This window comes from Cobetia sp. MB87, assembly GCF_011319755.1.
Classification (GTDB): Bacteria; Pseudomonadota; Gammaproteobacteria; order Pseudomonadales; family Halomonadaceae; genus Cobetia.
Genome location: NZ_VFBC01000003.1, coordinates 170,663 through 227,464, shown reverse-complemented (window position 1 = coordinate 227,464; position 56,802 = coordinate 170,663). Strand labels below are relative to the sequence as shown.

Annotated in this window: 48 protein-coding genes and 2 pseudogenes (2 of these 50 only partly in view); 29 read left to right on the top strand and 21 right to left on the bottom strand. The window is 63.1% G+C overall.

Annotation, left to right across the window (positions count from 1 at the left end):
• The 3 genes from upp to CDPAHKCJ_RS02515 all read left to right on the top strand — a co-directional run.
• Positions 1–111, top strand: the final stretch of a protein-coding gene (gene upp / locus CDPAHKCJ_RS02525) for a uracil phosphoribosyltransferase (RefSeq protein ID WP_043335602.1). The gene continues 519 nt to the left of window position 1, outside the view; the window shows 111 of its 630 coding nt (coding positions 520–630); its start codon lies off the left edge, out of view; it ends in the stop codon at positions 109–111.
• A 121-nt stretch (positions 112–232) separates the two neighbouring features.
• Positions 233–1,519, top strand: a complete 1,287-nt coding sequence (locus CDPAHKCJ_RS02520; RefSeq protein WP_166018577.1) for a uracil-xanthine permease family protein — start codon at positions 233–235, stop codon at positions 1,517–1,519.
• A gap of 189 nt (positions 1,520–1,708) precedes the next feature.
• A complete protein-coding gene (locus CDPAHKCJ_RS02515; protein WP_240916621.1) occupies positions 1,709–2,932 on the top strand; it encodes a glycosyltransferase in 1,224 nt (407 codons plus the stop codon).
• 567 nt (positions 2,933–3,499) lie between these two features.
• Here the strand turns inward: CDPAHKCJ_RS02515 and CDPAHKCJ_RS13505 are convergent.
• The 3 genes and pseudogenes from CDPAHKCJ_RS13505 to CDPAHKCJ_RS02500 all read right to left on the bottom strand — a co-directional run.
• Positions 3,500–3,709 (bottom strand): annotated as a pseudogene (locus CDPAHKCJ_RS13505) (helix-turn-helix domain-containing protein); the annotation flags it as partial.
• Positions 3,710–3,906: 197 nt separating this feature from the next.
• Positions 3,907–6,183, bottom strand: a complete 2,277-nt coding sequence (locus CDPAHKCJ_RS02505; protein WP_166018576.1) for a cache domain-containing protein — start codon at positions 6,181–6,183, stop codon at positions 3,907–3,909.
• Complete coding sequence (locus tag CDPAHKCJ_RS02500; protein WP_166018575.1) at positions 6,180–7,757, bottom strand: sigma-54 dependent transcriptional regulator; 1,578 nt, start codon at positions 7,755–7,757, stop codon at positions 6,180–6,182. The genes CDPAHKCJ_RS02505 and CDPAHKCJ_RS02500 overlap by 4 nt, the downstream gene beginning before the upstream one ends.
• A 595-nt stretch (positions 7,758–8,352) precedes the next feature.
• On the opposite strand from CDPAHKCJ_RS02500, the gene CDPAHKCJ_RS02495 reads away from it, so the two are divergent.
• From CDPAHKCJ_RS02495 to CDPAHKCJ_RS02450, 10 genes and pseudogenes are all read left to right on the top strand, one after another.
• Positions 8,353–9,276 carry a substrate-binding domain-containing protein gene (locus tag CDPAHKCJ_RS02495; RefSeq protein ID WP_166018574.1) on the top strand — a complete coding sequence of 308 codons (924 nt, stop codon included), beginning with the start codon at positions 8,353–8,355 and terminating at the stop codon, positions 9,274–9,276.
• A gap of 26 nt (positions 9,277–9,302) precedes the next feature.
• The gene (locus CDPAHKCJ_RS02490) at positions 9,303–9,977 is read left to right on the top strand and encodes an ABC transporter permease (protein ID WP_240916620.1); all 675 of its coding nucleotides are present in this window, start codon (positions 9,303–9,305) and stop codon (positions 9,975–9,977) included.
• Positions 9,978–10,097: 120 nt separating this feature from the next.
• On the top strand, positions 10,098–10,910 hold the full coding sequence (locus tag CDPAHKCJ_RS02485; RefSeq protein WP_166018572.1) for an ATP-binding cassette domain-containing protein: 813 nt from the start codon (positions 10,098–10,100) through the stop codon (positions 10,908–10,910).
• A 152-nt stretch (positions 10,911–11,062) separates the two neighbouring features.
• Positions 11,063–11,779: a molybdenum cofactor guanylyltransferase gene (gene mobA, locus CDPAHKCJ_RS02480; RefSeq protein ID WP_240916619.1), complete on the top strand. Its 717-nt coding sequence runs from the start codon at positions 11,063–11,065 to the stop codon at positions 11,777–11,779.
• A 516-nt stretch (positions 11,780–12,295) separates the two neighbouring features.
• A complete protein-coding gene (gene mobB / locus CDPAHKCJ_RS02475; protein WP_166018571.1) occupies positions 12,296–12,895 on the top strand; it encodes a molybdopterin-guanine dinucleotide biosynthesis protein B in 600 nt (199 codons plus the stop codon).
• Complete coding sequence (gene glp / locus CDPAHKCJ_RS02470) at positions 12,892–14,325, top strand: gephyrin-like molybdotransferase Glp (protein WP_166018570.1); 1,434 nt, start codon at positions 12,892–12,894, stop codon at positions 14,323–14,325. The genes mobB and glp overlap by 4 nt, the downstream gene beginning before the upstream one ends.
• Before the next feature lie 163 nt (positions 14,326–14,488).
• Positions 14,489–15,352: a cyclic pyranopterin monophosphate synthase MoaC gene (gene moaC / locus CDPAHKCJ_RS02465; protein WP_166018569.1), complete on the top strand. Its 864-nt coding sequence runs from the start codon at positions 14,489–14,491 to the stop codon at positions 15,350–15,352.
• A 1-nt stretch (position 15,353) separates the two neighbouring features.
• Positions 15,354–15,815: pseudogene (locus CDPAHKCJ_RS02460) on the top strand (molybdenum cofactor biosynthesis protein MoaE); the annotation flags it as partial.
• Between the two features lie 155 nt (positions 15,816–15,970).
• Positions 15,971–16,960 (top strand): GTP 3',8-cyclase MoaA, encoded by a 990-nt coding sequence (moaA, locus tag CDPAHKCJ_RS02455; protein ID WP_166018567.1) that lies wholly within the window; start codon positions 15,971–15,973, stop codon positions 16,958–16,960.
• A 240-nt stretch (positions 16,961–17,200) separates the two neighbouring features.
• Positions 17,201–17,485, top strand: coding sequence for a hypothetical protein (locus CDPAHKCJ_RS02450; RefSeq protein WP_043336782.1), 285 nt, complete (start codon positions 17,201–17,203; stop codon positions 17,483–17,485).
• 209 nt (positions 17,486–17,694) lie between these two features.
• Here the strand turns inward: CDPAHKCJ_RS02450 and CDPAHKCJ_RS02445 are convergent, their stop codons facing one another.
• A complete protein-coding gene (locus CDPAHKCJ_RS02445; protein ID WP_043336797.1) occupies positions 17,695–19,275 on the bottom strand; it encodes a ribonuclease J in 1,581 nt (526 codons plus the stop codon).
• Between the two features lie 414 nt (positions 19,276–19,689).
• Here CDPAHKCJ_RS02445 and purU point away from each other — a divergent pair, with 414 nt between their 5' ends.
• The gene (gene purU, locus CDPAHKCJ_RS02440) at positions 19,690–20,544 is read left to right on the top strand and encodes a formyltetrahydrofolate deformylase (protein ID WP_166018566.1); all 855 of its coding nucleotides are present in this window, start codon (positions 19,690–19,692) and stop codon (positions 20,542–20,544) included.
• A gap of 116 nt (positions 20,545–20,660) precedes the next feature.
• Here the strand turns inward: purU and dinB are convergent, their stop codons facing one another.
• Positions 20,661–21,719 carry a DNA polymerase IV gene (gene dinB, locus CDPAHKCJ_RS02435; protein WP_166018565.1) on the bottom strand — a complete coding sequence of 353 codons (1,059 nt, stop codon included), beginning with the start codon at positions 21,717–21,719 and terminating at the stop codon, positions 20,661–20,663.
• A gap of 165 nt (positions 21,720–21,884) precedes the next feature.
• On the bottom strand, positions 21,885–23,231 hold the full coding sequence (locus CDPAHKCJ_RS02430; RefSeq protein WP_166018564.1) for a Na+/H+ antiporter family protein: 1,347 nt from the start codon (positions 23,229–23,231) through the stop codon (positions 21,885–21,887).
• A 278-nt stretch (positions 23,232–23,509) separates the two neighbouring features.
• Between CDPAHKCJ_RS02430 and CDPAHKCJ_RS02425 the strand changes: the two genes are divergently transcribed.
• Positions 23,510–24,130: a YrbL family protein gene (locus CDPAHKCJ_RS02425; RefSeq protein WP_166018562.1), complete on the top strand. Its 621-nt coding sequence runs from the start codon at positions 23,510–23,512 to the stop codon at positions 24,128–24,130.
• Between the two features lie 134 nt (positions 24,131–24,264).
• Here the strand turns inward: CDPAHKCJ_RS02425 and bioA are convergent, their stop codons facing one another.
• A complete protein-coding gene (gene bioA / locus CDPAHKCJ_RS02420) occupies positions 24,265–25,560 on the bottom strand; it encodes an adenosylmethionine--8-amino-7-oxononanoate transaminase (RefSeq protein WP_166018605.1) in 1,296 nt (431 codons plus the stop codon).
• A 732-nt stretch (positions 25,561–26,292) separates the two neighbouring features.
• On the opposite strand from bioA, the gene CDPAHKCJ_RS02415 reads away from it, so the two are divergent.
• Positions 26,293–26,676: a histone-like nucleoid-structuring protein, MvaT/MvaU family gene (locus CDPAHKCJ_RS02415; RefSeq protein ID WP_043336770.1), complete on the top strand. Its 384-nt coding sequence runs from the start codon at positions 26,293–26,295 to the stop codon at positions 26,674–26,676.
• A gap of 244 nt (positions 26,677–26,920) precedes the next feature.
• On the opposite strand, the gene CDPAHKCJ_RS02410 is transcribed toward CDPAHKCJ_RS02415, so the two are convergent.
• Positions 26,921–27,730 carry an anti-sigma factor gene (locus tag CDPAHKCJ_RS02410; RefSeq protein WP_166018560.1) on the bottom strand — a complete coding sequence of 270 codons (810 nt, stop codon included), beginning with the start codon at positions 27,728–27,730 and terminating at the stop codon, positions 26,921–26,923.
• Entirely contained in the window at positions 27,727–28,305 is a 579-nt protein-coding gene (locus CDPAHKCJ_RS02405) for a sigma-70 family RNA polymerase sigma factor (RefSeq protein WP_166018558.1), read from the bottom strand. Before CDPAHKCJ_RS02405 ends, CDPAHKCJ_RS02410 begins: the two co-directional genes overlap by 4 nt.
• Positions 28,306–28,627: 322 nt before the next feature.
• Here CDPAHKCJ_RS02405 and CDPAHKCJ_RS02400 point away from each other — a divergent pair, with 322 nt between their 5' ends.
• The 5 genes from CDPAHKCJ_RS02400 to CDPAHKCJ_RS02380 all read left to right on the top strand — a co-directional run bounded on the left by CDPAHKCJ_RS02400 (position 28,628) and on the right by CDPAHKCJ_RS02380 (position 33,214).
• Positions 28,628–29,512: an NAD(+) kinase gene (locus CDPAHKCJ_RS02400; protein WP_043334090.1), complete on the top strand. Its 885-nt coding sequence runs from the start codon at positions 28,628–28,630 to the stop codon at positions 29,510–29,512.
• A 16-nt stretch (positions 29,513–29,528) separates the two neighbouring features.
• The gene (locus tag CDPAHKCJ_RS02395) at positions 29,529–30,605 is read left to right on the top strand and encodes a metallophosphoesterase (RefSeq protein ID WP_166018555.1); all 1,077 of its coding nucleotides are present in this window, start codon (positions 29,529–29,531) and stop codon (positions 30,603–30,605) included.
• 315 nt (positions 30,606–30,920) lie between these two features.
• Entirely contained in the window at positions 30,921–31,826 is a 906-nt protein-coding gene (locus CDPAHKCJ_RS02390) for a rhomboid family intramembrane serine protease (protein ID WP_166018553.1), read from the top strand.
• Positions 31,827–31,979: 153 nt separating this feature from the next.
• Positions 31,980–32,255, top strand: coding sequence for a DUF1315 family protein (locus CDPAHKCJ_RS02385; RefSeq protein WP_043334093.1), 276 nt, complete (start codon positions 31,980–31,982; stop codon positions 32,253–32,255).
• Positions 32,243–33,214, top strand: coding sequence for a DUF2797 domain-containing protein (locus tag CDPAHKCJ_RS02380; protein ID WP_346773886.1), 972 nt, complete (start codon positions 32,243–32,245; stop codon positions 33,212–33,214). The genes CDPAHKCJ_RS02385 and CDPAHKCJ_RS02380 overlap by 13 nt, the downstream gene beginning before the upstream one ends.
• 133 nt (positions 33,215–33,347) lie before the next feature.
• On the opposite strand, the gene CDPAHKCJ_RS02375 is transcribed toward CDPAHKCJ_RS02380, so the two are convergent.
• Positions 33,348–34,892 (bottom strand): RimK family protein, encoded by a 1,545-nt coding sequence (locus tag CDPAHKCJ_RS02375; RefSeq protein WP_166018551.1) that lies wholly within the window; start codon positions 34,890–34,892, stop codon positions 33,348–33,350.
• A gap of 219 nt (positions 34,893–35,111) precedes the next feature.
• Between CDPAHKCJ_RS02375 and CDPAHKCJ_RS02370 the strand changes: the two genes are divergently transcribed.
• The 6 genes from CDPAHKCJ_RS02370 to pepN all read left to right on the top strand — a co-directional run bounded on the left by CDPAHKCJ_RS02370 (position 35,112) and on the right by pepN (position 42,253).
• Positions 35,112–35,750 carry an N-acetyltransferase gene (locus tag CDPAHKCJ_RS02370; RefSeq protein ID WP_166018549.1) on the top strand — a complete coding sequence of 213 codons (639 nt, stop codon included), beginning with the start codon at positions 35,112–35,114 and terminating at the stop codon, positions 35,748–35,750.
• A 78-nt stretch (positions 35,751–35,828) separates the two neighbouring features.
• Entirely contained in the window at positions 35,829–36,317 is a 489-nt protein-coding gene (locus CDPAHKCJ_RS02365; RefSeq protein WP_166018547.1) for a YajQ family cyclic di-GMP-binding protein, read from the top strand.
• Between the two features lie 284 nt (positions 36,318–36,601).
• Entirely contained in the window at positions 36,602–37,444 is an 843-nt protein-coding gene (locus tag CDPAHKCJ_RS02360; protein WP_166018545.1) for a S1-like domain-containing RNA-binding protein, read from the top strand.
• A 153-nt stretch (positions 37,445–37,597) separates the two neighbouring features.
• Complete coding sequence (locus tag CDPAHKCJ_RS02355; RefSeq protein WP_166018543.1) at positions 37,598–38,812, top strand: glycerate kinase; 1,215 nt, start codon at positions 37,598–37,600, stop codon at positions 38,810–38,812.
• A 264-nt stretch (positions 38,813–39,076) separates the two neighbouring features.
• Positions 39,077–39,502, top strand: coding sequence for a YbaN family protein (locus tag CDPAHKCJ_RS02350; protein WP_233593307.1), 426 nt, complete (start codon positions 39,077–39,079; stop codon positions 39,500–39,502).
• Between the two features lie 99 nt (positions 39,503–39,601).
• Positions 39,602–42,253: an aminopeptidase N gene (gene pepN / locus CDPAHKCJ_RS02345; protein WP_166018541.1), complete on the top strand. Its 2,652-nt coding sequence runs from the start codon at positions 39,602–39,604 to the stop codon at positions 42,251–42,253.
• Positions 42,254–42,455: 202 nt separating this feature from the next.
• Here the strand turns inward: pepN and CDPAHKCJ_RS02340 are convergent, their stop codons facing one another.
• The 9 genes from CDPAHKCJ_RS02340 to rsxA all read right to left on the bottom strand — a co-directional run bounded on the left by CDPAHKCJ_RS02340 (position 42,456) and on the right by rsxA (position 52,791).
• Complete coding sequence (locus CDPAHKCJ_RS02340; RefSeq protein WP_166018539.1) at positions 42,456–42,743, bottom strand: hypothetical protein; 288 nt, start codon at positions 42,741–42,743, stop codon at positions 42,456–42,458.
• Between the two features lie 61 nt (positions 42,744–42,804).
• Complete coding sequence (locus CDPAHKCJ_RS02335; protein ID WP_166018537.1) at positions 42,805–45,012, bottom strand: EAL domain-containing protein; 2,208 nt, start codon at positions 45,010–45,012, stop codon at positions 42,805–42,807.
• 230 nt (positions 45,013–45,242) lie between these two features.
• Positions 45,243–45,878, bottom strand: coding sequence for an endonuclease III (gene nth / locus CDPAHKCJ_RS02330; RefSeq protein WP_043334098.1), 636 nt, complete (start codon positions 45,876–45,878; stop codon positions 45,243–45,245).
• A 99-nt stretch (positions 45,879–45,977) separates the two neighbouring features.
• Positions 45,978–46,688 carry an electron transport complex subunit E gene (locus CDPAHKCJ_RS02325; RefSeq protein ID WP_043334099.1) on the bottom strand — a complete coding sequence of 237 codons (711 nt, stop codon included), beginning with the start codon at positions 46,686–46,688 and terminating at the stop codon, positions 45,978–45,980.
• Positions 46,681–47,460: an electron transport complex subunit RsxG gene (gene rsxG / locus CDPAHKCJ_RS02320; RefSeq protein ID WP_166018535.1), complete on the bottom strand. Its 780-nt coding sequence runs from the start codon at positions 47,458–47,460 to the stop codon at positions 46,681–46,683. Before rsxG ends, CDPAHKCJ_RS02325 begins: the two co-directional genes overlap by 8 nt.
• A complete protein-coding gene (gene rsxD / locus CDPAHKCJ_RS02315) occupies positions 47,457–48,497 on the bottom strand; it encodes an electron transport complex subunit RsxD (RefSeq protein WP_166018533.1) in 1,041 nt (346 codons plus the stop codon). Before rsxD ends, rsxG begins: the two co-directional genes overlap by 4 nt.
• A gap of 91 nt (positions 48,498–48,588) precedes the next feature.
• Entirely contained in the window at positions 48,589–51,570 is a 2,982-nt protein-coding gene (gene rsxC, locus CDPAHKCJ_RS02310) for an electron transport complex subunit RsxC (protein ID WP_240916617.1), read from the bottom strand.
• The gene (rsxB, locus tag CDPAHKCJ_RS02305; protein WP_166018532.1) at positions 51,570–52,208 is read right to left on the bottom strand and encodes an electron transport complex subunit RsxB; all 639 of its coding nucleotides are present in this window, start codon (positions 52,206–52,208) and stop codon (positions 51,570–51,572) included. The genes rsxC and rsxB overlap by 1 nt, the downstream gene beginning before the upstream one ends.
• A gap of 1 nt (position 52,209) precedes the next feature.
• Complete coding sequence (rsxA, locus tag CDPAHKCJ_RS02300; protein WP_043334102.1) at positions 52,210–52,791, bottom strand: electron transport complex subunit RsxA; 582 nt, start codon at positions 52,789–52,791, stop codon at positions 52,210–52,212.
• A 337-nt stretch (positions 52,792–53,128) separates the two neighbouring features.
• On the opposite strand from rsxA, the gene CDPAHKCJ_RS02295 reads away from it, so the two are divergent.
• A complete protein-coding gene (locus tag CDPAHKCJ_RS02295) occupies positions 53,129–53,635 on the top strand; it encodes a DUF3465 domain-containing protein (RefSeq protein ID WP_205700766.1) in 507 nt (168 codons plus the stop codon).
• 125 nt (positions 53,636–53,760) lie between these two features.
• On the opposite strand, the gene metG is transcribed toward CDPAHKCJ_RS02295, so the two are convergent.
• Positions 53,761–55,818 (bottom strand): methionine--tRNA ligase, encoded by a 2,058-nt coding sequence (metG, locus tag CDPAHKCJ_RS02290; RefSeq protein WP_166018530.1) that lies wholly within the window; start codon positions 55,816–55,818, stop codon positions 53,761–53,763.
• Positions 55,819–56,067: 249 nt separating this feature from the next.
• On the opposite strand from metG, the gene CDPAHKCJ_RS02285 reads away from it, so the two are divergent.
• Positions 56,068–56,541, top strand: coding sequence for a TerB family tellurite resistance protein (locus tag CDPAHKCJ_RS02285; RefSeq protein WP_166018528.1), 474 nt, complete (start codon positions 56,068–56,070; stop codon positions 56,539–56,541).
• A 139-nt stretch (positions 56,542–56,680) separates the two neighbouring features.
• On the opposite strand, the gene CDPAHKCJ_RS02280 is transcribed toward CDPAHKCJ_RS02285, so the two are convergent.
• A protein-coding gene (locus tag CDPAHKCJ_RS02280) for a cell wall hydrolase (protein WP_166018526.1) crosses the window boundary here: on the bottom strand, positions 56,681–56,802 show its final stretch. Its footprint extends 556 nt past the window's final position; the window shows 122 of its 678 coding nt (coding positions 557–678); the start codon falls outside the window, past its right edge — the gene reads right to left on this strand; its stop codon occupies positions 56,681–56,683.

Sequence of the window (56,802 nt, the reverse complement as noted above, 5' to 3'; positions counted from 1 at the left end):
TACCCGGACATCGAGATCTACACCGCCTCCGTCGATGACCGCCTCGACGAGAACGGTTACATCGTGCCGGGTCTCGGCGATGCCGGTGACAAGATCTTCGGCACGCGCTGAGCGCCCGCCAGTGATGACAACGCCCTGCGCATCCGCGCGGGGCGTTTTTGTATCTGTCTGACCTGTCTGAGCAGTCAGGATCAAACGGTTGATTCCTCCGCTTGTGAAAAGAAGTGCTTCCATGTCGTCTTCATCACCGTCCTCTGAAACCTCCTCTCCCCATGAGTCGTCTGCCCATGTGTCCTTGCCGGAACAGGAAGGGTTCTCGCTGACGACTCTCATCACCGGCGCGCAGATGCTGTTCGTTGCCTTTGGCGCGCTGGTACTGGTCCCGCTGCTGACCGGACTCGACCCCAACGTTGCCCTGTTCACGGCCGGTGTCGGCACCCTGGTCTTCCAGTGCGTGACCAAGGCCAGCGTGCCGGTCTTCCTCGCCTCATCGTTTGCCTTCATTGCGCCTATCCAGAGCTCGGTCGCGAACTTCGGCATTCCTGCCACCATGGGTGGTTTGTTCGTCGCAGGACTGGTCTATGTATTGCTGGCGCAATGCATTCGCCTCAAGGGTGTCGGCATCGTGCATCGCCTGCTGCCGGCCGTGGTGGTCGGTCCGGTGATCATGGTCATCGGCCTGGCGCTGGCACCGACGGCGGTGCAGATGGCCACCGGCGAGTTCAGCGACAACATCTCGCATGGCCAGGCGCTGACATTGTCATTGGCCAGTCTTGGCGTGACGCTGGTGCTGTCGATCTTCGGGCGTGGCATGTTGCGCCTGGTGCCGATCCTCGGCGGTATCCTGACGGGATATGTACTGGGGCTGTTGATGGGAGTGATCGATCTCTCGCCGGTGCATGCGGCTGAGTGGCTGGCGCTGCCCAGCTTCACTGCACCGACCTTCGAATTTTCCGCCATTCTGTTCATGATTCCCGTCGCCATCGCGCCTGCCGTCGAGCACATCGGCGACATGGTGGCGATCGGCTCGGTGACACGGCGCGATTACCTGAAAAAGCCGGGGCTGCATCGCACGCTGCTCGGTGACGGCCTGGCGACGTCGGCGGCGTCACTGTTCGGCGGTCCGCCCAATACCACCTATTCCGAAGTGACCGGCGCGGTGATGCTGACTCGCAACTTCAATCCGCGCGTGATGACGGTCGCGGCCTGTGTCGCGATCTCGCTGGCCTTCATCGGCAAGGTCGGCGCCGTGCTGCAGACGATTCCCACGCCGGTGATGGGCGGCATCATGTGCCTGCTGTTCGGCTCGATCGCTGTGGTCGGCATGAACACGCTGGTGCGCGCGGGGGATTCACTGACCGCGCCGCGCAATCTGGTGATCGCCTCCTTGATCCTGGTGTTCGGGATCGGTGGCATGCAGGTCGGTGGTGGTCAGTTCACGCTGCAGGGCGTGAGCCTGGCCGCCATTCTGGGCATCGTGCTCAACCTGATTCTGCCGCCGGCGAAAGAGGGGGAATGATTACCATTTGATGAGTGGTGGCAGGGAACATTTCCGCGAATGACGGTTCAGATAAATGCAACTCCCGTGTGCTGAGCGACTGGCACATGGGAGTTGCATTTTTCGTTTCCCACCAGACGCCAGCTATCGTTTTCGCATGTCTTGCATGCGGCACAAAGCGGTACTGGCGGACATTCGAAGGAGTGATGCTTGCGTACCCTGGTCGTAGTGAGAAGCCTGAAAATGGGTGGCATGGAGCGAGTGGCGGTCAATCTTGCCGACAGTCTGGCCGCGAATGATCACGAGACGCATATGGTCATCTGGCGCGGTCGTGATCAGGTGCTTGAACCGCAGGATACCAGCGTTCAGCAGCACATCGTGCCGATTCAGCAGCGCGTCCAGCGCTCAGTCGGCGGCGCCCTGACGACACTGGCCTCACGTCTGGTGCTCAATCCCGTGATCCGTCGCTCCAATTTCGTGTGGGTCGGCAAGGCCGGGGGCGAGGAATTCGCTGCTTGGCTCGAGGAATTCGAGCAGGAGCACGGCAGGGTTGACCGCATCATCTTCCGTGGCCTGGGGACCTTCGAGCAGGTGTGGGGGTTCAAGGATTCCCGTGCACGTTACGTGCTGGAAAATCGCGTCAACTTTACCGGTCCGCAGTGGAAGCAGCGCATGTTTGCCCGCTGTCTGCTGGAGGACAAGCATCTGGTGGCGGTATCTGACGATGTGGCGCAAGGGGCCCGAGACATTGCTCGCCAGCATGGGGTGACACCGGCGCATATCGAGACGATCGTCAATGCCTGCCCGATCTCCCGTATACGCGAGCAGGCCGCCATGGATGAGCCGGATATCCCCGCTGAGCCCTTCATTCTCAACGTGGCGCGTCTGGTGCCGCAGAAAGACCATGCCCTGTTGCTCGAGGCTTATGCCCTGGCCAATCCGAAGGAGCCGCTGGTGATCGTGGGGGCGGGCAAATGCCGGGAAGCCCTGGAAAACCAGGCTGAGAGGCTTGGCATCGCCGAGCGGGTGATCTTCGCCGGTCAGCGTGACAACCCCTATGCCTGGATGCGTGCCGCCAAGCTGTTCGTGCTCAGCTCGCGTGTCGAGGGCATGGGTATCGTGCTGATGGAGGCGCTGGCCTGCGGCACACCGGTCGTATCGGTGGATTGCCGTGGCGGGATACGCGAGATCCTCAAGGGCGAACTGGAACACGCCATCGCGCCGCATTCCGCCGAAGGCCTCGCGCGTCGCATGAACGAATTGTTGGCAGAGGAGGGCTATCCGATTCGCGAGGAATGGTTGGCAGATTTCTGCCCGCACACCATGGTGGAGCGTTTCCTGGCCGAGCCGGCCACCAATGACCCCTGGGAGGAGGTGCGCGAGCAGACATCTGACGCTGTTGACCGCCCTCACTCCCGCGCTGCAAGAATCTAGCGACGCGCGTTACACCAACTCGGTTGAGCTGGCTTGAGTCTTGTTGGTCAGGGTCATGTCGGCCAGGTCGTGCTGGCCAGGGTCGTGCTGGCCAGGGTTGAGCAGGTAGGGCCAAGCAGCTCTCGAGCGAATGCCTGCCTAGCGACTCTGTGCGATGCATAACCACTGGCAGCTTTGGGCTTCATCAGCGCCCGAGGCTTCGTGATTGATACCTTCACCGCTAGCGAGTTCATCGCTTGCGGCTTGTGACGCCTCAGGCTTGCGCCAATGCAGTTGATAGCGCTCCCCGGCATGCAGTCGCGCAGCATCACCGCATTCGAGAAGTGCCTCCTGGCAGGCCGCCGTCGCGGGGAACTCGATGCGCAGTGCACCGTGCGTGACCAGTACCAGGCTGTCATGCGCGGCCTGCAGATAGGCGCTGCACTCCGGTGCGAGGCTGCCCAGCTCGACGTGGGGTTGTGGCGTTGTCTGCCGGGATTGATCAATGCGTCGCAGGGTGAGGCCCGGTCCACAGCCCGCGATCGGTTCATGCTCGCTGTCACGCAGGATGCGTGGCGGTTCGACGGGTATCTCATCGCTGAAGAAGTCGCTCAGCGAGATCGGAAATACCTCGAGAATCTTGTTCAGCGAGCTGACGGAGGGGCTGACCGCGTCCTGCTCGACCTGCGAGATGGTCGAATTGGTCACCTTAGCACGCTTGGCCAGTTCACGCTGAGAGAGGCCATGACGCGTGCGCAGTTCGCGCAGCCGCTTGCCCAGCGTGCGAAGCGCTGCCATTTCCTCGTCTGCCATTTTCTCGTCGTCAGTGGGCTGCGCTGCCTTGCCGGCAGTGAGAGGTTCGGGGGCAGTAGGGGAGCTATCGTGCGACATCAGTGGTGCCTGATTGAGTGAGCATGCGCGCAGGCTAGCACGCGGGCGGGAGCCGTGGCAGTGCCCCTCGCCAAGGCCAAGTGTGCTCATCTGCCGCTTGTGGCTCAAGGCGAGCGACTGCTGCCCCCGGCGCTGAGCGTCTCGAGCAGATGGCGCCCTTGATCATCCTCATGATGCCGGCGTGCGATGCACGGCAGCCATAGGCAGAAGGTGGCACCGCCACCGGGCGTATCTTCCAGCCATAGCCTGCCCCCCAGCTGGGTGATCAAGCCCGATGAGACGGATAGCCCGATGCCCGAGCCATTGGCACGCGTGGTGAAGAAGGGGGTGAAGATGCGCGACTTCAGATGCTCGGGCACGCCTGCGCCGTGGTCGATGACGCGTATCTCGACTCCCGCCACGGGGGCGAGCTCTGCTCCTGACGCTTGCACTGAGGCTGACACTGTCGCTGAGGCTGACGTATCCGGACGGCTGTCTGGCTCGCCGTTCATTTCGGCCAGCGCCGCATCACGATCACGGCTGGTGATGCACAGCGTATCCGGCGCAGGCGCCATCTCGATGGCGTTGATCAGCAGGTTGACCAGCACCTGGGTCAGTTGGGCGCGATCGGCCTCGATCAGGCGAGTCGCCGCCAGCTCATGCTGCAATTGATGGCCATGATGATCCAGCGCGTGCCTGACCAGCACCTCGACACTGTGGATCGCCTCATCGGGATGAATCTGGCTGAGGTGAGGCGCGCCGAGTGACGGCGTCAATGAGTTGCCGTCGCCAATGTCGTTGGAGGCGAGCGGGTCGCGCGCGTACTGACGCAGGTTGTCGACCAGCGCGCGAATGCGCTCGACCTGATGGATGATGGTGGCGATTTCCTCGCGCACCGGCTCGGCCTGTTCACCGAGAATCACCTCGATCAACTCGACATGACCGAGAATCACGGCAGCGGGGTTGTTGATCTCGTGGCCGATACCCGCCGTCAGTTCGCCCAGCGCTGCCAGTTTCTCGCGGGTCAGCAGGCGCGCACGCGCTTCACGCAGCAGGCGGACGTGTTCCTCCAGTGCCTGACTGCGTTCTCGCAGCGTGGCGGTCTGGGCGCTCAGATCGCGGGTGCGATCCTCCACCTGGGCTTCCAGCGTCTGGGCCGCGAGCTGTATCTCGTGGCGGTGCGCTTCCAGTCGCGCCAGCATGGCGTCGAATTCCTCGGCCAGTTCATCCAGCTCATCACCGTGCCGTTGCGCCGGCCCCAGCGAGGACAGCGGGCCTATGCGCAAGCCTTCCTGTGAGGGGGTATCACGCACGGCATGCACTACACGGCGAATCTGTCGGATCGGCTGCATCAGGCGCTCGATGCTGCTCCATACCAGCAGTACCCCCAACAGACTGACCGCGATCAGCACCAGGCTGATATGCGTCAGCGTCTCGCGATAGAGCCGCGCGTAGGGCGCCTGCGGATAGCCTGCGTAGATCATGCCGATCCGCTGACCATCCAGAGAATCCAGCGGGGCATAGGCGGCCACGAACCAGTCACGAACCACGAAGGCACGATTGATATAGCGCTCGCCATTGCCGATCACCTGACGCTTCACCTCCAGCGATGCGCGTGTGCCCAGTGCACGCTCGCCGCTGGCATCGGTGACATTGGTGGCGATACGGACATCATCGAGAAACAGGGTGATGGTGCCGGTGCCATCTTCCGGCAGGGTGCCGGGGCCATAGAGTAGATCGCGGATTTCATCGACCAGACGCGGGTCGCGATTGAGCAGGCGGCCCGCATCCAGCGCGCCCAGCAGCTTGCCCTCGCCATCGAGGATGGGCACCAGCGCCCGCAGCAGCATGCCGCGGTTTTCCTCGCGACGGGCACTGGGTTGTGCGTAGGGCGTCTGGCGCAGCGCAAGGCGCGCGCGCTCGGCAAGCGCAGGATCCAGCGTCGCCAGTGAATCGCTGGACAGCATGTCGAGGCCATCCAGGCTTTCGCCGCGCGCCAGTTGCGGAATCAGCGCGGCGACGCCGGGTGTCTGGCGCAACTGCTCGGTGGGCAACCAGCGCAGCCAGTCGGCATTGAGGGTGTCCCGCATGGTAACCAGGCGCGGCACCAGGCGTGGCAACAGCTGCGCGGTCTGCTCATCGGGTGCCACCAGCTGGCGCAGGTTGCGACGCATCGCTTCCAGGCCATCACGCAGACGCTGATGCTGGCTCTGCAGCGTGCGGCTGGCGACATCGAGATCGCTGCGCACGTTCATGTACAGCTGGCGGTCGGTATAGGCTGTGGTCCAGTAGGCGGTCAGGCCGACCAGCGCCAGCATCAGCGCCAGCAGCGGCGCCAGTGTCAGCAGCAGCAGCCTGCGCCGCAGCGAGCCGGCGAAGTAATGGCGCAGGCGCTTGATCATGCGCTGCCGTCGGCTCCGTAGGGAGTGGCAGACGCAGTGGAGGTGGCGGGTTGATCGCTCTCAGTACCGCTCCCAGCATCACTCTCAGTGCCATTCTCAGCGCCGCTGTCCTCACTGATTTGCTGCTCGGCGCGCCAGGTGGTCAGCTTGCGATCCAGTGTCTTGCGCGAGATGCCCAGTTGGCGGGCGGCGGCTGACTTGTTGTTGGCATGTCGCTCCAGCACTGCGCACAGATGGGCCTTTTCCACCGCATCCAATGACCACTCGAGCGGATAACCGCTGCTGGTGGCCTCTTCCTCGGCGGAGGTGCACGCGTCTCCGCTGTCGCCCCATGCCAGGTGGCCTGATGCCGGTTCGGCCTGCGCGTCGGCCGGCAGGGTATCGCCGGGCAGGCGGCCGAGCAGCAAGGCGCGCTCGATGACGTTCTTGAGTTCCCGCACATTGCCGGGCCAGGAATAGTGGCACAGGCGAGTGAGATCAGAGTGCTGCCAGGGCACGGCGGGGAGATTGAGTTCGCGCGACAGCTGGCGCGAGAAATGCTGGGCCAGCGCGGGGATGTCCTCCGGGCGCTCGCGCAGGGCCGGCAGCGTCAGGCTCAACACGTTGAGGCGATAGTAGAGGTCTTCGCGGAAGCGGCCCGCGGCCACCTCCGTTTCCAGTGTGCGGTGGGTGGCGGCCACGATACGCACATCGACTGCCTGTTCCTGCTCGCCGCCGACGGGGCGCACGCGGCGCGTTTCCAGCACCCGCAGCAGCTTGGCCTGCATCGCCAGGGGCATCTCGCCGATTTCATCCAGGAACAGCGTGCCGCCATCGGCGAAGCTGAACAGGCCATCTCGGCCTCGATGCGCGCCGGTGAAGGCCCCCTTGAGGTGGCCGAACAGTTCGCTCTCCAACAGCTCCGGGCTGATGGCGCCGCAGTTGACCGGCACGAAGGCACCGCGCCGACCGGACAGGCGATGCAGATCACGCGCCGCCAGCTCCTTGCCGGTGCCGGATTCCCCCAGGATCAGCACCGGTGAGGGCGCAGGGGCAACGCGTGCGATGATATGCGCCAGCTCCTGCATGGCAGGGCTCTCGCCCTTGAGGCTGGCCTCTTCCTGCTGATGGCGGGCATTGTCGCGACGGAGCAGGAAGTTTTCCCGTGTCAGCTGGCGGCGCTCGAGGCAGCGGTCCAGCGCGGCCTGCAGCTGTTCGAGACGAAACGGCTTGATGATGAAGTCACAGGCCCCGGCCCGCAGTGCGCGCACAGCGGTCTCGAGATCGGCATAGGCCGTCATGAAGATGACATCGCTGACCGATGAGGGCGCAAGGGCTTCATCCCAATCCAGGCCATCACGCCCCGGCAGGCGAATGTCGAGCAGGATGAGGTCGAAGTGCAGACGCGAGCGCAGGGCTTCGGCCTGCTCGACACTCTCGGCGCATTCGATCAGCGCGAAGCGCGAGGACAGTGCCTTCTCCAGATAGCGGCGCATGCCTGGCTCGTCATCGACGATCAGTACCGAGGCGGTGGGGAGGGGGTCGCTGCCGCTACGCCGGGTCTCACGGGGTGTGGAGGGGGCGTGGGCAGTCATGGCGTTCCTCGGGTCAACAGGGCAGTAATAATGGTCGCAGGGGAGATCATCTCTATCATGCGGGCATTGTGGCGTGCTGCTCACTGGTAATCTAGCGCTGGATGGCACATTGCTGCCTCTTTCTGCTTGCGCTTGCCACAGGCGAAGCCTTGCAGCCTTGTCAGCATGCGGCGCTGGCAGGCAGGATTGCCTGGCTGTCCCGTTGCGCTACGCAAGGCTCGGCGATGACGCGTCAATCGGGTCGTCATGGGTCAGCGGTGGTCGTGACTGGAGTTATTGTCAGTATTTTTCCTGCCCTTCCGGCAGTGCTATCCCAGCATCGCCATCCGCCCCGCCAGGGTTAGCGACAAGGATAGCGACGTCAGCAGGGCGACAGGGGTGACAGGGAGCCAGCCTGCTGGAGATGTTTCCGGTATCATCGCCGGCTGTCTTGCGTGCCAGCCCATGTATCAGCCCGATGCCAAAGCTCTGAAAGCCTCTGATGGATGGCAGGTCTTGTCACGAGAGCGCTTTCGGCATGTCGTTTGCACAGTCAGCATTCACGTTGATGTCATCAATACCGTCACGCCATAAAAAATATTCAGGGAGCATCCCCATGCTGCAACGCCATACATTGTCTTCTCGTCGCCTGCTGGCCACTCTCGCAGGCCTGTCATTCGGTGCGCTGAGCATTCTGCCGGCCCAGGCGGCCGACGACATCATTCGTCTGGCCACCACGACCAGCACCTACAACTCAGGCCTGCTCGATCACCTGCTGCCGGAGTATGAACAGGCCCACGATGTCACCATTCAGGTCATCGCGGTCGGTACCGGCAAGGCGTTGCGCATGGGGCAGGATGGCGATGTGGATCTGGTGATGACCCACGCCCCGGGTGCCGAGCGCAAGTTCGTCGATGCCGGCTACGGCATCGAGCCGCATGGCGTGATGTACAACGACTTCGTGCTGCTCGGCCCCGAGTCGGACCCGGCGGCCATTGACGGCATGCAGGATGTGGACGCGGCACTGGGCAAGATCGCCGGCGCCAATGCCGGCTTCATCTCGCGCGGCGATGATTCCGGCACCCACAAGAAGGAATTGGCCTTGTGGCAGAGTGCCGATGTCACCCCTGACTTCTCCGGCTACAAGGCCGTCGGCCAGGGCATGGGCAAGGTGCTGAGCATGGCCAGTGAACTGCAGGATTACACTTTGAGTGACCGTGGCACCTGGCTTGCGATGGAAGACAAGCTCGAGCTTGAGATTCTGGTCGAGGGCGATGCGCGCCTCTTCAACCCCTATCAGGTGATTCTGGTCAATCCGGCCAATCATGACGGACTCAATACCCGTGGTGCGCGTGAGCTGGCCGAATGGCTGATCTCCAGCGAAGGGCAGCAGGCAATCGATGATTACCGTCTCAAGGGCAAGGCGCTGTTCCATGCCAGCCACGGCGAGACCGGCTTCGATGCTCGCCAGACAGCGGACCGCGCCTCTGAGCGCACGCCGGTGAAGGCGCAGGACGTACAGGCTGAGCCGCGTTCGTGAGCTTGTGGCAAACCACGCAGGAGGCCTTGAGCCTCCTGCTGAGCATGGATGGCGCGCTGTGGGAGATCATCGGCGTGTCGTTTCGTGTCTCGCTGACGGCGATGCTGATCGCGGTGCCACCGGCACTGTTGATCGCCTTCGTGCTGGTTCGCTGCGCCTTCCCGGGGCGCTGGCTGCTGATCTCGCTGATCAATACCCTGATGGCCGTCCCCACCGTGGTGGTGGGGCTGCTGCTGTTCATCCTGTTGTCGCGCGCTGGACCGCTGGGTGATTGGCATCTGCTGTTCACCCAACCGGCGATGGTGATCGGGCAGATTCTGCTCGCCCTGCCGATTCTGGTGGTGATGCTGCATGCCGCGCTGGCGGGCGTCGACAAACGTGCCTGGGAGACAGCCTTGCAGCTGGGGGCGTCGCGCCGGGCGGCGCTCTGGCGGCTGGTGATGGAGGCCCGTTTCGGCGTGATGGCGGCGTTGGTGGCCGCATTTGGTAGAATCATCGCTGAAGTGGGTTGCGCCATGATGGTGGGTGGTAACATTGCCGGTTTCACGCGCAATATCACCACGGCCATCGCGCTGGAAACCCTCAAGGGCGAGTACGCCCAGGGGGTCGCCCTGGGCATGGTATTGCTGGTGCTGGCACTGGCGCTCAATCTGATGCTGGGGGTGTTGCGCGGTCGCGGTCAGCTGGCGGTGCAGGCCTGACCCTATGCCCCGCCGCCAGTCACGTTCTGCTCCCCCAGTCTGAAAGCCGCCTGCCAACCCGTTGAGACAAGCACACGCCAGCACTGATCGCGTCAGGCTGAATCGTCGTATGGAGTCATGATGTTCCCCCCTAGTTCTTCGTCCTCGTCTGTTCCCCCGGGCGACCCCTCCAGCCCGGTGACGGGGACTGGCTTCGCGCAAGCCTCGCCGTCTGTTGCCCGGGCACTCGCTGCCGACGCAAGCGTTGCTCCCCTGTTGCGCGTGCGTGGCCTCGAATATCGCTTGCCGTCTGCGGCGCAAGTCTCCGGCGAGGGCGTCGAGGCGCAAGGGCGCCTGTTATGGCATGTGGCGGCGCTGGATTGGGCACCGACCCCAGCGTCCGGCTGGGTGCACCTCAAGGGTGACAACGGTAGCGGCAAGACCACGCTGCTGCGCGTGCTGGCAGGCATGCAGTCAGCGACCGGCGGCAAGCTTGAATGGCAGACCCGTGACGCTCATCCGGTGCGCTACCTGCATCAGCAGCCGTATCTGTTCGACACCAGTGTGGCCGGCAATCTGGTGCTGGCGGCTCGCTGGCAACCCGACAGCGGCTCTGCCGGGCAGCAGCGTGATCAGGTCGAGGAGATGCTGCGCTGGAGCGGGCTGAGCGATCAGGCCCGTCAGCCGGCCCGCTCCCTGTCGGGTGGCGAGCGAGCGCGACTGGCATTGGCGCGCGCCTGGTTGTCGCGTCCGCCGGTGCTGTTGCTGGATGAGCCTGCCGCCAATCTGGACCAGGCCGCTGTCGAGCAGTTGGCGCTGCGACTGGAGCAGATGTGCCAGCAGGGGTGTGCGGTGATCCTCTCCTCACATCAGGACAATGCCTTGAGTCAGGGCTCGAGTGAGCGCTGGACGCTGAGCGCTGCCAGCCTGCACACTGAGCCCTCAGCGGGCTGAGTTGCCTTCAATAGCTGAGCCTTCGGCTAGGCGCCTCAAGCTTCAGAGCTGAGAAAGCCCTGTTCATCAGCCGCTTGCACTGGATGCCCTGCCAGCGGCCCTGCTGCATGATATTACCTGCGCCTTTGCGCACTCGACCGGGATACGCCTTCATGCCGAGCTCCAATCACACCTCTGACGCCATGCCACTGCCGAGCGATGCCGAGCAGCTCAAGGCCTCGCTCACGCCTGCCAATATCACCGGGGTGGTGCTGGCCGGCGGCCAGGCGCGGCGCATGGGTGGCGTCGACAAGGGGCTGGTCACGCTCAATGAGGTGCCGCTGGTGGCGCATGTACTGGCGCGGCTGACCCCTCAGGTGGGCGAGCTGCTGATCAATGCCAACCGCTCGCACTCCGAGTATGCCGCCTATGGGCATCCACTGGTCGAAGACAGCGAGCAGGGCTACCACGGTCCCCTGATGGGCATGGCCAGTGCGCTGGCGGCAGCGCGGACGCCCTGGGTGATGATGGTAGCCTGCGATGTGCCGCATCTGCCCAATGAACTGGTCGAAACGCTGAGCGTGGCGTTGATCGACCAGGCCAACGGCGATCAGCTGGAAGGCTTCAGTGTCGAGGGCGGTCACGCGGTCGATGCCGGGCCCGCGCTGCTGGCCGTGGCGGCAGACGAGTTTCGTTACCATCCGGTGATCTGTCTCATGCATCGTGGCCTGCTGCCGTCTCTGCAGGCGGCGCTGGCCGCTGGCGAGCGCAAGATCGACCGCTGGTTCGATCAGCATGTCTGGCTCAAGGTGCAGGCGGGCAGCGAGCAGGACTTCGCCAACCTCAATACCCTTGAAGAATGCCGTGAGATGGAAGCCGGCTTGCGCTGAGCGCGCTTCATTCCTGACGTTCCTAGCGTGTCATCCGTTCCCGCTTGCACGCCCAGGGTGTGTCATTGTGATGCAAGTAGTCATCGCCGGAAGCGTCTCTTCAGGAGTCTGGCGGCTTATTGTCTTTGCCTGTCAGGATTTGATGGCCTCGGGGTTGCACCTTTCACGTGTCGTGTCTGGCGGTTCTGGCGGGTATCTTGCCACTCAGCGTCGTTGCCCCCATTGAACCCTTGTTCATGTCGAGCCGTTCCCCATTGAAATGAGCGCCATGCGTGTTCACCTTCATGGCATCCGCTCAGCCCGCAGCAGTCATCGTCATCTTTTCCCTTGCGGGCGCGGGAGCGCTGCGGTGAACCCGTCGACAGGCCGCCATACGCCGGAATCACCAAGAGAACCTTCATGCCTGAGTCTTCCTCCACGACTGACCAGCGTGCTGATACCGCTGTCAGTGCTGAACATTCCTCCCCCCGCAGTGATGCTCCCACGTCGCGTGGTGATATTTCTCATGAGGTCGGGATGTCGCCCGCCTGGCAGGCACGTCTGGCGGCGTCAGCGTGTCCGCTGCTGGGCATTGCAGCCTGGAGCGGCACCGGCAAGACCACGCTGCTCGAACAGCTGCTGCCCGAGTTGAGCGCGCGCGGCCTCCGCGTCGCCGTGATCAAGCATGCGCATCATGCCTTCGATGTCGATACGCCGGGCAAGGACAGTCATCGCCTGCGAACGGCGGGTGCCGTGCCGATGCTGGTGGCGTCCGCCAGGCGCTTTGCGCTGATGATGGAGACGCCGGACCAGGCGGAGGCCGATCTGGAACAGCTGGTGGCGCAGCTCGAGGGGCTGGAGGTGGACCTGATTCTGGTCGAGGGCTTCAAGCAGTGGCCGCTGCCCAAGCTTGAACTGTACCGCGAGGCCGTAGGCAAGCCGCTGAGAGCCCCGGAGGACCCCTGGATTCATGCGCTGGCGACACCGGCGGCGCAGCTGCCGACTCGTGAGGATGTGCCGCAGGACCTCAAGCGGCTGGATCTTGACGATCCTCAGGCGCTGGCCGCCTGGATCGCCGCCTGGCCGGTGCACTGGCGTCTGGAAGGCGGCAAGCCGCGTGGCGAGGTGGGCGCATGAGCCTGTCGTGTTTCGATCCACGTTTCGGCGAGCGCATGCTGAGTGTCGATGAAGCCTTGAGCGTGCTGGGAGAGAGCCTGGCGGGCGTGATGCGCACGCCACGCAGCGAACGTGTCCCCCTGGCGCAGGCGCCCGGACGTGTGCTCGCCGAGACGGTCATCTCGCCGCTGGATGTCCCGGCACAGACCAACGCGGCGATGGACGGCATCGCGCTGGCGCGGGCTTCATTGCCAGATGCGGCGAGCGGCGAGCCTCTGAGCGATCGTGGCGAATTGAGCGTGATCGGCAGCTCGCTGGCGGGCCATCCCTGGGCGGGCCGAGCGCTTGCCGCGGGGGAGGCCATGCGCATCACGACTGGCGCGGCTCTGCCCACAGGCGCCGACACCGTCGTCATGCAGGAGCAGCTCGAGTATCACTCCGCGCAGAGCGAGGGAAGGGACGAAGGGCAGGGCGAGGGCTTGATTGAGAGCGAAGCAGGCGAGCGGGTGGTGATCGAGGGCGTGACCAGCATTCGCCGTGGCCAGAATGTGCGTCAGGCCGGAGAGGATATCGCGCGCGGCAGCCAGGTGATGGCGCTGGGCCAGTGGCTGACGCCTGCCGCCGTGGGTGTGCTGGCGTCGCTCGGACTCGCCGAGGTCGCCGTCTATCGGTCACTGACGGTGGCGGTCTTCTCCACCGGTGACGAGGTCACTGCCCCCGGCGAGACACTGCCGGCTGGCGGCATCTATGACGCCAATCGCTTCAGCCTCGTGGCGCTGCTGCGCGATCAGGGCATCGAGGTGCTGGATCTTGGCATCCTGAGCGATGACGAGGCGAGCGTGAGTGCTGCCCTGCATGATGCCGCGACGCGTGCCGACATGGTCATCACCTCCGGCGGCGTGTCGGTGGGCGAGGCCGATCATGTGCGCAGTGCCCTCGCTGCCTGTGGTGAACTCGCGCTGTGGCGCATCGCCATGCGTCCGGGGCGCCCGCTGGCGTTCGGCATGTTGCGTGCCACTCCCGCCGGCACCGAGTCGTCATCTGGCCAGGTGCCGTTCTTCGGCTTGCCGGGCAATCCGGTGGCGACCATGGTCACCTTCCTGCAGTTCGTGCTGCCCGCGCTGCGCCTGTTGTCGGGCCAGCAGCGGTTGGCGAAGGGTGAGGCGAACGCCTCCGCGACGACGCTGGCGCAGTGGCAAGCCCCGCGCCTGCAGCTGATCGCCGGCGAGACGCTGCGCTCACGTGCCGAGCGTGTCGATTATCATCGCGGGCAGATCGTGCTGGATGATCAGGGGCGGCAGGTGGTGATGACCACGGGGCGGCAGGGCTCGGGTATTCTGACCTCGATGTTGCTGGCCGAATGCCTGATCGAGATTCCCGCCGGCTGCGCTACGCTTCACGCCGGCGAGCCGGTCATGGTGCAGTGGCTGGGCAGTCGAGGCATCGTCTAGGCGATGCCCGCACAGTGGTCACGCCAGCTGATTCATGAAAAGATAGTCTGCTAATTTATTGGCCAGTCCTGTCCATCAGGGCTTGCCTGCCTGTTTCTTCAGGCTTTGGTATTTCTGAGATTGCCGCCAGTCAGGCGCACCCGATACGGATACGAGACAGCTCATGAGCCTTACTCATCTCAACGCACGCGGCGAAGCCCATATGGTGGATGTTGCGGACAAGCAGGAAACCCGCCGCGAGGCGCGAGCCAGCGCACGCGTCAGCATGCTGCCTGCCACGCTCGCACTGCTCGCCGAAGGTGGCCTGCCCAAAGGGGATGTGCTGGCGACGGCGCGTATTGCCGGTATCCAGGCGGCCAAGCGCACTCATGAGCTGATTCCGCTCTGTCATGCCTTGATGCTCTCCAAGGTGACGGTCGACTTCACGCTGGACAGCGCCAACAGCTGCGTGGAAATTCAGGTGCTGTGTCGCCTCAATGGGCGTACCGGTGTCGAGATGGAGGCGCTGACGGCGGCCTCGGTGGCGGCCTTGACGCTCTATGACATGTGCAAGGCGGTCGACAAGGGTATCGTGATCGGCGATATCCAGCTCGAGACCAAGACCGGCGGCAAGAGTGGTGACTGGCAGCGCCCGGAGGAGGCCGCCGCTGTCGAGCAGACGCCGGTTGAGCCAAGCCGGACTGAATCAAGCTGGGCCGAACCAAGCCGTGCTGCAACAGCTGAGCCTATCGAAGCGACAGCGGGACAGGCCGCTCCGGCGGCACGCGGCGATGCCACCGTGCGGGTTCTCTTCCTGGCGGAACTGCGGGAACGTCTGGACCTCGATAGCCTGGCGCTGAACCTGACGACGCTGTCCCAAGCGACGGTCGGGGGCCTGAAGCGCACCTTGGCGCTGCGTGATCCGCAGCTTGAAGCGCTCAATGACACTCGCGTGCTTTGCGCCGTCAATCAGGACATGGTGCGCGATGACCACCCACTGAATGCCGGTGATGAAGTCGCCTTCTTCCCACCGGTGACGGGGGGCTGACATGACCCAGGTCGCAAACGAAGCCGCGCAGGCCTTTTCGGTCAGCATTCAGGCCAGCGATTTTGATCTGCGTGTCGAGCAGGACGTCCTGACGCGTGGGCGCGGCGATATCGGTGCCGTGGTGTCCTTCACGGGGCTGGTGCGTGATTTCAACCAGCGACCGGATGTCGTCGCGCTGACGCTGGAACACTATCCCGGCATGACGGAGCGTAGCCTCGAACGTCTGATCACAGAGGCGCGCGAGCGCTTCCCGCTCACCGGGGTGCGCATCATTCACCGTGTCGGACGGCTCGAGCCCGGCGACAATATCGTGCTGGTACTGGTCGCCAGTGCGCATCGTCAGGCAGCCTTTGCCGGCTGTGACTTCCTGATGGACCATCTCAAGTCGCGGGCGCCTTTCTGGAAAAAGGAGCACACCGCCACAGGAGATTATTGGGTACGGGAACGCTCGAGCGATCGCGAGGCACTCGAGCGCTGGCATCCAGAGTCTGCGGTGATGGCAGAGGGTGGATCGGTAACCCCCTTTGCTGAGCAACAGAAGGCTGATGACTCATTGGCCGAGGCCAGCCGCGAAGAGCGACAATCAGCGCTGGCAACACCCAAGTTTTCGGGAGAGTCATGATGGAAACCCTGGTCGATGACTTCGGTCGTCGCATCCGCTATGTTCGCCTGTCAGTGACGGACCGCTGTGACTTTCGCTGCGTCTATTGCATGAGCGAAGAGATGACCTTTCTGCCGCGTGACGAGGTCTTGAGCCTCGAAGAGATCGCGTTGCTGGCGCGTGCCTTCGTGGAATTGGGAGTCGAGAAGATTCGCCTGACCGGCGGGGAGCCGCTGGTGCGGCGTGATATCGGCAAGCTGGTCGATGAAATCGGCGCGCTCGAGGGGCTCAAGGACTTCTCGATGACCACCAACGGCGCTGGGCTTGCCAAGCACGCCGCGCAGCTGAAGGCCGCCGGCATGTCACGGCTGAATATCAGCCTTGATTCTCTGGACCCGGAGCGCTTCAAGGCGCTGACGCGTACCGGCGACCTGGACAAGGTGATCGCCGGCATCCGTGCTGCGCGCGAGGAAGGTTTCCGCATCAAGCTCAATGCGGTAGTGCTGAAAGGGCGCAATGATCACGAAGTGGTGTCGCTGGTCGAATTTGCGCGCGAGGAAGGGCTGGACATCAGCTTCATCGAAGAGATGCCGCTGGGTCAGGTCTCGGATCACGGTCGTGAGGAGACCTTCTGCTCCAGTGATGATGTCCAGGCGCGCATCGAGACGCGTTATCCGCTGATTCCGACGCTGGAAGACAGCCTGGGGCCGGCGCGCTATTTCCGCATGGCGGACAGCGAATCACGGGTGGGATTCATCTCACCGCACAGTCATAACTTCTGCTCGACCTGCAACCGTGTTCGCGTCACGGTGGAAGGGCGGCTGTTGCTGTGTCTTGGCAATGAGCACTCGCTAGATCTGCGTGACATCATGCGTCGTCACCCGGGTGACATCGAGCCACTCAAGGCCGCGATCATCGATGCCATGCACCTCAAGCCCGAACGTCATCACTTCACGACGGATGGCGATGTCCAGATCGTTCGCTTCATGAACATGACGGGAGGCTGAGTCCTTTTTCGTCATCAGTCAGGGCGCTCATGGTGATCGAGCCATCCTGGATAACTCACAGGCGCTCACAAGAACCCCGCTATCAAGCGGGGTTTTTGTTGGTCTATCCTATGGAAACACTGCCTTGCTTTTGACAAGGCTTGTTAGTTCATATTTAGCGCTTATACTTTGCTGCATTATCACATCCAATGCGATGACTCGCAGGGATTCCAGCTCAGTGCATATGGTGGAGGTAGCGAAATGACAGCCGATTCTCTCGAAAAGATCGCTCGTAACAAGAATGTTGCTCGTGCAGCAGCGCGTCAGCTGTCCATGGAACAACTGCACAAGCTCTCCGAGGTCATCAATGAGGTGATCGAGCAGAAAGCCGAAGAAGATGAGCAGCGCCGCGAAGAAGAAATTGCCAAGGAGCGCAAGCTTGCCGAGATTCGTGATGCGATGATCGAAGCTGGCCTTTCCGTGGATGATCTGGTCAGTGATCAGCCCAAGCGTCGTGGCCGTCCGCCGAAGAACAAGTCCGTTTGAGACCTTCGGCCTGACGCCATGGAGGTGGCTGAAGCGCTTGAGATCGAGATTGCCAGTCGGCAAGATGGCAATGTCGCCATCACCAGTCCCTGAGCGCCTCCCAGCAGCAGAAAAGCCCGCCCGGTATTTCCCGGGCGGGCTTTTTCATGCACCGCTTTGTGCAGGGCAGTGAGCTCAAGGTGGCCATCACTTCGGTGATGGCGCGACACTCACTCCTGATTCATGGCCATGATATGCAGGAATAACACCGGCTCATGGCGCAGATGGTTGCGCAGCCAGCGATTGATGCGACCATCGAGTTGCTGCTTGAGTTCACGTTCATTGCTGGCATCCAGGCCTGCCAGGGTGTCATCCAGCCACTCGGCGAAGCTGTCTTCATCCAGGCTTGAGGTACCGCTGATATCCAGCATCAAGCGGCCAATGCGAACCCAGCCTGCCTCCTGCAGCGTGACGGGCAATGCCAGCGAGACGCTGCCATGCCGGCCGAGACGCGCGCGGGCACGGCGGTCCATGGAATCCAGCGGACGCACCTTGTCATGCTCGATGATGCGCTCGTGCAGTGTCAGGCGTTTCTCCACCGACAGCCCCTGAGCATCGAGGCGAATCACGTCACCATTGACGGGAATCAGCGGTGCCTCGATGCCCAGGGACTGTGCCACCTGGGTATGAGCCAGCTGGTGGCGATATTCGCCATGCACCGGCAGCAGACGTACCGGTTTCAGCCAGCCATAGAAGGTGCGCAGTTCTTCCTGCGCCGGATGCCCGGAGGCGTGCAGGTCCGGGAACTGCTTCTCTTCCATGATGCCGACGCCAAGGCGTGTCAGCGCGTTGTGCAGCTTGCCGATGGCGAGCTCATTGCCGGGAATCGCCTTGGAAGAGAAGATCACGGTGTCGCCGGCAGCCAGCTCGAAGTCCGGATGGCGGGAATTGGCCAGGCGTGACAGCGCGGCGCGCGGCTCGCCCTGACTGCCGGTGGCGATCACCATGACCTCTTCCGGGGGCAGATAGCCCAGATCCTTCACCGGTACCAGCGGCGGGAAGTCTTCCAGATAGCCGAGACCGCGGGCGACGCGCACCATGCGCTCCATGGAGCGACCCAGCAGCGTGATGCGGCGACCATTGCGTGCGGCGGCGCGCCCCAGCGCCAGGATGCGGGCCAGGTTGCTGGCAAAGCAGGTCACGACGACGCGTCCGCGACAGCCGGCCAGCGTCTTCTCCAGTGCGCGTGCCACCTCGCCTTCGCTGCGCGAATGACCCGCCAGCGGCGCATTGGTGGAGTCGCCGACGACCAGATCGACCGGTGCCAATGCCTGATAGCGCTCCGGATCAGTGGGCTCGCCGATCAACGGCTCCGGGTCGAGCTTCCAGTCGCCGGTATGCATCACGCGGTATTCCGGCGTGACGATCAGCAACGAGCAGCTTTCCGGAATGGAGTGGGTCAGCGGCAACAATCGCAGCGCGAAGGGGCCGGATTCGAAGCCTTCATCCACCTCGATGATCTGCAGGCTGGAGGTTTCCAGCTCGCGCTCGGCAAACTTGGCGCGCAGCAAGCCAGCCGCCAACGGCGTTGCGATGATCGGGCAGCGCCATTTGGGCCACAGCCAGGCGACTGCGCCGATGTGGTCTTCGTGGCCATGGGTGATCACCAGCATCTGTGGGCTGATGCCCAGACTTGCCAGGGACTCGATATCGGGTACCTGCAACGGACCTTCTGGCAGGTCCTGACGAATCATCATGCCGCAATCCACGGCAATCCAGTGATCCTGATAACCATACAGCGTCAGATTCATGCCGATCTCGCCGCAGCCACCCAGCGGTAGCAGGTGCAGCGGCGGACGTTGTCTCTGACGGACTTGAACGCGGGGTTTCAACATGGATGTCATGCCATCTATAAAATGTGGCTCAACTATACGGGAATCCCGCGAAGCGCCACAAATGGCGCTGTTGTCCGGTCGAGCTGATTCGGTGGCGGTCCAGCCGTCCGCGTGACGCCTTGAGGTGGGCTGGCGTGATGGCCGCTGATCGCAATGTCGTATTGACCATATGGACAGAATCGGGGCCCAGCACTGTTTCAGGCCGCGTGATCAGCTACAATAGCCCACCTTTGCCGAGGGGCTGCTTACGGGCGGTGTCATGATTCCTCGCGCAGGCCGGCGCTTCGCCGGCTGAACATCATTCCCGCTATCACAATGGTTGAACTTACGATGTCTCACGCCTATCGCCTGGTGGTGTCCTGCCCTGACCAGGTCGGAATTGTCGCCCGAGTTTCCACTTTCATCGCCGAGCAGGGCGGGTGGATCACCGAAGCCAATCAGCATTCTGATCTTGGCGCCGGTCGTTTCTTCATGCGCTATGAGATCAACCCCGAAACCATCGGCCTGAGTGCCGATGAGCTCGGCAAGCGCTTCGCCCCGATCGGCGAAGAGTTCGGCATGCAGTGGCGCGTGCATGACACCGCTGCCAAGAAGCGTGTCGTATTGATGGTCTCCAAGGACTCCCATTGTCTGGTGGACCTGCTGCATCGCTGGCAGTCCGGTGATCTGGATTGCGAGATCCCCTGCGTCATTTCCAACCACGATGACATGCGATCGCTGGTGGAATGGCACGGCATTCCGTTCCATCACGTGCCGGTCGACAAGAATGACAAGGCTCCGGCCTTTGCCGAGGTCGAGCGTCTGGTGGAAGAATCCCGGGCCGATTGCATCGTGCTGGCGCGCTACATGCAGATCATTCCACCAAGCCTGTGTGAGCGCTATGCCGGTCGCCTGATCAATATCCACCACAGCTTCCTGCCTTCCTTCGTGGGCGCCAAGCCGTATCACCAGGCCTTCGGACGTGGGGTCAAGCTGATCGGGGCGACCTGCCATTACGTGACCGAAGAGCTGGATGCCGGCCCGATCATCGAGCAGGACATCCATCGCGTCACTCACTGCCATACCGCCGAGGAACTGGTGCGCATCGGCCGTGATGTCGAGCAGAAGGTGCTGGCACGCGGGCTGCGTTGGCACCTGCAGGATCGCGTGCTGATCCACGGCAACAAGACCATCGTCTTCGCCTGAGCTTCGCTTGCTCAACGCATGAGTCTGTCATCGACCTGAGGTCATGACGAAGAAGCCGGTACCTGTTTCAGGTGCCGGCTTTGTTGTTTTCGGATGGGGGGAGCGACTGGTGCGAGCTAGAACAATCCCAGCTGCTGGGCGTCCTCGCGGGCCTTGAGGCGCACGCCGACACCCAGCAGGCGGACAGGGCGGTAGCCGCGTTGCCAGGCTTGCTCCATCAAAAGGGCGAAGCTGTTGGCGCTTGGCAGCGTGGTGGTCGAGGCGGGGAGCAGGCTTTCCAGCGTGGTGCTCTCGAAGTTGTTGAAGCGGATCTTGACGAACTGCTTGGCCAGCACCGGCTGGTCATGGCGGGCGTGACGGCTGGTCAGGCGTTCGAGCAGGGCAGGCAGGCGCTCGAGACAAGCCGGCAGGTCAGGCAGGTCGTGATCGAAGGTGTGTTCGACACTGATCGACTTGCGCTCGCGTTCGACACGTACTGGTCGCTCATCGATGCCGTGCGCCAGTTCGTGCAGGCGGGTGCCGAACTTGCCGAAGTGTTCGGCCAGTGTCGTCAACGGCGTGCCACGCATGTCCTCGCAGGTGGTGATGCCCAGGCGTGTCAGGCGCGCCAGCGTCGCCGGGCCGACCCCGTGCAGCTTGCCGACGGGCAGCTGGCGGATGAAGGCGTCGCTGGTCTCGGGTGTGATCACCGTCAGGCCGTCGGGCTTTTCCCAGTCACTGGCGATCTTGGCCAGAAACTTGTTGGCGGCCACGCCAAGGGAGAGCGTGATGCCGGTGCGCTTGAGCGCCTCCTCCTTCAGCCAGCGCGCCATCCAGGTGGCGCTGCCCTGAAAGTCAGTCACGGCGCTGACATCCAGATAGGCTTCATCCAGCGAGAGGGGCTCCACCAGGGGCGTCAGTTCATGGAAGAGTGCCTGGATCTCGGCGGAGACGGCGCGGTAGCGCTCGAAGTCCGGTGGCACCAGAATCAGCTGTGGGCAAAGGCGCAGCGCGCGGGCAGTCGACATCGCCGAGCGTACGCCGAAGGCACGCGCGGGATAGTTGCAGGTGGCGATGACACCGCGTTGCTCGGTGCGGCCGCCGATGGCGATGGGCACGTCGCGCCACTCGGGATGGCGGAGCATCTCGACGGCGGCATAGAAGCAATCGCAGTCGGCGTGGAGGATCTTGCGCATGCGCGCATCATGCTAAAAGACTGGATGGCTGTCCAGTAGCTGTGCCCATTCATTGGGCCTGAGCAGGCTCAATAACGAAAACGCCCGACAGTGAGGAAGGTCCTCGCTGCCGGGCGTTGTCATGTCTGGCATCTCACCTGTGGCCGAGTGGTGTCGGTCAGTGGATTACAGCGTCATCGCGGCCACCCAGCCGAATACGATCAGCGGGATGTTGTAGTGAATGAAGGTCGGCACCACGCTGTCCCAGATGTGGTCATGCTGCTGATCGACATTCAGGCCGGAAGTCGGGCCGAGGGTCGAATCAGAAGCCGGTGAGCCGGCATCTCCCAGCGCGGCGGCGGTGCCGATCAGCGCGACGGTGGCCAGCGGCGAGAAGCCGAATTGCAGCGCCAGCGGCACGTAGATGGCGGCAATGATCGGAATGGTCGAGAAGCTGGAGCCGATGCCCAGAGTGATGAACAGGCCGACCATCAGCATGACCAGCGCGGCCAGCGGCTTGTTGTCACCGATGATATGGAAGGAGGCGTCGACCAGGGTCTGGATGTCGCCGGTGGCCTTCATCACGGAAGCGAAACCAGCCGCCGAGATCATGATGAAGCCGATCAGTGCCATCATGCGCATGCCGGAGGTGAAGAGGTCATCCGCTTCGTTCCACTTGAACAGGCCACCCAGCGAGAGGATGGCGAAGCCGACCAGGCCGCCGAGAATCATGGAGCCGGAATACAGCTGAATGCCGAGGGCGGCGATGATGGCGACGCCTGCCATGATCAGGCCGCTCTTGGACGGCGTGTGCATGGGCGTGTGGTGCGGCACGTTGCTGGACTTGATCTCGCGGGTCGCGTAGTCACGCGGCTTGCGGTAGGAGACGAACAGCGCCGTCAGCAGGCCGAGGAACATGCCGCCGACCGGAATCGCCATCGCCATCGGCACCATGCCACGGGTCACGTCCAGACCGAGCGACTGGCCGGCATCATTGATGTTGGCCAGCAGGATGTCGTTGAGGAAGATGGAGCCGAAACCGACCGGCAGCAGCATGTAGGGCGCGGTCAGGCCGAAGGTCAGTGCACAGGCCACGGCGCGACGATCCAGGCGCAGGCGGTTCATGGCGACCAGCAGCGGCGGAATCAGGATCGGGATGAAGGCGATGTGGACCGGAATCAGGTTCTGGGAGGAAATTGCGACCAGGGTCACGCTGCCCAGCAGGCCGTACTTGATGGCCGTCTGGCGGCGCGGTGTGCTTTCGCCATTGAGCAGGCCGATCAGGCGTGCGGCGAGCAGGTCCGGCAAACCGGAGCGAGACAGGGCGACGGCGAAGGCACCGAGGGTGGCGTAGGCCAGCGCGACCTTGGCGCCGCCGCCGACACCGTCATTGAAGGCGCCGAGCGTATCAGTCAGGGACAGGCCGCTGAACAGACCGCCGACCAGCGCGCCGGCGACCAGCGCGAAGACGACCGAGACGCGAGCCAACGACAGGCCGACCATGACCAGGACGGCCAGAATTACCGCATTCATGCGAGTTCCTCTTGAGGTAGCTTCGGGGATAGGGTCTGGCGAGAGAGCTGCGCGGCCACCCGATCCCGGGCAATACCTCGCATGACGTGCTGCTGGCAGTTTCATCCTGAAACCGGCCAAAAACGGCGCGTAATCATACCAGAAGGGCAGCGCAAGCTGAATGGCCGATGAACGTGGGCGCTGCCAGATGGCACAAGTTGGCGTGCAATGACGGCTTTTTGTAGAATGCCACGCTGCCCGGCGGCTGCAGTCGCAGGCGTTATTCAACAGGAGTGCGCATGCTGGAGCTGGAAAATGCCCGCGTCATCGGCATGGGAAATGATCGGCGTGTCTATCAGGACCCGAACGACCCCCATCGCTGCATCAAGGTCCCGCGTTACCCTGACAAGGGCAGCCGCCAGAATGAACGCGAGCAACGCTATTTCGAGGGCCTGGTCAGACGTGGCATGCGCGACTGGTCCTATGTGCCTGCCTACCATGGCAGTGTCGCCACCGCCGAGGGGCTCGGGCTGGTCTTCGATCTGATTCTCGACAGTGACGGCTCCACGTCACGGCGGTTGCGCGAGGTGCATCTCGAGACTCCCGAGCGCCTGAGCGCCGAGGTGCTGGTGAGCGAGCTGGCCAATCTCTATCGCTATCTCGAGAAACGCTGGTTGATTCCGTCTGATCTCAATGATCGCAATATCGTGGTCCAGTTCAGCGACGACCAGCCGCCCAGATTGTGGCTGATCGACGGTATCTCGAACCCTGACTTCATTCCGCTGGCGACCAGCGTCGCCTGGCTGGCACGGCGCAAGGTCGCGCGTCGCTATCGTCACTTCCTGAAGAAACTGGTCAAGGGCGGCCAGCTCTCGCCAGAGGAGTATCAGGCACTCGAAGCCAGTCTGTGGGGTGAATGACTCTGATGGTGACGGCTCTCGAGACTGGTGGCGCTCGAGAGTGACTGCCCCTGATGGCGCTTGCCTCTGATGGCAATCGCCTTTGATGAACATCGCCAGGGGCAGTCGTGTTGTGTATCAGTGCAAGCAGTACATCAGTGTTCCAGGGTCTCGAAGTAGCTGGTCATCGCATGGGTGATCTGGCGCAAGTCCTGCGGCGAGGTGATATAGGCCGGCATGGTATAGAGCCAGCAACCGAAGGGACGTAACCAGACACCCAGTTCACGGGCATGGGCTTGAGCGCCTGCCAGACTGCTGGCATCGTGTACTTCTATCACCGCCGTGGCACCCAATACGCGTACATCGCGAATGGCGGGATGGGAGAAGTTCAGCAGGGTGTCGCGCAACAATTGATTGAGCTCGGCAATCTTGCCCAGATAATTCTCTTCCTCGAATACCGCGAGACTTTCCAGTGCTACCCGACAGGCCAGCGGATTGCCCATGAAGGTCGGGCCGTGCATGAAGGCGCTATTCGCATCCTCGCCATCAAATGCATGGAAGATATGACTCTGGGCCAGGGTGGCGGCATGTCCCAGATATCCCCCCGTCAGTCCCTTGGAGAGCACCATGATGTCGGGAGAGACATTGGCGTGTTCACAGGCAAACATCTTGCCGGTCCGACCGAAGCCGGTCGCGACTTCATCGAAGATCAATACGATTCCGAACTCATCACATAACTCGCGTGCCGCCTCAAGATAGTAGGGCGAATACATGTTGAGGCCACCTGCCGCCTGCAAGAGAGGCTCCATCAACAATGCTGCTATCTCATGCTGGTGTGTTTCCAGGCAGGCGCGCAATGCGCTGATATCGTCTGCTACCTCGTCACGACTCGCACTGAAACCGGCAGTCGGCGCCGGTGCGAAATGATGTCTGGGCAGGAAATCGGTGAACAAGGAATGCATGCCTTCTTCAGGGTCACACACTGCCATGCAGCCCGCCGTATCGCCGTGATAGGCCTTCATCAATGACAGCATGCGCGTCCGTCCGCGCGTGTCATCGCGGTCTTTGCGCTGTTGCTGATATTGCACTGCCATTTTCATGGCGACTTCCATGCCCACCGAGCCGCTATCCGAGAAGAAGACATGATTCAGGCCCTCGGGGGTGACGCGCACCAGCGCATCGGCAAGCTCCTTGGCCGGTCGATGGCGAATGCCGCCCAGCATCACATGGCAGAGTTCTGCCGCTTGCTGCTGAATGGCCGCGACGAGGCGCGGGTGTCCGTAGCCATGGATCATGCACCACCAGGAACACGTCGCATCCAGCAGTGTCTCACCTCCCGCCAGTGCCATGCGGGCTCCCGTGCCACCGACCACCTCCAGTGGTGCTGGCATGTCTTGCATCTGGGTATAAGGGTGCCAGAGAGAAAGTGAGTCCGTATCGCGGGTCGGCATCTGGGAGAATGGCATGGAGTATCTCTGCGAGTGGCGGGAGAGTGGAGTGGCGTGATGACAGCTCAATCTTTGTCAACCTTGACCATTCTATCAGGTTGACTGTGTTTTTGAAGTGACGCTTTCTGGAGAAAGTGTTGCATTTTGCACCACTATTAGTTCACCACCTGCTTTAGTATGGACTTCTGTTGTTCGTTCAGGTGCATGCTTTTCGAGGTGCGCAGGCAATCACAGCTCTACCCCGAAAGTCTGCAATCTGACGCCGAAACACCAACGGAAAAGTGGTTGCATAATACTTCCTGATGGGGTGTTGTCATGAATTGTGCATATCTCGTGAATATTGGAGACCTAGTGATGGCGGGCCCTCAAGCCTGATGTCAGGACGTGGTAAAGACTTCTTCTTGTTGTTGCAGAGACGCTTTTGTCAGATCTGTCTTCAGTTGTGACAGGAGATAATGAAGTGCCTGGGCAGTGAGTACTGTTTTTTAGCTGGCTATTGCATTGATCGGAAAGATTGCATACTTTGGGAACATGTTATTTAAGACTTCACCTCGCAGTTGACTCGGTCTATAATCGCCCTTGATCTGGTGTGGGCGCTTAACTGTCCCGAGTGTCCTGCACAAGTCTTTATGAAAACGCGCTGTTAAACATGTACGGTAGATGAATATCGCCGAGCCTCTTTCAGCATCGTGTTTTCGTGACTCAACTGTCTGTCCCGACATCCTGGAGATACTCATGTCCCTGTTGACTGATTTCATGCAGAAAGAGCAAGAGCTCAAGAAACTTCAAGAGCAGCTGGAAAGCCTACGCAATGATGACCGTCTGAAGAACGAACTCGAATTCAAGGACAAGCTGGACGCGCTGATGGGCGAGTACGGCAAGTCCACTCGTGACGTCATCACCCTGCTGGACCCGAAAGCGTCTCAGGCACCGGCTGCTGCCGCACCGGAAAGCAAGACCGGTGGCGTGCGTCGCAAGCGCAAGCTGAAGGTCTACAAGAACCCGCATACCGGTGAAGTCATCGAGACGCGTGGTGGCAACCACAAGCAGCTGAAAGAGTGGAAGGAAGAGCACGGTGCTGAAACCGTCGAATCCTGGCTCGAGCGCACTGAAAGCTGAGCACTGGCTTTGTTGCCAGCTAGCTAGCTGATGCTGCCAGACATGAAAAAGCCCCGCGATTGCGGGGCTTTTTCATGTCTGGCGTTTGACTGACGTCAGACGACGGACCCCCTCTTTGAGCAGGTCTAGAGCAGGTCTTGAGTAGATCGATAGGGCGCTTTCCCGTGAGACTCGCTGTGAAATTACAGCATCGGAAAGCGCCACTATCGGCAATCGTCATGCTCGAGGGCTGATATGACGACTATCAACTATCACGCTGATTGAGGTCCACCAGGCGACCGATGGCGAGAATCTTGCCCGTCGGTTTGCCGGTCGGCGAGCCGCCTTCTGGCTCCAGGGTCATCTCCAGCAGCTGGCCCGGGCTCATGCTGCCGATCTGCTCGGCGCTGAGTTCGATGCCGGCAATCGGATCGACCAGTCCCAGTGAACGCGGCCCTTCTTGCGGGTCGGTCAGGGTCCACAGTTCGATGGCGCGCTCCGTCGGGCGCTCGATGGAAACCTTCGGCGTCAGCTGCAGGCCACCGCTGGGCGTGACATTGGCCACCCAGGTCGGCGTGCCCGGATCTTCCAGTGTCTGCAGGATAGCGACCATGTGTTGCGCGTCGCCGTCAGGTGTCTGGGTAGCCACCTCCGGTGACGTGCCTTCCAGCGGCGCGCTGGGAGAGAAGGGTCCCATCTGCATGACCAGTGCCAGAGCGAGACCTGCCCCCAGGCCCAGTCCGAGGCCACCGCCGAGCCAGCGCATTAGCCAAGGCGCCTTGGCCGAGGCGCTGGCCTGATCTGGGTCATCGCGGATGGCGGAGGACTGCTTGAGGCGCACCAGGCTGGCGTCGATGCGTTTCCACAATGAGTCGGAAGGAGGCTCCGGCGGCAGGCGGTCACTCACGCTCAGCCAATGTTGCTGCCAGCGCAGGGCCATGCGTGCGGCATTGTCATCGCGCTCGATCCAGGCGCGCACTTCGGCTTCACGCTCAGGGTCCAGCAGCCCGAGGGCATGCTCACCCAGCAGCAGGTTCTGTTCTTCGGGAGATTCGGGAATCAGGGGGCTATTCATCGTGACAGGCACTCCTGCAGTAGCTTGAGACCGGCGCGGATGCGTCCCTTGATGGTGCCAAGCGGTGCGCTCAGCTTCTCGGCGATCTGTTCGTGTGTCAGTCCCTTGAAGAAGGCCAGCAGAATGGGTTCGCGACGCGGCACTTCCAGCTCACCCAGGCAGTCGCTCAACTGATGGGCCGTCTGGCTGTCACCAGCCGCGGTTTCCGGATTGGCGAGCAGATCGGCCAGCGTGTCGAGCGCATCGCTGTCGCCGCGTGGCGTCCGCCCCTGGGCACGCAGCTGATCCAGAGCGCGATAGCGCAGGATGGTAAACAGCCAGGCGCGACCATTGCCGAGTTCACGGCGATACTGGCCCGCGTTGGACCACAGCTTGATGAAGGCGTCATGGACGGCATCTTCCGCCTGGTCGCGGCTGTTCAACAGGCGCATGGCGAGCGCCAGCATGCGGCCAGATTCGAGATCATAAAGGCTGCGGAACGCGGCCTCGTCTCCTCGTGCACAGGCTTCTATCGCACTGGCGTGGTCAAAGCTTTCCGCATCTGGCGGACTGACTGACGGCTTCTGTGCAGGCATGGGGCAGCCGGCTCCTTTGGCAGGGGGTCCATTGTTCAACTGACGGTATGTGCACCGCCGAGGAATGGCAAGTTGCATGATAGAGGCCTTCGTTCGGGAAAGAATCAACGCCCGTGACGGTCGGGATGGCGGTGCGTCAATTGCGGGGGATAGTCAGGTAACGCCCAGCTTCCCGCCTTGGATGTTCACGGCCGGTTTGAAACGTGACTGGACATGACGCCAGCCAGTCGCTCCACATCCGATGGGGAAAGCGCGGCGCGGCTGCATTGCTGCTCGCGCGGTGAGTCCGCATAATGGCCGGCATGACAGCCTGGGAGGCGTGATGAAGCAGCAATTCAATACGATCGGCGTGATTGGCCGACTGGGCAGTGCTCAGGTGGTGGATACGCTCAAGCGCTTGATTCGCTTTCTGGATTCCCGTGGCCTGGCCATGGTGATCGAGGAGCGCACTGCCACGCTGCTGCTGGACCACGGTCTGCAGGTGGCCAGCCGCCGTCAGATGGGCGAGCAGTGTGATCTGGTGATCGTGGTCGGCGGCGATGGTAGCCTGCTGGGCGCCGCGCGCGCGCTGTGCCGCAGCGGCACGCCAGTGCTCGGCGTCAATCGTGGGCGACTCGGCTTTCTGACCGACATTCGCCCCGATGAGCTCGAGGAGAAGGTGGCCGAGGTGCTGGGCGGTGACTATCTCAGCGAGCAACGCTTCCTGCTCGAGGCCGAGGTTTACCGCGAAGGCGAGCGCATCGGAGCGGCCGATGGCCTCAATGACGTGGTGCTGCACCCGGGCAAGGCGGCGCGCATGATCGAATTCGAGCTGTTCATCGATGGTCAGTTCGTCTACTCCCAACGCTCGGATGGCTTGATCGTCGCCACGCCGACCGGCTCGACCGCCTACGCGCTGTCCGGTGGCGGCCCCATCGTGCATCCGCGTCTCGAGGCGATCACCCTGGTGCCGATGTTCCCGCATACCCTTTCCAGTCGCCCGATCGTGATCGATGCGGCCAGCGAGATCATTCTGCATATCAGTGCCAGCAACTCGACCTATCCGCATATCAGCTGCGATGGCCAGACCCAGGTGGTGGCCAAGCCCGGGGATGTGCTCAAGATTCGGCGCAAGAGTGAGCGCCTGACGCTGATTCATCCGCTGGAGCACAACTATTTCGAGATCTGTCGCACCAAGCTCGGTTGGAGCAATCGCCTCGGCGAATGACCTCAAGGCTGACAGCATGCAAGCATTCGTGGCGCCACAGGATGGCTATGATCTTATCGGCGATGTACACGGCTGCGGCGCCACTCTGGCGACGTTGCTGGAGACGCTCGGCTATCACATCGTCGATGGCGTCTATCGCCACCCGACCCGCAAGGTCATCTTTCTCGGCGATATCATTGATCGTGGTCCGCGTATCCGCCTGGCGGTGCAGCTGGCCAGCAGCATGGTCAATGCCGGTGAAGCGCTGATCGTGATGGGCAATCACGAATACAACGCCCTGGCGTATTGTCGGCGCGCCCGCCCGCGTGCAGGCGGCGAGCATCGTGATTTCCTGCGCTCGCACACCTCACGTCACAATCGCATCATCCGCGAGACGCTTGATCAATATCAGCATCATCCCGATGAGTGGGACGAGGCGCTGCGCTGGTTCATGCGCATGCCGCTGTGTCTGGAACTGCCGCCGCTGGCCCCCGGCCAGAGCGGGCTGCGCGTGGTGCACGCCTGCTGGGATGAGCCGCTGGTGCGTACCTTCCTGGAGCGCTACCCCGATGGCTGTATCGATGAAGACTTCCTGCATGAGTCCATCGAGCACGACAGCTTCGCCTATCGCGTGCTGGACCGCATGACGCGGGGCGCGAATCTGCGCTTGCCGCAAGGAGTCGAGATCCATTCCGGCGATGGTTTCACGCGCCGAAGCTTCCGCACCCACTTCTGGGCACGTGAGCCTCGCACCTACGGCGATGTCGTCTTCCAGCCCGACAACCTGCCCGGTGAGCTGGAATCGCGCTGGTTGAGCGAGCAGGAGCTGGCCAATCTGCCTTACTACGGGCCAGAGCAGCCGCCCCTGTTCCTCGGGCACTACTGGTGCGAGGGCTTGCCGGCGCTGCCGGCCCCCAACATCGCCTGTCTGGATTACAGCGCGGTCAAGTTCGGGCGCCTGGTGGCATATCGCTTCAGTGGCGAAGCCACGCTGGATGCCGCCAACTTCGTCTGGGTACCGGTACCGCGTGAGCCCTCCCGACGCCCCGTGCCCGAAGAACTGTCCCGCGACACCCTGTCGAATCCGTCATTGGCCAATGGTGCCAGTCAATAGTGCTGGCCATCAGTACTGGTCAACAGCACTGGCCATTGGCACTGATCAATAGCGTCAGTGATGCTGCTGTGGAGTGGCGATTGTTTTTTACAATCACGTATCAGTGAACCAAAGCCCGATTGCGCACTCTGAGTAAGTGTTCCCTTGAATGATCCTTGCTCAGTCCGGTGCCCCCCACCGGGCTTTTTTTATGTCTGTCACAAAGTCCAGACGCCTGCGGCGCTGTGGTAGATTTTCACAGGCTGGTCTGACTTCTCCTTGTTTATCAACGTGTACTGAGTTCGATCAGTCGCGTGTCATCTTCAGAGGCATAGCATGTTCAAGGTTCTGACGCTGCCCGAATCCTTCGACAGCCGCCCCCTGCGCGAAGCCCTGTGGGCCGAGAAGATCGGTCACCAGATCACTCTGAGCCAGGCTCGCCCGACAGAGGCTACCTCCGGCGACGATGCCGAGAGCCACGAGGTCGGCCAGGTGCTGTGGCTGGCCGACCCCGAGCAGCTGCCGCGCGTCATCGCGATGCTCGAGCGCCAGTCACGCGGTGAACCGTTGCGGGACGCCTCCGCAGGCGCCGCGACACGTGGCACTGGAAGTTCTCAGTCCCTCATCGCCCTGATGCGCCAGACGCCGCTGACCTGGCTGGTCGGCTTGGCCTGCTGCGTCACGGTGCTATTCCAGTATGCGCTGGGCCAGGCGGCGGTGTTCGAGTGGCTGGCCATCGTGCCCTTCGAGCTTGTCGGCAGTCAGCACATCGCGCCCGAGCCGCTGTCCGTGACGCTGGCGGGGGAGTGGTGGCGGCTGTGGTCGCCGTCATTGATGCACTTCGGGGTGCTGCACCTGGTGTTCAACCTGCTGTGGCTGTGGGTGTTCGGGCGTCAGATCGAGGCCATCGATGGCGGTTGGCGCTTCGCGCTGGTCGTGGTGCTGAGCGGCGTGGCGGCCAATCTGGCGCAATACGCCACCGGCAGCGTGCTGTTCGGTGGGCTGTCGGGGATCGACTTCGCCGTGATCGGCTATGTCTTCATCGCTGCACGCCGACGCCCGGCGCTGGGCTACGAAATGCAGCGTTCGCTGATGATCTTCATGCTGATCTATCTGGTGCTGTGCATGACGCCGCTCTCGAGTGCCATCGGCCTGGGCGCCATCGCCAACGAGGCCCATCTTGGCGGCCTGCTGACCGGCCTGCTGCTGGGCTGGCTGCTCCCCAGGCGTAGCGCGGCCTGAGCGTTGGTGATTCGGCCCCGGGGATGCCACCTCTGGAAATGACACTGCGCGAAACGACACGGCGGGAAACGACAATGTTAGAATGGCGGCCATCCCCAGTGACTCCGATGGCCTGCCTTCGGCAGTCGTGGACCCGTATCAGGAGAGTATGTGATGAGCAACATGTCCTTTGACGGCATGGTTGAGCAGATGACGCCGACCATCTACGAAAGCCTCAAGCAGTCCATGCAGCTGCGCAAATGGCCGGATGGCCGCGTGCTGACCCAGGAGCAGGTCGAGCTGTGCATGGAAGCCGTCATCAAGTACGAAGCGCACAACAACGTGCCTGCCGAGTCGCGTGTCGGCTTCATCGACAACGGCACCTGTGGACCGCGTGATGACGACAGCGCCGCAAGCGATGAGCCGGAGCAGATCAAGTGGGTCAACTGACGCTGGAGGATGCCCTGAGAGCTGATGAGGCCTCTGGCACGGCTCAGGAAGCCAGTGTCCGGGATGCGGCGCCCATCACGCTGAGTGGCAACCTCCACAAGATGTCCATCGTGCCCGCCGGTGAGGCGCTGGCGATCGATACCTCGGCGGAAGTGCAGCCAGGCTCGCATGAGCCGCTGGCGGCTGATTATGGCCTGCGCCTGGGCGAGATCACCCAGCCGCTGAATGCCTATATCGGTCACAAGGTGCGATTGAGCTTCACAGGGCAGATCCACTGCAGCCATTGCGGTCGCAAGACCAAGAAGAGCTTCGCCCAGGGGCATTGCTATCCGTGCTTTCGCAAGCTGCCGCAGTGCGATGGCTGCATCATGAAGCCGGAGACCTGCCACTACGCCGAAGGCACCTGCCGTGACCCGCAGTGGGGCGAGGAGCATTGCTTCCAGCCACACATCGTCTATCTGGCCAATTCCTCCGGACTCAAGGTCGGCATCACGCGCAAGACCCAGATGCCGACGCGCTGGTTCGATCAGGGGGCCATCCAGGCGCTGCCCATTGTCGAGGTGTCCAATCGCCTGCAGTCGGGGCTGGTCGAGGTGCTGTTCAAGCAGGCGCTGAACGACCGCACCAACTGGCGCGCGATGCTCAAGGGCGATGTGGCCGAGCTGGACCTGGAAGCCGAGCGGGATGCGCTGCTTGCCCAGATGTCGGAAGGCCTGGCGGCACTTCAGGCGCATTGTGGTGAAGGTGCCATCCGGGTGCTGGATACCACGGCGCTGGCCTTCGAGTTTCCGGTGCGCACCGCGCCGACCAAGGTCACCTCGTTCAACTTCGACAAGACGCCGGTGGTCGAGGGCGTGCTCGAGGGGCTCAAGGGCCAGTATCTGATTCTTGATAGCGGCGTGATCAATCTGCGCAAGTTCACCGGCTATGAGATCGAGGCTCAGCTCGGCGAGCCATGAGCCACCGTTGAGTCTCCAGCACAGAGCTCAGCACAGCACACACGACAGCGCCCACGCTCCTTCACGGAGGGTGGGCGCTGTCATTTCTGTCGTTTCAGTGCTGCCTGCTACAGGCTTGCAGACTCGGGGCGTGTCAGCCCAGTACAGGCTGGCGGCGCGCCTGCATGCGTGCCAGAAACACTTGCATCACCTGCCGGTAGAGCTCGCGCCCCAGTACCACATCCTCGACGCCGGCATCCAGATTCGGATTGTCGTTGACCTCGATGACCACCACGCGGTCCTCCAGCTGCTTGAGATCGACGCCATAGAGGCCGTCGCCGATCAGGCGGGTCGCCTTCAGGGCCGCCTTGAGTACGGCGGGCGGCACATCACTCGGGTCGACCGTGGCAAAGCCGCCAGAGCGGGTACGCGCGCCGCTGTGGTCGTAGATCTGCCAATGACCGCGCGCCATGTAGTAACGGCTGGCGAACAGCACCTTGCCGTCCAGCATGCCGATGCGCCAGTCGAACTCGGTCGGTAGCCACTCCTGCAACAGCAGCAGGGCGGAGTCATGGAACAGCCGCTCGGCTTCACGCACCAGCGTCTCCGGGCCATCGATCTTGACGATGCCGCGGGAGAAGGCGCCATCCGGCACCTTCATCACCAGCGGGTAGCGCATGTGCTGACCGCGCTCGGCCAGCTGGCGCAGTTCACCTCGGTGGATCAGGCGGCCCTGCGGGGCACTCAGGCCACGTGCCTTGAGAAGCTCATGCAGAAAGACCTTGTTGGTACAGCGCAAAATCGACTGGCTGTCATCGATCACCACCAGGCCTTCGTGCTCGGCACGCTTGGCCATGCGATAGGTATGGTGGTCTAGACTCGTCGTCTCGCGGATGAACAGGCCATCGAATTCGGCCAGACGGCCCTCGTCGCGTTTGGTGATCAGGCTGACATCGATTCCCAGTCGGCGCCCCTCGCGGATGAAGTGCTTGAGCGCGGTGCGGTTGGACGGCGGCAGCGCCTCGTCGGGATCGACCAGCATGGCGAGATCGAAGCGGTAATGGCGGCGTGCCTTGGGCGTGCGCCACACCTTGCGGGAATGGCGATTGAGCGCCTGGGCGAAGCGGTCTTCATCCGCCTCCGCCAGATGACTCAAGGACTGGGGGCGCACTCGCTTGAGCACCCAATGATCGCCACGGCCTTCGAGGCGCACTTCCAGCAGCGGACAGGGCAGGCGCTCGAACAGCTTGCGACCGAGTCGCGCAAGCGCTGGGTCATCGCTCTCGCCGAAGGTCAGCAGCAGGTCGAGTCGCGGCGGCTTGCCAGCCCCGTGCGCCACGCCTTGCGGGGCGGGCAGAGAACCCTTGCGCGTCAGCTCCTCGAGCAGCACGCGGATGCCGCCCAGCTCCAGGTCGATCAGCGACTTGCGTGACAGCTGATTGAGGGTCTCCACCGACGGCAACGCCTTCTGACCACGCGCCTGCGCCAGCAGCGAGACGTAATAGCCGATGCCCAGATAATCCAGGCCACCGCATAGATTGATGACATGTGTGGCAGGCTGCGGGGCATCCTCGGTACCCGATACGGGTACATCACTGGACAGCTCGGAAAGAAAGTCGTGGGCGCTGATGACATCATCACTGGGATAGAAGGCGCGCCAGTCAGAAACACGGTCAACCACGATACGCAGGCGGGACATTGCGAAGCCTCGCAAGGCGGGCACCGAAGCGGTGCCGAATGCGCGCATGATGAGAAACAATCCCCGTCATCGCAATAGGCTAGAAAGTGAAATAATTTCATGCAAAGAGACCAAGACAAGACGCGCCTGCATGCCCAAAATGCAGCGCATTGCTACCGCCCCGTGACACGCTAAATCTCAAGCAGCGTCAGGGCGCTGACAGGCGGGAGAGCCTGCACCATGACCCCCATTCTGCGCCCGGCCATCCGGGCCGATCTCGACGCTCTGGTAGAGCTCGAAGAAGTCAGTTTCGATAGCGACTGGTTCAGTCGTCGTCAGCTGTCCCATCTGATTCTGCGTGCCCATGCCCGTACCCTGGTGATCATCCAGCCTGATGATGTCATTCCGTCCGCACCGGCGGTGGACGATGTCATGGCCGCGCTGTGGCCGGCCGGTAGCGTCGAGCATGATGACGCCACGCCGCTGCGCAGCGTGCTCGGCTACGGCACCGTGCTGTTTCGCCGCAATTCACGCCGCGCGCGACTCTATTCCTTCTGTCTGCACCCGGACTCGCGTGGCCGCGGCCTTGCCCAGCGCCTGCTGACAGCGCTTGAGCAGCTGGCCATCGCGCAGGGCTGTACCCAGTTCGATCTTGAGGTGCATACCGGCAATGGCGCGGCGATCGCGCTCTACGAGCGTCACGGCTTCGAGAAGTGTGGTCGCCTGCGCGATTACTATGCCGACGGGGCGGCCGCCTGGAAGATGCGCAAGGCACTGACGCTGGATTCGCCGGCATCGGTGGCTGATGAACTCGCGGCAGGAGGTGCCAGTGAAGCGCACACCAGCATGCCCACAACGGTGAATGCCGGCGCCGCCTGAGCCAGGGGCATGGCGCGCGTGGCCCCCATGGGCTAGGATGCGCTGTTTATTCTTCATGGCTTCAAAGGAATCGCTCCCATGCCGTCATTCGATATTGTCTCCGAACTCGACAAGCACGAAGTACAGAATGCCGTCGATCAGGCCAATCGCGAACTCGCGACGCGCTTCGATTTCAAGGGCGTGACTGCCAGCTTCGAACTCGAGAAGGAAGAGAACGTCAATCTGGAAGCCGAGGCGGACTTCCAGCTGCGTCAGATGATCGAACTGCTCAAGGGTCGTCTGATCGCGCGCGGCATCGACGTGCGCTGCCTGGAAGAGAAGGACGCCGACACCGCTGGTGTGCGTGCCCGTCAGCAGCTGGTGCTGCGCCAGGGTCTGGACCAGCCGACCGCCAAGAAGATCGTCAAGGCGCTCAAGGATGCCAAGCTCAAGGTCCAGGCGCAGATCCAGGGTGAGAAGGTCCGCGTCACCGGCAAGAAGCGTGATGACCTGCAGGGCGCCATGGCATTGCTCAAGGGCGATGAGAGCATCGAGCTGCCGTTGCAGTTCAATAACTTCCGCGACTGATCCGGCGCGCAAGTGACTGGCGATCGCCATTCTCAGCACCGTTCGCTATCGGCGTGCGGTGCTGTATTCGTTTGACTCGCTGATTGGCGGTCTCGTTGGATCTACTGACTCCCTGATCCGCTTTGAAAGCGTCATGTCTCGTCGCTGGCGCTACGCTTGTCCAGCCCGGTGCTTCACTCGAGACGACCGGACGCGTCGCTTTCAAAGCGTTTCACCTAATTCGTACGTGATATCTGCGCCATGCGGGCCGCTTCGGCACCCGACAACGCGCAAAGAGAGGTTATATGTCTGCTCCGCTCGCTATCGGCCAGCGCAACACCCTGACGATCACCAAGCGGGTCGGCTTCGGCGTCTTCCTCGATGGTGGGGATCGCGGGGAAATCCTGCTGCCGACGCCCTTCATTCCGGCGGGGGCCGACATCGGTGATGAAGTCGAAGTCTTCGTCAGCCTGGATGATGAAGACCGCCTGCTGGCCACCACGCGCTATCCGCGTGCCATGGTCGGTGAATTCGCCGCGCTCAAGGTGGTCGAGGTCAATGACATCGGCACCTTCCTCGACAATGGCCTGGGCAAGGATTTGCTGCTGCCCTACGGCGAGCGCAAGCGTGAGCTCAAGGCTGGCCAGTTCGCCATGGTGCACGTCGGTCTCGACAAGCACAGTGACCGCATGGTCGCCTCGATGCGTCTGGATCGCTGGCTCGACAAGACCCCGGCCACCTACGCGATGGGTCAGGAAGTCTCCGGGCTGGTCGCTGCACGCACCGACCTGGGCATGAAGATCATCATCGACAACGCCCATTGGGGCCTGGTGCACCACGACCGAATCTTCACGCGTCTGCGCATCGGCAATCGTCTGCGTCTGTGGGTGTTGAAGAATGACGGCAACGGCAATGTCGATCTGACGCCCCAGGCGCCGGGGCCGGCTGGCCATCAGCAGCTGGCGGACCGCATTCTGGCCGCGCTGGAAGCCAGCCAGGGCGTGCTGCCGCTGGGCGACAAGAGCGAGCCGGAAGCCATCAGTGAAGCCTTCGGTGCCAGCAAGGCCAACTTCAAGCGCGCCATCGGTCACCTGAAGCGCGAAGGCAAGGTCACGCTGGCGCCCACCGAGACGCGTCTGGTCAAGTAAGCGTCGCTGTCAGCCTGCACTGCCACCCTCGGGAGACCGACGGGTGGCAGTTTGCGTTTCAGCGTGCCGCATGGCACCAATGACAGCGTATCATTGGGGTATCTTGCACTGAGTCGCCCCATTCGCTCCTTCACTTCGACAAGGAATGTCTGCATGACTGTCTCTGCTTCCGCTGCCTCCTCCGCTTCTTCTGGTCCCTCAGCTTCTGCCGGTGCGCCGCGTCTGTTGATTGCCCCTGACAGCTTCAAGGAAGCGCTGGCAGCCAGTGATGCCGCCGAGGCCATGGCGCGCGGTGTTCGCAGGGTACTGCCCGAGGCACAGATCGATCTCTGCCCGTTGGGGGATGGCGGTGAGGGCACGCTGGCGGCGTTGTTGGCGGCGGCCAGTGAAGCAGACCCCATCGAGGCGCGCAGCGCTCAGGTGCGAGATCCGCTTGGGCGTGAGGTCACCGCCCAGTGGGGCTGGCAGCTGGGTAGCCGCACCGCCATCGTCGAGCTGGCCGAAGCCAGTGGTCTGCATCTGGTCAGCCCTGAAGAGCGCGACGCGCGTATCGCCGACACGCATGGCGTGGGCGAGCTGATACTGGCGGCGCTGGACGCCGGTGCCGAGCGGCTGATCGTCACGCTGGGCGGCAGTGCCACCAACGATGGCGGCAGCGGCATGTTGCGTGCGCTCGGGCTGCGCCTGCTCGACGCTGATGGGGAAGAGCTGCCCGCGGGAGGCGCGGCCCTCGCGCGTCTGGCGAGTCTGGACGTCAGTGCGCTGGACCCACGCCTGGCCGATCTCAAGGTGTCTGCCGCGGTCGATGTCGACAACCCCCTGTGTGGCCCGCGTGGCGCGACGGCCGTGTTCGGGCCGCAGAAGGGCGCCGATGCCGCGGTGGTCGAGGAGCTGGATGCGGCACTGGCCCACTTTGCGCGCCTGAGCGCTGAAGTGCTGGGCGCAGACCAGCAGCAACTGGCCGGTGCAGGGGCCGCAGGCGGCATGGGCTACGCGGTGGCGGCCTGGTTGAACGGTGAGCTGCGCCCGGGTATCGAGCTAGTGATGGAGCGCCTCAACGTGAGCGAGCGCCTGGCGGGCTGTGATCTGCTGATCACCGGGGAAGGCGGACTGGATGGCCAGAGCCTGGGGGGCAAGACCCCCATCGGCGCGGCGCGTGCCGCGCGTGCCGCCGGGGTGCCTGCCATCGTGTTGGCCGGACGACTGGCCGAGGGCTGGCAAGCCGCCCATGATGAGGGGGTCAGTGCCGTCTTCACGCTGTGTGACAGTGCCATGCCGCTTGAGCAGGCGCTGGCGCGCACCTCGGAGCTGCTGGCTGACCGCTGCGAGGCCATCATGCGTCTCTGGCAGTTGGCGCAGCGCGGCTGAGCGCAGCCCGGCTGATCGCAGCTCGGCTGAGCGCAGCTAAACCACATCTGGCTCGACAGATTGCGGCGTCGAATCCGGCCGCAGACAGCGGCCCACGGCCCCCATGGCGGGGGGCGTGGCCTTTCGCGATATCGGCAAGCCCGTTACCATGCACGCAGTTGCTATCAGGCGGATAGTCAGAAAGTACTTTTCCCATGAACGACTTGGCGTTTGACTGATAGCAGGAAGCACACGGTGTGTGACCGCAGGTGGTGAGGAACCGACATGATGATCTTTCGGCGCATGAAGCGTATCTGCTGGCTTGGCCTGGCCTGGTTGTTCTTCGGCATCGGCTTCGCTGGCATGTTTCTGCCGCTGCTGCCCACCACCGTCTTCATGCTGCTGGCGTTGGCCTGTGCCAGCCGAGGTTCGCCGCGCTTTGCGCGCTATATCCGTGAACATCCCCAGATCGGGCCGACACTGGTGGCGTGGGAGCGCGAACGCGCCATTCCGCTGCGCGCGCGCATCATGGCGGTCAGCATGCTGGCCGTCTCGATGCTGATCATCCTGTTCACCGTGTCAGTGCTGGCCGTCAAGGTCTCGCTGCTGATCTTCCTGTCGCTGCTGGCACTCTGGCTGGCAACGCGCCCGGAGCCCAAGGGCGAGGGGGCGAACCTTGCCGTCAGTGGCGAATCCCTTCCGCGCGAATGAGCGCTTCATCGCGGGCAGGTGAGGTGTCTTCTCCCTCGCTGTCCGCTGTCTTCCTGCCGTGAGGAGTCCTCTCCCGCGGCGCTGATTGCGGAGTCTTTGATGTCACAACCTGCAGCGATTCATCTTGCCGATTATCAGGCACCCGCCTGGCGTGTGCTGGACACCCGCCTGACGTTTGATCTGGCACCGTCCGCGACCCGTGTCACGACCGTACTGACCCTGGAGGCCAATCCCGATGCCGCCGTGGGCAGTGATGCCACGCCCCCGCTGGTGCTCAATGGCGAGCATCTGACGCTTGAGTCCGTGCGTGTCGATGGGCGAGCGCTCGCCAGTGATGAATACAAGCTCGACGAGACTCACCTGACGCTGGCCGGTCTGCCGGCCAACTGTGAGCTCGAGACGGTAGTGGTGATCGACCCGGCCGCGAATACCGCGCTGGAAGGCCTCTACGTATCCTCGGGCATGTTCTGCACCCAGTGCGAGGCCGAAGGCTTCCGCCGCATCACCTACTACCCGGACCGTCCGGACGTGATGTCGGTGTTCACCACCACCATCATCGCCGACAAGGACAGCTACCCGATTCTGCTCTCCAACGGTAACCCCATCGAGCGTGGCGAGCACGAAGGCGGCCGTCACTTCGTCACCTGGCAGGACCCGCATCCCAAGCCGTGCTATCTGTTCGCGCTGGTAGCGGGAGACCTGGTCAAGCATGACGACAGCTTCACCACCATGAGTGGTCGTGACGTCGCGCTGGAAATCTGGGTCGAGCCGGAAAATCTCGACAAGACCCAGCACGCCATGAACTCCCTCAAGGCGTCCATGAAGTGGGACGAGGAAGTCTACGGTCGCGAATATGACCTCGACATCTTCATGATCGTCGCGGTCAACGACTTCAACATGGGCGCGATGGAGAACAAGGGCCTCAACATCTTCAACAGCGCCTGCGTGCTGGCCAACCCCGACACCACCACCGACGCCGCCTTCCAGCGCGTCGAAGGGGTGGTCGCGCATGAGTACTTCCACAACTGGTCGGGCAACCGTGTCACCTGCCGTGACTGGTTCCAGCTGTCCCTGAAGGAAGGCTTCACCGTCTATCGCGACCAGACCTTCTCCGCCGACATGAACTCGGCGCCGGTCAAGCGCATCGAAGACGTCGCCATGTTGCGTACCGCGCAGTTCGCCGAAGATGCCGGGCCCACCGCGCACCCGGTGCGCCCGGCGTCCTACATCGAGATTTCCAACTTCTATACCCTGACCATCTATGAGAAGGGGTCCGAAGTGGTGCGCATGGTCGCCAACCTGCTCGGCGAAGAAGCCTTCCGCCGTGGCAGTGACCTCTACTTCGCGCGCAACGATGGCAGCGCCGCCACCATCGAGGACTTCATCAGCGCGATGAGCGAAGCCTCCGGTCGCGACTTCAGCCAGTTCATGCGCTGGTACTCCCAGGCGGGCACACCGAACATCGCCGCCAGTGGCACCTTCGATGCCCAGGCAGGTACCTATTCTCTCACGCTGCGTCAGTCCACGCCGCCTTCACCGGGGCAGGCGGAGAAGCTGCCGCTGGTGATTCCGGTGCGCATGGGGCTGGTCGGGGCCGATGGCAGCGATCTGACGCTGACCCTCGACGGCGAAGCGCTGGGCACGGAAACCGTGCTGGAGCTGACCGAGGCCGAGCAGACCTTCGTCTTCACCGGCCTTGCTGGCGATGCCGAGCCGGTGCCATCGCTGCTGCGCGGCTTCTCGGCGCCGGTCAAGCTGGCCTTTGACTACAGCCGTGAGCAGCTGGCCTTCCTGATGCAGCACGACAGCGATGGCTTCAACCGCTGGGATGCCGGTCAGCGTCTGGCCATGGCAGCGCTTGAAGACCTGATGGCGGCCTGGCAGCGTGGCGAGCAGGAGGCCCAGCTGGATGAGCGCCTGCTGGCCGCCTATCGCTTCCTGCTCCAGAGTGAAGCTTCCGATCGTGCGGTGCTGGCCGAGATGCTGACGCTGCCCTCGGAGGCCTATATCGCCGAGCAGCAGAGTGTCGTCGATGTCGATGCCATCCACTGGGCGCGCAAGACCGCCAAGGCACAGCTGGCCAGTGCGCTGCGCGACGATTTCGTGGCGCTCTATCACGCCAACGCGCAGCAGGGCGACTACGCGCCGACCTTCGAGCAGATGGCGCGTCGCAGCCTCAAGAATGCCGCGCTCAGCTATCTGATGAGCATCGAGGACGAGGAGGGCGTGCGTCTGGCCCAGGCCCAGCTGGCGGCGGCCCACAACATGACCGACGTGCGTGCCGCGCTGACGATGCTGGTGCATTCCTCACGCACCGACCTGGGTGACCCGGCGCTCAAGTCCTTCGCCGAGCGCTGGTCGCATGATCCGCTGGTGATGGACCAGTGGTTCTCGATCCAGGTCACGCGTCCGCAGGCCGATGTGCTGGACCGCGTGCGCTTCCTGATGGAGCACCCGGCCTTCTCGTTGACCAATCCCAACAAGGTGCGTGCCTTGATCGGCGCCTTCGCCGGCCAGAACCGCGTCAACTTCCACCGTCTCGACGGCGAAGGCTATCGTCTGCTGGCGGATGTGGTCATCGAGCTCAATCGTCTGAATCCGGAAATCGCGGCGCGCATCATCACGCCGCTGACGCGTTACAAGCGTTTCGATGCCAAGCGTCAGGACTTGATGAAGGCAGAGCTTGAGCGTATCCGTGGCGAGAAGCTCTCGAACAACCTGTATGAAGTCGTGGAGAAGGCGCTGGCCTGATCTTCTGATCTCACCCTTGAAGATAGACGGCAGTCATCGTGCGCATGGTGATGACTGCCGCTGACATGAAAAAGCCCCTGCCGATCGGCAGGGGCTTTTTCATGTCACGAGCCTGGCGCGAGTCCCGTCAGGGTATCGCCTTCACGGTTATCGCTTTCAAGGCGTCGCTTTCAAGGCGTCGCTTTCAGGGGCATCGCGCGCGTCAGGTAATCATCCAGCCGAGGAAGGTCAGGCCGATGAAGGTCATCAATAGTCCGCCGATGATGGAGCCTCTCAATAGCGATGTGATGCCCTTGAAGAGCAGATAGAGCCCCAATACCAGGCCCAGCAGGCTGAACAGTGATGTGCCAAGTCCCAGTTCGCCGGTCAAGCCATTGAAGAATCCCGAGAGGGCATCATCGAAGTTGGCGAAGAAACCACCCAGGCCTTCGACGATGAAACGAATGGCGGCACCGAGCTGTGTGCCGATCCAGTTGAAGAAATCTTCCATAACGCATGACGTCCAGACAGAAAAGAGGCCCCAGTGTGCCATGAAAGACGCGGATGCGCTGTCATCCGAGCTGATACCTGGCGGTGAATGCCTCGATCGACATGGGCTTGTCCATCAGGTAACCCTGTAGGGCATCACAGCCCATCTCCAGCAGCAGCTCGCGCTGCCTGGGGGTCTCGACCCCTTCCGCCACCACACACATGCCCAGCTCACGCCCCAGCTGCACCATGAAGTTCACCATGCGGCGATTCATCTCGTCGTTCTCGAGATCATTGACGAAGCTGCGGTCGACCTTGAGCTCATCGAAGGGCAGGTGCTTGATGTAGGTCAGGGAGGAGAAGCCGGTGCCGAAATCATCCAGTGACAGGCGCAGGCCCAGCGAGCGCAGTTCGTGCATGCGTGCCACGGTGGCGGGCATGTCGGTGGCGAAGACGTTTTCGGTCAGCTCCAGCTGCAGATATTGCGGGTCCAGCGTGTGCTGGTTGAGTGCCTTGGCGACGTTGCCGACGTAGTGAGGGGAGTCCAGCTGCTTGACGCTGACATTGACTGACAGATAGAGCCTGGCGAAGGCGGTGCCTTTCTGCCAGTCCTCCAGCAGCTTGCAGGCCTGCTCCAGTACCCAGTCGCCGAGGCTGTCGATCAGCTGGCTCTTCTCGGCCAACGGAATGAATTCATAGGGCGAGATATTGCCGAGCTTGGCGTGTCGCCAGCGCAACAGGCACTCAGCGCCGACCAGCTTGAGTCCCCGATCGAATTGCGGCTGCAGTTCCACGTAGAGCTCTTCATTCTCGATGGCGCGGCGCAGGTCATTTTCCAGCTGCACGGCGCGCTCAAGCTCCACGCGCATGCTGGGATCAAAGCGCACGGTCTGATTGCGTCCGGCCTCCTTGGCGCGATACATCGCGATATCCGCGCGCCGGATAAGCTCCTCCGCACTCAGATGGCGATCATGGAACATGATGCTGCCCAGGCTCGCCGAGCTGTGATGTTGCAGCGGCTGCGACTGTGGGCCCAAGAGCGAATACGGCTGGTTGAGCGCCTGCTGCAGGCGCTCCATCAGCTCATCCAGTTCGCGACAGGCAGTCTGTGGATCATGGCTCAGGGGTTGTACCAGGATGACGAACTCGTCCCCGCCGAAGCGCGCCACCAGATCGCTGTCACGCACCGTGGAGCTCAGGCGATGCGCCACCTCGATCAACAGATGGTCGCCGGTGGTATGCCCCAGCAGGTCGTTGATCTTCTTGAAGTGATCCAGATCGATGAAGATGAGCGCGCCGTGGGTGTCACGCGCATCGGTGATGATGATCGCCTGCTGCAGACTGTCGATCAGCGTGGCACGGTTGGCCAGCTTGGTCAGCGAGTCGAAGCGACTGTGCTGGTGCAGCAGGGCCTCTGATTCGACGATACGCGTGATATCGGTGATCGAACCGATCATGCGCAGCGGATTGCCTTCGCTGTCCCGCTCGATGACATCGCCCTTGTCGATCACCCAGACGACGTCGCCACCGCGGGTCAACATGCGGTGACGATGATAATAGGCCGTCTTGCCCGCCATGCAGTCCTGGATGGCGATCATCGCCTCGGGCTTGTCCTCGGGGTGCAGGAGGCTTGCGAATTCTTCCAGGCTGTTGCTGAGCTCGCTCTCCGGGATCCCCAGAATCTGTGACCAGCGGCGATTGTGCGTCACGGAACTGGTCAGGATGTTCCAGTCCCAGAAGCCTTCCAGAGACGTGTCATAGATGTGGTCGATCTGGCGGGTCTTGCGCTCATGTTCACGGACTTCGGTGGTGATGTTATGCGCCAGAACGGCGACCAGCGGCTGACCGTGAATGTCATGGAAGGGCTGCTTGATGGAGCGGAAGTGGTTGACCTCGCCGGTGGTGCCGTCGGTGGCATCCTCGAAGACCGTCTCGCACTCGAATCTGCTGATTACCTGCTCAACGCTGCGCCGGAAGAAGTGGCTCTGCTCGGTATTGCCGGTGTAGTGGCTGTCGTCGCGCCCGATGATGTCCTCGAGCGTGGTGCCGTAGAAGTCGGTCAGGGTGCGATTGGCGAAGCGGAACAGCCCCTTGGCATCCTTGATGAACAGGATGTCGGGATGCGTGTCGACCAGAGTGCGCAGCAGATGGTTCTCGGCTTCCAGTGCTTCGAGACGTGACGACATCTCCTGCAGGCGCGAGTGCAGGCTCGTGTCATCAGGCTGGCGGGAATCGTCGGAGCCTTCTGGACGCGGAGAACGGCGATCCCCGGCATCGGAAGGTGCGGTCATGGCAGGTTCCTGAGGCGACGGTCTGTGCTCTCAGTCTACGTTGCCGCTCGGTTGAATAGGCGGGGAAGCAGGGCCCATGTTCAATCAACGATCACGCATGCAGATCACGCATGCAGGTCACGCATGCAGTCCATGCAGGGTCGGAGCTATCTCCAGGCGCCTGGTGATCAAGTTCCCGTCATCAAGCCCCTGATGATGAAGACGTCATCAAATCCTCGTGCCCCGAGGCGTTACAGGTCGACCTTGTCCTTGTACTCGCAGAGGTCTTCGATGATGCAGCTGCCGCAGCGCGGCTTGCGTGCCACGCAGGTGTAGCGGCCATGCAGGATCAGCCAATGGTGGGCGTCGACCAGAAACTCCTTGGGCACATGGCGCATCAGCTTGTGCTCGACTTCCAGCACGTTCTTGCCCGGGGCGATGCGCGTGCGGTTGGAGACGCGGAATATGTGCGTGTCCACTGCCATGGTCGGCTGGCCGAAGGCGGTATTGAGCACCACGTTGGCGGTCTTGCGGCCCACGCCGGGCAGCGCTTCCAGCGCCTCGCGGGTCTGCGGCACCTCACCACCATGCCGTTCGATCAACATGCGGCAGGTCTTGATGACGTTCTCGGCCTTGGTGTTGAACAGACCGATTGTCTTGATGTACTCCTTCAGGCCCTCGACGCCCAGCGCGAGGATGCTCTCCGGCGTGTTGGCGACCGGATACAGCTTCGCCGTGGCCTTGTTGACGCCCACGTCCGTGGCCTGCGCCGAGAGCAGCACCGCGATCAGCAGCTCGAAGGGCGTCGACCAAGCAAGCTCGGTGCGTGGTTCAGGGTTCTCGTTGCGCAGGCGAGTGAAGATCTCGAGGCGTTTCTGGGCGTTCATGGCAGCTCGATGTCAGGTCAGCGAGTTTCGGTCGAACCCCGCCTGGAGCACGGTGAATCGCAGGCGGGGATGGGCAGGAGCGAGGCGCGGCTGCGCAAGTCAGGAAATCGTGCCGGTGACCCGCACGCGACGCGACACCTTGGGCGCATCGGCGTTGGCTGCCTTGCGGCGCTGCTCGAGGCGCTCATCGATGGTCTTCTTGCCCGCGATGATCAGCCCCATGCAGAAGAAGGCCCCGGGTGGCAGTACCAGGAACAGGAAGGAGTAATCCGGGAAGATCGTCAGCTGCCAGTCGGCGGCCATCGGCCCGACGAGCAGTTCCATGCCCGCAAACAGCGTGCCCTGGCCGAACAGCTCACGCATGCCGCCCAGCAGTACCAGCACGGCCATGAACCCCAGACCCATCATCAAGCCATCGGTGGCGGCCGGCAGCACGGGGTGCTTGGCGGCGAAGGCATCGGCACGCCCGAGAATCGCACAGTTGGTGACGATCAGCGGAATGAAGATGCCGAGAATCTGATAGAGCTCATAGGTATACGCCTTCATCAATAGCTCGGCACAGGTCACGAACGAGGCGATGATCATCACGAAGGCCGGCAGGCGTACCGCCGACGGCACCAGATTGCGGATCAGTGACACCGCCACGTTGGAGCCGATCAACACCAGCAGGGTGGCAAGTCCCAGGCCGATGGCATTGACGACGCTGGCGGTGACGGCCAGCAGTGGGCACAGGCCCAGCAGCTGCACCAGCGCCGGGTTGTTGTCCCACAGGCCGTCGCGGCTGATCTTGCCAAGTGAGATATCACTCATGAGGTTCGTCTCCGCCATGTTCAGAAGGCGCTGATGGCGTGAGCGTGCCATCAGCGCTAGGAGCTTGCGTGCCTTGCTGGGCCCTGGCGGCGCGGCGGGTCGCGGTCAGCGTCTCGCTGTCGCCGGCCAGCAGCGCCGTGCGATGCGCCATGAAGTAGATCAGCGCCTGACGAACGGCACCCACCACGGCGCGCGGGGTGATGGTCGCACCGGTGAACTGGTCGAAATCACCGCCATCCTTGTTCACCTTCCACTCCACCGAGCTGAGTGTCTGGTCATCGAATTCGTGAATCCAGTCGGACTTGCGCGCCTCGATCTTGTCGCCCAACCCCGGGGTCTCGGCGTGCTTGACGGCGCGCACGCCAGCCACGCTGCCATCGGCACGGATACCGACCAGCAGGCGGATATCGCCGCTGTAACCCTTGCCGGTCACCACCGGCAGCAGTACCGCGACGGTCTCGCCATTCTGGGTGGCGCGCCAGCCAGTATCGGCACTCTCCAGACCCAGCACCTGGGAGGGCGGCAGGACGAAGGCCGCGTCGAGCAGGTCATTGTCGTGCAGCGACGGCGGGATGATCTCGGCCAGCGCCGCGCTCTGGGCGGCACGCTCGTTGTCGGCGATGGTCTCGGCGGTGGTCATCTGGGTCATGGCGACGACGCCGGCGGTGACGATGGCGAAGACCGCCAGGCCCAGCGCGGCCCGCGCGATGGTGTGCTTCAGGCCGTGGGCGGCCTGAGCTTGCTGTTCGGGCTGATCAGGCGTGAGGCTCATGCCTTGTCCTCCAGCTTGATGCCGCGGCGGGCCTTCTTGTGACCATAGCTGCGTGGTTGGGTGTAGTAATCGATGAACGGCACGCTGAAGTTCATCAGCAGCACCGCGAAGGCGATGGCGTCAGGATAGGCGCCGAAGGCGCGAATCAGGTAGATCAGCACGCCGATGCCGACGCCGTAATAGAGCTTGCCCTTGTTGGAGGTCGCCGCCGTGACCGGGTCCGTGGCGATGAAGAAGGCGCCGAAGATCGCCGCACCGCACAGCAGGTGGAACAGGGGGCTGGCGTGCTGCTCGCCATCCACGAAGGCGAAGATGCCGGAGATCATCGCCAGGCTGCCCAGCATCGCCACCGGGATATGCCAGGTGATCAGGCGGCGCGCCAGCAGCACCAGGCCGCCGGCTCCCCAGGCGATGGCCGTCTGCTGCCAGGCGAGCAGGTTGGCGGCGGGCAGCAGGCTAGGGTCTGCCCAGAACTCGCTGCTGGAAAGCTCGCCCTTGTTGCGGAAGGCGTCCAGCGGTGTGGCGCCGGTCAGGGCATCTGGCGTGGTGATCACGCCGAAGAACTGCTTGAGGCTGTCAGCGAAGCCGAGTGCGAAGCCATCGGGGGCCGACCAGCGCGACATCTCGACCGGAAAGGAGATCAGCAGTAGCGCATAGGCGACCATGGCCGGATTGAACGGATTCTGGCCCAGACCGCCATAGAGCTGCTTGGCGACCACGATCGCCGCGATCACGCCGGTCAGTACCAGCCACCAGGGCGCCAGCGGCGGCAATGACACCGCCAGCAGCACACAGGTCACCAGTGCCGAATTGTCCTTGAGGAAGAAGCTGACCGGACGGCCACGCAGCTTGAGCAGTAGTGCCTCGAGGGTGATACCCGCCAGACAGGCGAAGACGAGGTTGAACAGCACACCCCAGCCATAATGCCAGCACAGCACGGCGATGCCCGGCAGCGTCGCGGCCAGCACCCAGGCCATCACGCGCGAGGTGGCGGTTGGCCCATGGGCATGGGGGGAGCTTGCATGCATCAGGCTCATGAGACGGTCAGATCCTTGCGGTAAATGGGCAATGACACGAGGCGTGCTTCAGGATGCGTCGCCATTGGCGCGCTAGAGGGGCTCAGGTCACTCATTGGGCGTCCACCAGTGCCTGCACCTCGGCCAATGACTCGCGGGCGTGTTCCAGATTGCGGCGCGTGCGGTCGACCTTGGTCGCCAGGCGCTGACGGTTTTCGTCATTCGCCTCGCTCAATGCCGCCTCGGCCTTGCGGTGGGCCGCCTCGGCCGCCTTGACCGCGATGCTGACCTGCTTGTGACGCTTGGCGAGGTTCTCGGCGCGTGATGCCTCGATCTCGGCCTGGGAGAGCGTCACGTTGCTGGCCATGCTGCCGCGCCCCACAGAACCCGCGTCGGGCGTGGGCGCTTCGGGAATCAATTCGCCCGTGCCCTTGGCGGCAGGCGGCGCGTCAGCGCCGTCAGCTTGTGCACTGGTCAGACGGACCTCGGCGGCACGCAGGTTTTCCTGTGCCGTGGCCAGCAGGGTCTGCAGGTCCTCGATATCGCCTTCACCGCTTTCGCTGGCGCGGGCCAGGGCCTTCTCGGCCTTCTTGACCGCGATATTGGCTGCGGCACGGGCCGTCTTGAGTGCCTTGAGATCGGCAGCCGGCGCTGCGGCAGCCGGCGCTGCGGCTGCGGGGGCAGCCGCGCCTGTCGAGGAAGTGCTGGCCGGCGCAGGGGCAGCGGGCTCGCTGGCGGCCTTGAGGTCAGCTTCGGCCTTGGCAAGTCGCGCCCTGGCGTCCGTGACGCTGGCCTCCAGCGTCGCGATGTCACCCTCACCGCTATCCTGTGCCGTCTTGAGGGCCTTCTCGGCCTTATTGACCGCGATATTGGCGGCGGCACGCGCCGTCTTGAGCGCCTTGAGGTCGGCAGCCGCACCTGTGGTGGAAGTGCTGGCCGCCGCAGTAGCAGCTGACTCGCTGGCCTCGCTGGCAGCCTTGAGGTCGGCTTCGGCCTTGGCCAGTTTCGTCTTGGCCTCCGTGACGCCGGCCTCCAGCGCCGCGATGTCGCCTTCGCCACTGTCCTGGGCGGTCTTGAGGGCCTTCTCGGCCTTCTTGACGGCGATGTTGGCGGCGGCACGCGCCGTCTTGAACGCCTTGAGGTCGCCAGCCGAAGCTGCGGCAGCCGAAGCTGCGGCAGCCGGGGCTGCGGCGGCGGGGGCGGACGTGCCAGTGGCAGCAGAGGCGGGGGCCGCAGCGGCGGACTCGCTTGCCTCACTGGCGGCCTTGAGGGCGCTTTCGGCGCTGGCGAGCTTGGCCTTGGCCGCGGTCACGTTGGCCTCAAGCGCCGCAAGATCACTGGTGCTGCTCTCGCCACTGTCCTGAGCGGCCTTGAGCGCCTTCTCGGCTTTCTTGAGGGCGATGTTGGCTGCGGCACGCGCCGTCTTGAAGGCCTTGATGTCGGTGGCCGGTGCCGGCTGGGCAGCCGCGGTCGCTGTGGAGACCGAGGTCGACGTCGTGTCTGCGCTGGCACTGGCTTCGGCGCGGGCGGCAGCGGACTTCTGGGCCGCCTGGGCGCGCTGCTGGCGCTTAGCTTCCTTCTCGGCTTCCTCGCGCGCCATGCGCGCCTGCTTGAACTCGAAGCGGTGACGGGCGCGTTCGGACTTGCGCGCCTCATGCTGAGCACTGCGAATCTCGCCCTTGGCGAAACGGTAATACTGCACCAGCGGAATCTGGCTGGGGCAGACATAGGAGCAGGCGCCGCATTCGATGCAGTCCGCCAGATTGTAGAGCTCGGCCTTGTCGAACTCGCGTGCCTTGGAGAACCAGTAGAGCTGCTGCGGCAACAGCTCGGCCGGGCAGGCCTGTTCGCACATGCCGCAACGGATACAGGGTTGCTCGACCGCCGGTGCCGGCAGTGACTCGGGGGAGGAGGCCAGCAGACAGTTGGTGGTCTTGATGATCGGCAGGGCGTCGCTCTCGAGGGTGAAGCCCATCATCGGGCCACCCATCACCAGGCGTGCGATGCCGCTTGCAGAAGGAGCGGCCAGGCGCAGCAGGTCTGCGATGGAGGTACCCAGGCGCGCCTCGACGTTGTGCGGGTGCTGCAGGGCCTCGCCGGTCAGGGTGACGACGCGCGAGATCATCGGCTCGCCGAAGCAGACCGCGCGCTGCACGGCGCGTACGGTGCCAGGATTGTGCACCACCACGCCGACATCGGCGGGCAGGCCACGGCTGGGCACTTCGCGGTCTGTCAGCAGCTTGATCAGCTGCTTCTCGCCGCCGGAGGGATACCTGGTCGGCACCACCACGACTTCGAGGCGTGAATCCAGCGGTGGCAGGCGCTTGTCGGCGCGGCGGGCGCGAATCGCCTGTTCCAGCGCGATGACGGCCTCGGGCTTGTTGTCCTCGATACCGATCAGGATGCACTCGGGGCCGATCAGGCTGGCGAGAATCTCGAGCCCTTCGATCAGCGCTTCCGGATGCGTGCGCATGGTCAGGTCGTCGGCGGTGATGTAAGGCTCACACTCCGCCGCATTCAGAATCAGGGTATCGATGGCGTGGCGCTCACGTACGCGCGCCTTCACCGCCGAGGGGAAGCCGGCACCGCCCTGGCCGACCACGCCGGCGTCCTGCAGGCGTTGGATCAGGTCCTGGGCTTCCTGCTGACGCCAGTCACGCCAGGCTTCCAGGCGCGCCCATTCATCGATCTCGCCGTCGCGCTCGATCACGATGCACAGGTCTTCCAGACCCGAGACGTGGGGAATCTGGCGTGGCTCGATGGCGGTGACCACGCCGGTGATGCTGGCATGCACCGGGGCGGAGATCATGCCCTGGGCGCGGGCGATCAGCTCGCCCGTCTTCACGCGCTGGCCGATCTCCACCAGTGGCTGGGCGGGCGCACCGATATGCTGACTGAGCGGCAGCACCACCTCACGAGGCAGCGGGGCGGCTACCAGCGGGGCGCGGTTGGAGAGCGCCTTGTGCTCCGGCGGATGGATTCCGCCGTGGAAGTCGAATACGCGGGGAGCGTTGTCACTGCCTGTCGCGCGCGGGGCAGCAGTGCTCGTGGCAGAACGGGAAGTCACCATGGATTTGAACAACGACAGAACCATCAGGCGACATTCCTTGCAGATGTGGCAGTAGAATCGGCGGCATCGGTCACGATCAGATTGCCGCTGAAGCGGGCATTGTCGCGGGTCGGGCCCGCCGGTTGCGGCCAGTGCCAGCTGCGCACGTCAGTGGCGACCGGCACCATGTCGATGCAATCGACCGGGCAGGGCTCGACACACAGGTCGCAGCCGGTGCATTCGTCGGCGATCACGGTGTGCATGTGCTTGGCGGCACCCAGAATGGCATCGACAGGGCAGGCCTGGATGCACTTGGTGCAACCGATGCACTCGTCCTCGCGAATCACTGCCACCTTGGGGATGTTGTCGGCATCGCCATCCAGCGGCGTGGCCTCGCGGCCCAGCAGGTCGGCCAGCGAGGCGATGGTGCTCTCGCCGCCCGGCGGGCACTTGTTGATCTCATCCCCTTCGGCGATGGCCTGGGCGTAGGGCTTGCAGCCCGGATAGCCACACTGGCCGCACTGGGTCTGCGGCAGGAGCTGGTCGATCTGCTCGACGATGGGGTCTCCCTCGACCTTGAAGGCCACGGCGGCAAAGCCGAGCAGCCCCCCGAAGACGACGGCCATGGCCACCAGTGCGACGATCGCGGAGATCAGCGTATGGTCGTTGAAGAATTCGAGCATGTCAGATCTGCACCAGTCCGGAGAAGCCGAGGAAGGCCAGCGACATCAGGCTGGCGGTGATCATCGCGATGGCGGGGCCCTGGAAGGGGCGCGGCACATCGGCGACGGCCAGACGCTCGCGCATGGCGGCGAACAGTACCAGTACCAGCGAGAAGCCGACGGCCGCGCCGAAGCCGTAGAGCGTGGCTTCCATGAAGCTGGAATTGCGGTTCAGGGTCAGCAGCGCCACGCCAAGCACCGCACAGTTGGTGGTGATCAGCGGCAGGAAGATGCCCAGCACCTGATAGAGCAGCGGGCTGGTCTTCTTGACCACCATCTCGGTGAACTGGACCACCACGGCGATCACCATGATGAAGGCGATGGTTCGCAGGTACTCGAGCCCCAGCGGCGCGAGGATGAAGTGATAGGTCAGGTAGGCGCACATCGACGACAGCGTGAGCACGAAGGTGGTGGCCAGCGACATGCCCATCGCGGACTCCAGCTTGTTGGAGACACCCATGAAGGGGCACAGGCCGAGGAACTGCACCAGCACGAAATTGTTGACCAGGATGGTGCTGATCAGGATAAGAAGGTATTCACTCATCAGGGGCGTCGCTCGGTCAGGGTGTTTCGAAGGCGCTTCCGTGTTCGCGGCATGCTTGAACCGGCACTCGCAGGCGATCAGGGCTATGGCCGCCGCAAGCTGTCAGGAAGCTGCGGGGCAGGGGATCGTCGAGCGCGGCGGTATTATACGCAAGATGCTGCTGGCCGACAGCCTGTAGCGTGGCAAGCCAGGCGGAGTGTTGCCAGCATGAGACGGCTATTGTTTCGCGTTTTGCTTGGTTCTTGAAGTAATAAAGAAGAATTCCTTTATTACTTTTATTGATTGTGACGTGGTCAGAGACTTTCACGTCACCCGGAGGTGGCACAAGGAGCGGGATATGCGCAGGACAGGAACACGCGGCCGTCGGCCGTTATGGGTCATCATCCTGGTGGTGGCGATGGCGGGCATCTCGCAGCTGACGGGCAATGGCAACTTCTCGCTTTCTCAGCTGTGGAATGACTTCCAGTCGCCGCAGGCCGAGGCGACGCAGGGGGAAGGTGCCTCTTCGGCGGACGAAAGCCGACTCAAGCGCGCCATCAGTGCGCAGCAGAGTGATGTTCAGGTACGTGGCACGGGGGAGGTGATACGTCTGCTCCGGGATGATCTCAAGGGCAGCCGTCACCAGAAGTTCCTGATTCGGGTCGCGGGTGGCACCACCATTCTGGTGGCGCACAACATCGATCTGGCACCGCGTATCGACAGTCTTCAGGTAGGTGATCGCATCGGCTTCCACGGGGAATACGAGTGGACCGACAAGGGCGGCGTGATCCACTGGACGCACCATGATCCCGGTGGCCGCCATGTGGGTGGCTGGCTGGAGCATGCCGGTCGCCGTTACGAGTAGCCGTTCCGCCGCCCGGATGTGACGCATGTACGACAACGCCCCGCCAGAGAGTCTCTGGCGGGGCGTTGTGCTGAAGAGCCTTCAGCGAGGTTGAATCAGTGCATCATCACTGTATCAACACTGTATCAAGTGACGCGCTGACCCGGCTTGGCGCCGGTGTGCGGCTCCAGCAGGTAGATGCCTTCGTCGTCACCGGCGGCCAGCACCATGCCTTCTGACACGCCGAAGCGCATCTTGCGCGGTGCCAGGTTGGCGACCATCACGGTCAGGCGGCCTTCCAGGGCTTCCGGCGCGTAGGCGGACTTGATGCCGGAGAATACGGTGCGGGTCTCGCCGCCGATATCCAATGTCAGCTTGAGCAGTTTGGCCGCCTTCTCGACGTGCTCCGCCTTGACGATCTTCGCCACACGCAGGTCGGTCTTCATGAAGGTGTCGAAGTCGATCTCCTCGGCGATCGGGTCGGCATTGAGCGGACTCGGTGCGGCAGCGGCTTCTGCTTCCGCCTTGGCGGTGCCGTCCTTGATCTTCTGTTCCTCGACCAGCACTTCGCGTGAGGCTTCGAGCATCTTGTCGATGCGCTCCGGCTCGACGCGGGTCAGCAGCGGCTTGAACTTGTTAATGGCGTGATCGGTCAGCACGTCTTCGCGGCTGGCCCAGTCGAGGCTCTCGAGGTTCAGGAAGTCGCGTGCCTTGTCGGTCAGCTCCGGAATCACCGGCGCCAGATAGACCATCAGCTGGCGGAACAGGTTGATGCCCACGGAGCAGACGTCGAGCACTTCCTGCTCGCGGCCCTCTTCCTTGGCCATCGCCCACGGTGCCTTGTCGGCGATGTAGGTGTTGGCTTCATCGGCCAGTTCCATCACCTTGCGCATGGCGCGAGCGAATTCACGGGCTTCGAAGTCCGCCGCGATGCCTTCGCCAGCGGCGATGAAGCGCTCGACCAGCTCCGGCTCGGCGCAGGTGGCGGACAGCTTGCCGTCGCCGAACTTCTTGACGAAACCGGCACAGCGGCTGGCGATGTTGACCACCTTGCCGACCAGGTCGGAATTCACGCGGGCGGTGAAGTCGTCGAGGTTGAGGTCGAGGTCATCGACGCCGGAAGTCAGCTTGGCGGCGAAGTAGTAGCGCAGGTATTCCGGGTTGAGGAACTGCGCGTAGGTATCGGCCTTGATGAAGGTGCCGCGTGACTTGGACATCTTGGCGCCGTTCACGGTCACGAAACCGTGGCAGTTGACGCCGGTCGGGGTGCGCATGCCGGCACCTTCCAGCATCGCCGGCCAGAACAGGGCGTGGAAGTAGACGATGTCCTTGCCGATGAAGTGATAGACCTCGGCATCGGAATCGGCCTTCCAGTAGCTGTCGAAGTCGATGCCCTGCTTCTCGCACAGGTTCTGGAAGCTGGCGAGGTAGCCGATCGGCGCATCCAGCCACACATAGAAGTACTTGCCCGGCGCGTCGGGAATCTCGAAACCGAAGTATGGCGCATCGCGGGAAATGTCCCACTCGGCCAGTCCCGCCTCGAACCATTCCTGCAGCTTGTTGGAAATCTGGCTCTGCACGCGGCCGCTCTTGGTCCACTCCTTGAGGAACTCGGCGAAGTTCGGCAGCTTGAAGAAGTAGTGGGTGGAGGTGCGCATTTCCGGCGTGGCACCGGAGATGGCAGAGACCGGATCGATCAGCTCGGCCGGCGTGTAGGCCGCGCCACAGGCTTCACAGTTGTCGCCGTACTGGTCTTCAGTCTTGCACTTCGGGCAGGTGCCCTTGATGAAGCGGTCGGCCAGGAACAGGCCCTTGACCGGATCGAACATCTGCTCGATATCGCGGGTGGCGATATGGCCGGCATCACGCAGCGCCAGGTAGATGCGCTCGCTGTGGGCCCGGTTCTCCGGCGAATGGGTGGAGTGATAGTTGTCGAAGCCGACGCCGAACTTGGCGAAGTCGGCCTGGTGCTCGTCACTCACACGCTGGATCAGCTGCTCGGCGGTGACACCCTCCTGCTCGGCCCGCAGCATGATGGCGGTACCGTGGGCGTCATCGGCGCACACGTAATGGCATTCGTGGCCACGACTTTTCTGGAAGCGTACCCAGATGTCGGTCTGGATGTACTCAAGCAGGTGACCCAGGTGGATCGACCCATTGGCATAGGGCAGGGCACTGGTGACCAGAATCTTGCGCGCTGACATGAGGCCTCGTCTTGACGGTAAAGGGCGCCTGCTGCGTGAAGGGGCAGCGGCTCGCCGGAATGACACGTGATAGGGGCGAACGCGTCGCCCCGTCGGGATGGGCGCTACTATATCGCGAAGGTGCGGGCGGCGCGAAGGGCGCGTCGCGTCACCGGCAACGCGGCCGTGCGCAACTGCGAGGTTGCAACCCGTGCCGCAGCCCTCATGAAGGATTCAAGGACACTACATTTTCCGTTCCTGGAGGTCAGCATGCCAGCTCAGCTATCCGTCGCCGGTCAGATCAATCGTCTCATTCGTCAGGTGATGATGCCCGGCAGCAATGCCCGCCCCAACGATGAACCCGGCCCTGAACTCGCCATGGCCGTGCTGATGTTCGAGGTGGTGCGCGCCGATGACCATCTCGATGTGCGTGAACGTGAAGCCCTGGCGCGCCAGCTGGCCGAGCGCTTCTCGCTCGGGGATGAGGAACTTGCCAGCCTGCTGACCCAGGCCGAGCAGGATGCCGAGCAGGCCACGGATCACTACCGCTTCGTCAAGCAGCTCAACGAGCACATGAGCCTTGAGGAGCGCACCGAACTGATCGGCATGCTCTGGGAGCTGGCCTACGCCGATGGCGAGCTGGACCCTCAGGAGGAGCATCGTATCCGCCGTCTTGCCGGGCTGCTGCATGTCAGCCATAGCGAGTTCATCCGCACCAAGCTGGCGGCCCAGCCGGACAAGTAGGCGACAACCCGCTCTCATGCAGACGCCCCCGCTGCCAATGGCAGCGGGGGCGTCGTGTTTGTGGCTTCTGGTCGCAGGGTTTATGGAGCAAGTATCGGCTGGCTCTCAACAGCGGTCATCCAGCAGCAGCGACTCGTGCTCAGTTGCGATAGAACAGGTGCTGACCGATTCGTGCGGTACGCACGAAGCGCTTGGCCCAGTAGGGCGTGGCGTAGCGGGCGTGGAAGTAGAGGGCACCGTCTGTGACGTCTTCCAGCTGAT

Excerpts from the sequence above, each read along its gene's own strand:
- mobA (WP_240916619.1), top strand. The coding sequence starts at position 11,063 with ATGCCGAGCTCCAATCACACCTCTGACGCCATGCCACTGCCGAGCGAT.
- CDPAHKCJ_RS02365 (WP_166018547.1), top strand. The coding sequence starts at position 35,829 with ATGCCGTCATTCGATATTGTCTCCGAACTCGACAAGCACGAAGTACAG.
- rsxG (WP_166018535.1), bottom strand. The coding sequence starts at position 47,460 with ATGAGCCTCACGCCTGATCAGCCCGAACAGCAAGCTCAGGCCGCCCAC.
- moaA (WP_166018567.1), top strand. The coding sequence starts at position 15,971 with ATGATGGAAACCCTGGTCGATGACTTCGGTCGTCGCATCCGCTATGTT.
- rsxD (WP_166018533.1), bottom strand. The coding sequence starts at position 48,497 with ATGAGCCTGATGCATGCAAGCTCCCCCCATGCCCATGGGCCAACCGCC.
- CDPAHKCJ_RS02285 (WP_166018528.1), top strand. The coding sequence starts at position 56,068 with ATGCCAGCTCAGCTATCCGTCGCCGGTCAGATCAATCGTCTCATTCGT.
- dinB (WP_166018565.1), bottom strand. The coding sequence starts at position 21,719 with ATGCGCAAGATCCTCCACGCCGACTGCGATTGCTTCTATGCCGCCGTC.
- CDPAHKCJ_RS02340 (WP_166018539.1), bottom strand. The coding sequence starts at position 42,743 with ATGGAAGATTTCTTCAACTGGATCGGCACACAGCTCGGTGCCGCCATT.
- CDPAHKCJ_RS02335 (WP_166018537.1), bottom strand. The coding sequence starts at position 45,012 with ATGACCGCACCTTCCGATGCCGGGGATCGCCGTTCTCCGCGTCCAGAA.
- CDPAHKCJ_RS02295 (WP_205700766.1), top strand. The coding sequence starts at position 53,129 with ATGCGCAGGACAGGAACACGCGGCCGTCGGCCGTTATGGGTCATCATC.
- rsxB (WP_166018532.1), bottom strand. The coding sequence starts at position 52,208 with ATGCTCGAATTCTTCAACGACCATACGCTGATCTCCGCGATCGTCGCA.
- CDPAHKCJ_RS02325 (WP_043334099.1), bottom strand. The coding sequence starts at position 46,688 with ATGAGTGATATCTCACTTGGCAAGATCAGCCGCGACGGCCTGTGGGAC.
- CDPAHKCJ_RS02410 (WP_166018560.1), bottom strand. The coding sequence starts at position 27,730 with ATGAATAGCCCCCTGATTCCCGAATCTCCCGAAGAACAGAACCTGCTG.
- bioA (WP_166018605.1), bottom strand. The coding sequence starts at position 25,560 with ATGCCGACCCGCGATACGGACTCACTTTCTCTCTGGCACCCTTATACC.
- CDPAHKCJ_RS02495 (WP_166018574.1), top strand. The coding sequence starts at position 8,353 with ATGCTGCAACGCCATACATTGTCTTCTCGTCGCCTGCTGGCCACTCTC.
- purU (WP_166018566.1), top strand. The coding sequence starts at position 19,690 with ATGTCTCACGCCTATCGCCTGGTGGTGTCCTGCCCTGACCAGGTCGGA.
- moaC (WP_166018569.1), top strand. The coding sequence starts at position 14,489 with ATGAGCCTTACTCATCTCAACGCACGCGGCGAAGCCCATATGGTGGAT.
- CDPAHKCJ_RS02405 (WP_166018558.1), bottom strand. The coding sequence starts at position 28,305 with ATGCCTGCACAGAAGCCGTCAGTCAGTCCGCCAGATGCGGAAAGCTTT.
- CDPAHKCJ_RS02505 (WP_166018576.1), bottom strand. The coding sequence starts at position 6,183 with ATGATCAAGCGCCTGCGCCATTACTTCGCCGGCTCGCTGCGGCGCAGG.
- CDPAHKCJ_RS02390 (WP_166018553.1), top strand. The coding sequence starts at position 30,921 with ATGTTCAAGGTTCTGACGCTGCCCGAATCCTTCGACAGCCGCCCCCTG.
- CDPAHKCJ_RS02375 (WP_166018551.1), bottom strand. The coding sequence starts at position 34,892 with ATGTCCCGCCTGCGTATCGTGGTTGACCGTGTTTCTGACTGGCGCGCC.
- CDPAHKCJ_RS02395 (WP_166018555.1), top strand. The coding sequence starts at position 29,529 with ATGCAAGCATTCGTGGCGCCACAGGATGGCTATGATCTTATCGGCGAT.
- mobB (WP_166018571.1), top strand. The coding sequence starts at position 12,296 with ATGTCGCCCGCCTGGCAGGCACGTCTGGCGGCGTCAGCGTGTCCGCTG.
- CDPAHKCJ_RS02370 (WP_166018549.1), top strand. The coding sequence starts at position 35,112 with ATGACCCCCATTCTGCGCCCGGCCATCCGGGCCGATCTCGACGCTCTG.
- glp (WP_166018570.1), top strand. The coding sequence starts at position 12,892 with ATGAGCCTGTCGTGTTTCGATCCACGTTTCGGCGAGCGCATGCTGAGT.
- metG (WP_166018530.1), bottom strand. The coding sequence starts at position 55,818 with ATGTCAGCGCGCAAGATTCTGGTCACCAGTGCCCTGCCCTATGCCAAT.
- CDPAHKCJ_RS02485 (WP_166018572.1), top strand. The coding sequence starts at position 10,098 with ATGTTCCCCCCTAGTTCTTCGTCCTCGTCTGTTCCCCCGGGCGACCCC.
- rsxA (WP_043334102.1), bottom strand. The coding sequence starts at position 52,791 with ATGAGTGAATACCTTCTTATCCTGATCAGCACCATCCTGGTCAACAAT.
- CDPAHKCJ_RS02415 (WP_043336770.1), top strand. The coding sequence starts at position 26,293 with ATGTCCCTGTTGACTGATTTCATGCAGAAAGAGCAAGAGCTCAAGAAA.
- nth (WP_043334098.1), bottom strand. The coding sequence starts at position 45,878 with ATGAACGCCCAGAAACGCCTCGAGATCTTCACTCGCCTGCGCAACGAG.
- rsxC (WP_240916617.1), bottom strand. The coding sequence starts at position 51,570 with ATGGTTCTGTCGTTGTTCAAATCCATGGTGACTTCCCGTTCTGCCACG.
- CDPAHKCJ_RS02350 (WP_233593307.1), top strand. The coding sequence starts at position 39,077 with ATGATGATCTTTCGGCGCATGAAGCGTATCTGCTGGCTTGGCCTGGCC.
- CDPAHKCJ_RS02355 (WP_166018543.1), top strand. The coding sequence starts at position 37,598 with ATGACTGTCTCTGCTTCCGCTGCCTCCTCCGCTTCTTCTGGTCCCTCA.
- CDPAHKCJ_RS02425 (WP_166018562.1), top strand. The coding sequence starts at position 23,510 with ATGCTGGAGCTGGAAAATGCCCGCGTCATCGGCATGGGAAATGATCGG.
- CDPAHKCJ_RS02500 (WP_166018575.1), bottom strand. The coding sequence starts at position 7,757 with ATGACTGCCCACGCCCCCTCCACACCCCGTGAGACCCGGCGTAGCGGC.
- CDPAHKCJ_RS02445 (WP_043336797.1), bottom strand. The coding sequence starts at position 19,275 with ATGAATCTGACGCTGTATGGTTATCAGGATCACTGGATTGCCGTGGAT.
- CDPAHKCJ_RS02360 (WP_166018545.1), top strand. The coding sequence starts at position 36,602 with ATGTCTGCTCCGCTCGCTATCGGCCAGCGCAACACCCTGACGATCACC.
- CDPAHKCJ_RS02450 (WP_043336782.1), top strand. The coding sequence starts at position 17,201 with ATGACAGCCGATTCTCTCGAAAAGATCGCTCGTAACAAGAATGTTGCT.
- CDPAHKCJ_RS02430 (WP_166018564.1), bottom strand. The coding sequence starts at position 23,231 with ATGAATGCGGTAATTCTGGCCGTCCTGGTCATGGTCGGCCTGTCGTTG.
- pepN (WP_166018541.1), top strand. The coding sequence starts at position 39,602 with ATGTCACAACCTGCAGCGATTCATCTTGCCGATTATCAGGCACCCGCC.
- CDPAHKCJ_RS02385 (WP_043334093.1), top strand. The coding sequence starts at position 31,980 with ATGAGCAACATGTCCTTTGACGGCATGGTTGAGCAGATGACGCCGACC.
- CDPAHKCJ_RS02520 (WP_166018577.1), top strand. The coding sequence starts at position 233 with ATGTCGTCTTCATCACCGTCCTCTGAAACCTCCTCTCCCCATGAGTCG.
- CDPAHKCJ_RS02400 (WP_043334090.1), top strand. The coding sequence starts at position 28,628 with ATGAAGCAGCAATTCAATACGATCGGCGTGATTGGCCGACTGGGCAGT.